This is a genomic window from Terasakiella brassicae (assembly GCF_014641495.1).
GTDB classification, from domain to species: Bacteria; Pseudomonadota; Alphaproteobacteria; order Rhodospirillales; family Terasakiellaceae; genus Terasakiella; species Terasakiella brassicae.
Window position 1 is genome coordinate 1 of sequence record NZ_BMHV01000014.1, and the last position, 57272, is coordinate 57272.

A 57272-nucleotide genomic window follows, 5' to 3' on the forward strand; every position below is an offset into this window, starting at 1 on the left:
CTATAACGAAAGCTTTAACGGTAAGCTTCGCAATGAACTTTCAAACGGAGAAATATTCTATACCTTGCAGGAGGCAAAGGTTCTGATTGAACGCTGGCGACAGTTTTACAATGAAGTTCGTCCGCACAGTTCACTGGGCTACAAGCCTCCGGCACCAAAAACAATCTTGCCTCGTCCTGATGTTTTGACTTACGCTACGCTTCAGTCGCCACATCAGGACGACATTGACCGCCAGAAACTAACATAGCGGTTGGACCACCAAAGTGGGGCACGTCAGTATTTCCTGCTTTTTGTGCGTTTCTCAAATCGAAAACAGCCTTACCAACAGGACTGTATTTTGTTGATAGCACGACTTTGAGCGTGTGCCGCACTCAACGCATCAACAGTCACAAAACATTTGTCGATCTGGCCCAACGGGGAAAGTCTTCCATGGGCTGGTTTTACGGCTTCAAACTTCATCTGGTTATCAACAATCGCGGTGAGTTGATGTCATTTCACCTGACGCCGGGCAATGTCGATGATCGCAAGCCTGTTCCCGGATTATTCAAGAGCCTGAAAGGCTTAGCCGCAGGTGACAAAGGTTACATCTCCAAAAAGTTGACGCAAGATTTGTCAGAACAAGGGGTTGAATTCATTACAAAACACCGAAAGAAAATGAAACCAGCCAATCATACTTCTTTCCAGAAATGGTTCCTGTCCAAGCGGGCGATTGTCGAAGCTATTATCGGACAACTGAAAGAAATTTGCCAGATTGAACATTCAAGACACAGAAAAACAGATCATTTCTTCATCAATCTGCTTGCAGGATTGGCTGCATATGTTTTGAAACCGAGGAAACCTGCATGTTCACTGAAAGGCTTGCAGACAACATTTCTTATCCCGAATTGACGTTACGTTAGCATCCAATTCAGTGTATCTTTAAAGTTCATCAAATTTACCTGTGGCATGTAAGAAATTAGTTTTTGATTGTCTCCTAACAATTCCTTTACTTCATTTGACCTTACGAAGAGAGGATTGACGCTGACCTCAATTTGATGCTCGGTGATTTTTTCACAATAATCAATAATCTCTTTAATTGAATAAGAAACCCCACTGCAAATATTAAGGACATCACCAACTGGCGGAGCTTCCAGTAAGTGACGATAGCAACTGGAGACAAAACGTACATCAGAGAAATCTCTTTTTACATCTATATTCCCAAGGTTAAGTTTTTTTTCCTTGCGTTTAAAATGATCTACCACTTTTGGGATTAAGAAATTTATAGTTTGCCCAACACCTGTATAGTTAAATGGGCGAGTAATAAAAAGAGGTAAACGGTCTGTCCATAAACGTGCCATCATTTCCATAGATACCTTGCTAACTGCGTAATCATTGCAAGGATCAAAAGGTGCAGATTCAGATATTTTACCGCCAGATTTATTGCCATATACATTTGCGCTACTAGCAAGTAAAAAGCTTTGTATATCTGGAACGGAGGTATATACCGCAGAAAGAAGGTTTTGAGTTCCAACTAAATTAACCTGGTAAATCTCGTTTAAATTATTGTGCTGAACAAATGAAATCGCAGCTAAGTGAGCAATTGCATCTGGTTGCACCTTTAATAATTCTTCCCTTAATGCATTTTCATCCAATAAGTTGGATTGAAGTCCATATACAGTATGACCTGCGTTAATTAAATCTGCCTTTAAGTATTGTCCTGTGAAGCCAGATAGGCCAGTTACTAAAACCTTCATATTTTAAATATTTGCCTTAGAATGAACGATTGTTTTCATTGCGTCGTAGGTCTGCTTCCACCATGATGGCACATAGTTGCTCTAGGTCCATTTCCGGTTCCCAGCCTAAAATATCTTTGGCTTTTTGCGGATTTCCGATCAGCAAATCGACTTCAGCCGGACGATAGAATTTTGGGTTCACACGCAGAATGGTTTTGCCTGTTGCTATATCAACGGCAATTTCATCCTCGTTCTTGCCCCGCCACTCAATATCAATCTTTGCTGCCTTACAAGACATAGAAACAAAATCACGTACCGTTTCTGTGCGATTGGTTGCCAGCACGAATGTGTCCGGTTCATCTGCCTGTAGCATTAAATGCATACCTTTAACATAGTCTTTCGCAAAGCCCCAGTCGCGCTTAGCATCCATATTGCCCAGTTCTAGACAGTCCAGTTTTCCTAGTTTGATTTTAGCAATACCATCAGTAATTTTACGAGTCACAAACTCCAATCCTCGTAACGGAGATTCATGGTTAAAGAGAATGCCGGATGAGCCGAAAATATCATAGGACTCACGGTAGTTTATAGTCATCCAATGAGCATAAAGCTTCGCTACTCCATACGGACTTCTTGGGTAAAATGGTGTACTTTCTTGTTGAGGGATTTTTTGCACTTTACCAAACATCTCGGAAGTAGAAGCCTGATAGAAACGAATTTTAGGATTTACGATACGGATCGCTTCCAAAAGATTAAGTGGTCCAATTCCTGTGATTTGCGCTGTTGTATGCGGTTGATCAAAAGAAACCCCTACGAAGCTCTGTGCAGCCAAGTTGTACACCTCTTCAGGCTGCGTTTCTTCTAAGAGACGAATACTCGAACCCAAGTCCGTTAGATCATATTCACACAAATGGAGGTTCGGATTATTCTGAATGCCGAGGTCGCAGATACGCCAGAAGTTTGTAGATGCGGTTCTCCGGTATGTTCCATATACCTTGTAGTCCTGTTCCAATAGTAGCTCGGCAAGATAAGCACCATCCTGCCCCGTAATACCTGTAATAAGTGCTGTTTTCATTATTCCCTCCTATGATGTTTGTCCAGCGGGAACTTTATTCTCCGCCAGTGTAAAAGTTGTAAAATCCTTGAATATCCATCCGTTTTTCAAGGTATCGTAAATAATTTTCAGGAGCTTGCGGGCTGTGGCTATGATGGCTTTTCCGCTGCCTCGGCGTCCTTTTATGCGATGGTAGTAACTGTTGAGGTAACCGGAATAGCGAATGGCAATCAGAGAACATTGCACCAGTGCCGTCCTGACCAGCTTGTTGCCCCGTTTCGTAATTCGACCACGATGGTCTGTTTCGTTGGACTGACTAACCCGTGGAACGATACAAAAATAGGCAGCCAGTTTGTTCTCGTCTTCAAAGTCATTCACATTCCCGATTGCAGACAAGAAAATGGCCGCCGTACGCGAACCGATCCCTTTGATAATCAGCAAACCTTCAAACCCGTCCAAAGAAGCCGCAAATCGTTCAATTTCGACATCCGCATCTTTAATCGCTTGTGTCAGGCTGAGGGCCTGATCGCGAACAAGGGTGATTTCAATGCGTTCGACTTTTGAGAACACATCCATATTTATACGTTCCAAAGAGCGTTTCGAGGTGAATTTCTCTTTCTTGATTTTGATACCGTGACGATTGAATAAGGCATGAATTTTGTTCAAAAGACGGGTGCGTTGCTTGACCAATAAATCCCGTGTTTGCGTCAGCCCGGGATTAACCACAACGATGCGACCAACGCACGAGATGACCTCGTCGCGGAAATAGGCGGAATTGCCGGTTGCCTCAATCGCGAGTTCGTCGTCTGCCGACAGCCTGAGACAGAACCGTTCCAAATCGTTTGCACAAAGCTGGAAGGTTTCAAACTGTTCTGAACCATCTGTTTCCAGACGGCAAATGGTAAAAAAATTGGTATGAAGATCGACACCGATGTAAGCCATTGCTATACTCCCTGTGTTGGGAAGCGGAAACCCCGAAAGGCTGTGAACGGCCAAACCAAACTCCTATACGAGGTCATCGGCACAAACCGAGCCTCACGATGGTCGTTCGGTGATAGGTGCGAGTTAATCTCCTCAACAGGGTCAATCGCCCTACGTGACATATCCACCCTGAAACCTATCCGCTTCTCCCGAAAACTATACAGCAACGAGATATTTGACCGCTCACAAGTCATTCATGCCATCTCTTTATTTAACTCTAATTAATCGTAATAAAATTTTTCGTTAGCTTCATCTCAAAGCATAATAGGCAACAGATTACCCCTAATCAAACAAATGTTTTCTTCAATGGATATCCATAGGAATTCTAATTGAAGTTGATGGATCAACCATATAGAACCAAGCACATCCCTCCTGTACTGGGCTTAGAACAAGAATGTATTCACCGGCGCTTTCTGGGAATTGTATTTTCATATCCAAGCTCAGGCTATGTCCCGGAGGTAAAGTCTTTGGTAAATCCGTACGCAAGCCATCTTGAAGCACCTTATTTGTTTTCTTTTCCAACCAGTGATAGCTTAATCGCACGGTTCCTGCACCCTGATATGGGGAGAACGGCTTATCTGACAAGTTCTCAAAGACTGTATTAACTTCCAAAATATGAGCTTGTTTCAGCCATTTGAAATCAAAAGATGGTGTTAATCGTGAGGAAAAATTCGTGAGACACGCTGGTTGTTTATCAACATACTCCACTTTTTGTGGAGGTGCATAATAGCTCGTCAAGCCTAACGGTGCAATGCGGTCCCCTAGCAAATTAAAATGAAAAATAACAGTGAGAACAAGAAAAGAAATAATAAATTTCTTTAAACGAGTATTAGATAAGGCTGCCATAAAAGGAAGCAGAAAGATGAAAATATTTGCCGCTTTTAAAAAGCCTGTATGGTGAAACATCACCGTATCACCAAAACATATATACAGACCCACAATCAAGATGAAAGCAATTCCAACTCCCAGCCTCAGATCGTTTAAGTTATTGCGTTCTTTTTTTATAATCTCATTAGATACCAGAGCAAAAGAACCCTTCGCTACCAAAAAGAGCAGGAGCAGGTAGGATAGAATAGCGGCTGCCTCCTTGTGGGCAGCTTGTCCAGGTCCAACTTTGGGATGATCGCCATTGATGCCAGCCATAAGATAATCAAACGTAGCTGCCAGAGGTGCTCCTAAGATACCATGTGCTTGGGAGGACGGAGATTGATTAAAATGGGCTCTCACATAAACATGCCACGCTCCAAATAAAAGAATAGGGATCCAGTGGACATAGTTTTGCATAACTATGCGGAAAAGTTCTCTAGCAACATACACCACCTTGATTCCATTTATCTGAATCTCCCGAACCAAAATGCCCAGCAAAATTGAACAAGGAATAATCACATAGGCTTCACGGCTCAATGCTGCCAACAAAATAGTTATTCCATATGTTTTGAGCTTCCCTCGAGCCAAGCTGGTCAGTGCTAGAATCAGCAAAGCATCTGCGGCGGCATCCGGTAAACCGTTGACCAGTGTGATCTGGGTTCCCAGTCCTAGGGTCCAGAATAACGCATAATAGGGGTTTACGTTTCGCTCCGAAAAAAACAATGCAGCGGCCCCTGAGGCCAGTATGACGAGTAGTAAAGAAGTCAAGTAATAGATTGTCGGCGTCACCCAAGACTGGAAAGTGACTTTGGATACAATGTTTGCTAAAAGCGGTAAACCAATACGTTGATATCGGTATGCAATGGAGTCTATATGTCGAGGAATATCTGTAACACCGAGGAGATCATTGGAGATATAATAATAGAATTGACCATCCCAGCCCAATTCTTTTTGACCTTTCATGAAAGGCTCAATACCTCGTTCTTGCATAGATTGTGGTATGCCGTATTTTTCAGAAGTTAGGATATGATTGTTAATATCCCCTTGCAAAGGGCCATTCAGATAGATCCACATTACGGCCGAAGATGCAATTAAAGCCAGTAGCATAACTGTTGTTATGTGAATGAAGGGCTTTCTGTCTTTGCTATTTAGCATATGGGTGTTTCCCTTAGGATTTTTAATGAGTCTGACAAAAGCCTTAAAAACAGGCTATCCCCTTAATGGCTATCGTAAATTTTCCACTTCCAAGATTCTTTTAATATGGGAAAAGGCAACGGTTTAGCAGAAACCATAATGCCAGGTCGATTGTTATGTGTACTTTCAAAACTTACGCCTTTAAGGGCCCATATTTTTCCTTCAACAGGTATAACTTGTATTTCGTACTCACCTGCAGGAACATCCACTTCTGTTTCCAATGTCACATCATAAAGAGAGTGTGCATTTATTCTAAATAATTGCTTTCCATTGATACGGACATCGAACTCAGCAATCTTACTGTCGCAACTTGTAGACGCTGGGACAGTGACTGATATTTTCTTAATGGCATGTCCTGTCTTTCCTCGCAAGCTCATGGGTGTATGGCCGGCGATTTGATAGTATCCGTCAGGAAATGCTGGGGTTTTATGATGACAAGGTAACAATACCACACCCTCGGTTGATCCGAATTTTATAAGCTCTTCGGCAGAAGGTCCTCGAACAGCTGTTCCTCGGTCATAAATAATCTGAGGAATATTAGGGAGTACGGCAGATGGAGAGAACGTAAATTTAGCCGTTCCCATAAAGGCCACAGGATCATAATAGGGATACTGGCTTGGGCCTAACCAAAATTGAGCGAAAAACATAGCAGAGGCATCAAAACTTTCTTTGTCAAATCCAAAGCTAATCTTATCTTCTTTCAATGTGGTTACATATCGCAAGATATTATTTTGGTGGAAATGTACGTCTCCTAGCTTTCGTCCATATCTATGAGCATCATAACTTTGATAGAGGACAAACATAATAGGTAATAAAAACAAAATACGCGACTTATACCGGTATCCGGCGATAAACAGACATAAAGTAAATACTGGCAATAATGCTATGGCAATAATCCATTCCATCGTTGCTGGTGCTCGGCCAATTCCATGCGTCCAAGGGATATTGTCATTATGTAAGAAATAATTCATGAATGACAGCTCTGGGTTATGGACCAGGCCAAGTGGAATCAAGCCATGGAGCGGTGTATGTGATATCAAAAAGAAAACTATAATCAGGAATGATGGTAAGATCAGTTTGATAAGTAGAAATTTAAAAGGCTCTCGTGTGGCATTAGTTTGAGCTGTGTTATTAATTTTCTCGGTGTTTTTTTTACGTGCAAACACTGTATAAAGCCAGCGGAGCCCAAGAATAATTACAAACGGAGTAACTGTCGCATAGTATCGCCCGTTTGCAAGATGTGGTAACTTATAGGAAATCATGTGAACGGATGAAAGCAACACCAATCCACCTAAACTAAAGAGAAGTACCCAAAATAACCAAAATTCATGAGATTTTATTTTTTTCCAATAAACAATGAAGAAAACAGCTACAATAGGTAGCAGTCCCCATGTTGAAAAAATAAGACCGGAAACCTGATATGATAGCGCATCAGCAAAGGTGCCTATAAATTCTAGGAATGGTTTTTCGGTGATTGTCTTACTATATTCATCGAAGTGTGACTGGTAGCCCACAACATTACCTTCGGGCTTTAGTGCATTCCGAATAACCAAAGGAGAGATAAATATAGCAATACCAAGGAGGTAAGCAAAGGCTCCCCAAACCCGATGCTTATGCGTTTTATAGGAAACTATCCCCCATAATAATGCACTTAACGTTGCAGCAATACCAAGCCCAAGGCCATATTGCTTCGCCACATATGACAGGCCGAAAAACATACCTGCGACCAATGCAAACACGAGATGCGCAGTTTTAAAATATTTGAGTGTAAAAAGTACCCCAGCTGCAATAAGTGGGAACATCAGCGGGTCGCCCCATATGATATGGGTAAAGACGCCACTGGGCAAAAGTACACTTAATATCGCAATAATACGACACCCATTTTTGGGGAAATCCAATTCTTTTGCAAAGAAATATACTGGTACAGCGGCCAAAGCAAAACTAATTGCAGATAGTAAACGGGCCCATAAATAGACCCCTTCCATCCCAAAAAGATGAAAGGCTGGAGCAATCAATAAAGGATAAAGTGGGTTATATTGGGTATCTGGGTCAAATCGCCCATAAAGCGCAAAATTCCTAGCAATTTGCATGTATGTGGACTCATCACCAAAAATAAAAGGCCCAATAGTTGTGGCTCCAGCTAAATAAATAATTGAGCTAAGGATAACAATGCAAATGGCACTTAGCAGATATTTTCTATAATAAATCTTTGGAAATCTAATTTTAGGCAATTTGGTACTTGAGAGAAACATAACGGACACCGGGAAAATAAACTATTTAGAAATGGATGATCGATATTTTTCGGCATCCCAATTGAGCAATTCTCCAATATTTTCTATTGATAGAGGGGAAATATGCTTTGATAAATCAAGCCGAACACAAACAGATATATAACAAATGAGCATATCAATTTTATTTTGAGGGAGCTTGTCTTTAATCAGCAGACCGTAATTTTCTACGATTGCATAATCACCCAAATTTCCCTCATGCTCAAACGCTTTTTTACAGTCGTCTTGATTGAGAAATAAGCGGGCCTTCTCTCCTAAAAAAACGACATGGTCAGGATAAAGCGCCCAATATTTTTTTGCAATTTCAATACGTTTTTCATCATGCACAAAGGCCATAGCAATTGGATTATCAAGGAGGTGATATCCTGAAAAATTATGTTTGTTCTCTTGTATAGAGCGAGCATTTAACAAATCTGCAGATATATCGCGGGACAATTCCTTGGTTAGAAATTCGTTCAAAGCTATTAGTTTATCAAGTTTGTTTGCTGAAATCACAACGCCATGATTTTCCAAAAAAACAACGGTGATGTTTTTTTGGGGTTGCTGATGAATAGCTTTGTAAATGGCTTTGCCTAAATCTGGGCCTGGCTTTCTATAAGGAACATAAGTCCATGCTACCTTATCCCCTAAGCGAGTGGCAATGTCTGCTTTGCCTTCTTTTGTTACTAAGTAAGCAAGGGCTTGCACAGGATGAGTATGCAATACATACTTTTGCGGCATTACGGCATGTAAAATAGTCTCTATAGAGGGGCGTAGTTCTGTTTTTTTCAAAATGACAGGCTTAATTTCAAAATTTCCTGTCTCAATATGTGAGGTCAGTTCCGCTAGGTCGATGGGCAGGAATATCTCTTCCTTGGTCGCATCCGCCAACCATTTTCCAGATGCTTTCACCCAAAGAGTGTCACCCTCTTTCCAAGACGCATTACCACCTGCTCCTTGAATGTGCAAAGGATCATGACCTACTGTTGCGCAGTATTCTTTATATTCCGCTTGCACCATATTTAGTTTCCACTCAGCACATTGATCAGTTTGCGTAAATCAGAAAAATTTGAGAAAGTACAGTCGGCTTCGCAGTCACCAGTACCTATTTCAACTCCCTTATGAATTTTCTGCAGTGTTGTTGCCTTGATAGCCTCACGCGCACCTTTTATATCATTGACAGGGTTATCTCCAATCATCCAAATATTACTTCCCTTTGGTTTCGTCTTTTCCAGTGCAATTTGAAAGGATGCAGAATCTGGTTTGTCTGAGCCTGATTCTTCGCTAGTCACGATATAATCAAAATAATGGTCCAGACCGAAATAGACAATCTTTCTGAATTGAATTTGAGCAGTTAAATCGGTGACAATAACGGAAGGAATACCAAGAAGACGGATGTCATCTAGTAATTCCTTCACATCATCAAAAAGCTCAGCCTTACTCAGGAAAGTACGCCAATAGGTTTGCTCAAAATCTAACGCGAGCAGAACCTGAGATCCCAAGCCAATGTATTCCAACATTTTTTGCATATAAAGCAATCGACTGTGGGAACTAGCAGTATTTCTGAGCTTGGACTTGACATCCTTTCGCGCTTTCGAAAAGGCTGAGTTAAATTCATCATTGCTGATTGAAAATGTCCGGGCTGCTTTTTCTCGAACGGCATCCATACCTGCTTTATGTGCGGGCTCATACGGATAAAGCGTATTATCTGTATCAAACAGGATCGCATCAGGACGTTGGGTAAACTTTGTTTCATTAATAAAATTAATCATGCTAATCGCTTATTTAGAGCCTGGTTCATGTGAGAAAGAACAATAAGTTGCATTAAACCAGGAATACCATTTTCCCAAGATGGAAAGCTATCCAAAAATTCGCCCATATCAGGGAAAGGTGTATTAGCCGATAAACGCATATCTTCGGCCTCAACCTCTCCCTCAATAAGCATTTCGATTTCGTCTGATGTTTCGTTGTGATGTAGATCTACATGTAAGCCGCAAATTCCAACCAAAACACGGATCAAAGAATCTTCGTTAAAGCCATTTCGGGATAAGACTTTCAGCTTCAGCCGCAGGTTTGGTTGAGGTTCAGCCAAATCCTTGGGTAAATGATGAACAGGAAGCAAAGCTAATACAAGGTCCGCATATTTACGCTGAGGGCGAACAAATTTTACGGCATCCATTTCTCGTTTTTCGAGCGAAGATAGGACGCGCTCAATAGGATGGCCGCGCTTGTTCACATCACGTTGAATCTTAAAGTATTTTCGAAGTGTTTCATCAATATCAAGATAAATACTAAGATCATATCGTTGCCTTAGCATGGGAAGATGCAACGCGTGTAAACCACTCGCCAGGATGAAATCGTTACTTTTTTTAGATTCCGGGCGTGTCATTTTACCAACAGAATGATCATAGCGGCGTGACTGAATAGCGCGTCCATTGGCTAACATGCCAAGATCTTTAGCGTATCGTTCTAGGTCATTGGCTCGTGGGTTCAGGTGTGTCATTACCTGCCACATAGGTTTGTGTCGATCCCATAAATGATAATCATCACCTGAAACATGAACAGTTGATTCTTTCCCCAATAATCCTTCAATAGAACTTGCCAGTGTATCTTTACCGGCTCCGGAATCTCCTGAAATTCCCATGATGAAAGGTTTTCGGCTTAATCTAAAATAGTCATTAGAACGGATGGCTTCACGCCATATTCGAACGATCAAAATTATCCCAATTACAAATAATGCGGTATGAAGAAGAGCCACATGATGCCCATTAACGAGGGAAGTAATGTTCCCATAAACTTGGATCAATTCGTCTCCACCAATATGGTAGAAAGGAGATGGTACAATCATCAGGCTGGATAAAACATAAAGTCCAGTAAAAATCAGAACGAGCATCGTTGCTACTCTATCGCTTAAGTTCTGATACCAGACAAGTAATGGTACTATCCACATGAACCAACCTGGTGAGGCTGGTGTTAATAGCACGATGGAGAAAAAGGCAATCCCCAGCAAGGCAAAAAACAAATCAAAGCTGATACGTCGAATACGCCAAGTCCCATAAACTACAAGTAAGTAAATTACAGGTAAAATATAAATTTGAACATCCTGATTGATACTGACGGATAAGTGGTAAACTTTATACATTTCTGCATTGCTCAAAAGCATGTTCAAGCCGTAATCAGACAGAAGAAATGGCAAGCCCAATACAAAAAATGCCCCTACTCCTCCTAAGAGGAATTGAAAAATTTTTTCTTTCAATGATTTACCGCAATATAAATATAAGATGAAAAATGGGAATGCTACAATCATGCTCAACTTTGCGGAGATCGCAAAACCACAGACAAAGCCTGCTTCAACTAATCTAAATTGTTGGCAAAGCAGCATAGCAAAAACAATAAAGAAAACGGGGATTAAATCGTTAAACCCAGACCAATAGGTGGAAAAAATTGTAATCGGTGATAACCAATAGAATAACAATACCGGCTTTACGGCACTTTTCATCAATTTCTTCAGGACAACAAGAAGGCATAGGTCAAAGATCAGCAATGTAAAACCATATGCATAACTGATGTCAACAGGGATAATCTTGGACAATAGCGTCATGGGTAGAAAAACTAACCACATAGCATATCCATAAGGAAATGCATTGACATCTCCTTTTGCAGCTATATGAGATCCCCAAGGGTCTAAATCAAAGTTTGCGATCGATGTGCTTAGGAACGGTTCATACCAAATATGGACAGATTGGGGCAAAAATAAAAAAAGAAGTGCAATTTTGATGATGCCCCCAACAATAAACAATGGGCTTGAAAATAGATTATTATTCAATGTGTTATCACCCTTTATCCAAAGCAGCCCATAAATCCGGTCTCTTTGTGCAGACGGCATCGACTAAAGTTTTGTGTTTTCCTAATGTGGTAAATAATTGCAGAATTCCATCTTCGGCATTGTACCCCTGAAGCTCAGGTGAGACCAAGCAGAGCTTAAAGCCAGCTTCTTTCAATGCTACAATTTCATCCGGGGTTAACGGGAATTTAGTAAAACAGTCCACCCAAACCCACTCGACTTTACCTGCTAACGCCATGGCTGTTTCAATGGTTTCAAATTCAGAAACCCTTACCGCGCATCTTTTTTCATCCATCTGCGCCCATTTTACCAAAAAAGGAAATGATTGATCTAAAAAGAAGAAGTTGGTGATGTTGTGCAAAGACATTATGTCCAAAAGTTTTTGTTCTAAACCTTCTTCTTTTACGTTTAAAATAAGTGTACCGTGTTTGTAGGCGCTAATCCAATCTTCAAAGAACTCACCTTCGCAAAAAGGGTCGTGGTGAATGATAAGCTTGCCTCTATCACTTCTGATGTCAACTTCAACGCCAAAACAGGTTGGAGATTTTTTTAGTTGGGCAACAGTATTCAAGCGATGAGCAATATATTCCATAAGCTTCCCCTCAAGCTCGCCGAAGTTGATGTGCAACAATAGAGCTTAGCGACAAGTAAAACAAGCACCTTATAGTGATTGGAATCTTCTGCATTTTATATTTTCTACTGTCCAGATGTGAATTATACCAAAATGTGGTTGTTCTGACTCTTGGGGGATTCCCAAAAGGGTCAAATTATGATTCAACATAGGAAACGAACAGGAGTTTTCTATGAGTGCCCCCAATTCCATTACGAGCAGACTTCACTGCGAATGATTTACGGGTCCAGCGGAGACACGCGGCAATCAAGTAGAGAATATCGCTAATGGCCATGCCAAGGCTGAGCATAAAGCACGCACGGCTCCCGTCCATCATGGCACGGGCGAGAATGGCAAAGACGCCGGGGCCCGGGGTGATGCCAAAAATAAAAATGGCAAGAAAGAAGGTAAGGGCGCTTTCCGGTGTCATCGTAATTTTCCACTGCCTGTGTAAAGGAAAAATATAGTTGAAAATAAACGCAAAGGGAAAGGATAAAAGAGGATGTGCCTTTTGAATCTGGCGCACCCTTTATGGGGTGGATTTTGAATAGTTAAGACGTTTAATCTTTATTTTTTTGTGCGATTTTGAGATGGGAATAGGTTTGTTCAACGCCGTGTTCCTTGAACCACTGGATTTGCTTGACCATTCCTTCTTTCAAAGCTGTGGTTGCTTTCCAGCCAAAGGCTTTTTCTGTTTCACTTGGGTCCAGTAGAATACGGGCAACATCGTCATCTTCAGGTGGGCGGACTTCAACCGGTTCATCCAGTTCGATGCCGAGGTTTTCGACAATTGAATCAAAAATTTCCTTGATTGTAACATCTGAACCGCTGGAGACATTGTAGGTGCCGGTCGGTGCATCGTCTTGCATGATCCGGTCAAACAAGTCGAGGAAGTCTTCCATTTCGATAAAATCGCGCTGGGTATCGACGACAAAACATTTTTTGCCTTCACACAGGCGCTGGTAAAATGTCGGAATAGGCCCGTTGAAATGTCGCGGTCCATAAACGCTGGACAGGCGCAAGGAAACGTAAGGTAGCTCGCTCATTTCAATATATTGTTCGCCGGCTGTTTTGCTGATGGCATAGCTGGTAAACGGGGCAACCGGATGATTGATCGGCACCGGGCGAACGTCGGTCCGACCATAACAGAGAACCGTTTGGAAATTGATGAAACGTTTGACGTTATGACGCTTGGCAGCTTTGGCAACATAAATCGTGCCCAACACATTTGTTGCCGCATCCTCGGCCCAATTATCAAGGTCTTTATAGGCGGCGGCAGAATGTACGACATGCGTCGGTTTAAACGTATCGAAACAATCGTCAACCAAGGCCTGATCGGCAATGGTGCCTTCGATTTCTTTCAGGTTATCATGCGGGGCAAGGGCACCGCGTTGACCTGTTGCGAAATTGTCGATGGATAAAACGCTATGACCTGCGGCCAAAAGACGTTCTGCGATATTGGCACCCAGACAACCGGAACCACCGGTAATTAAAACACGCATTGTGATAGGCCCTCTTAATCTTCTTTGTTGATTTTCAGGTGCGTATAGCCACCATGCACACCGTGCTTGTCATAATATGCAACAATGTCGTGGATGGCTTGTTCCATCGGGGTAAATTCAATTTCACCGAAATCGGCAAAGGTACGGCTGGGGTCCAGCAGGATGGAGGCTGCATCGTCTGCCCCTAATTCCTTGATTTCAGGTGCGGGGATCGGGTCCAGTTTCATCGCGCCAGCAACAAGGTCGTAGAAATCCTTGATCGCCCAGTCTGAACCGGAAGAGAAATGATAAATGCCATTGCCTTCACCATCGACTGCACGCACAACCAGTTTGGCAAGGTCGGGTGTATAGATGAAGTCGCGCCGTGCTTTGGTCGCAAAACATTGTTTGCCCTCTTTGAGGCGCTGATAAAAAATCGGCAGCGGCCCACTGACGGTACGTGGGCCAATGACGTTCGCGAGACGGAAGGTTACGTAATCAATACCGCTGAGGCGCAATACTTCTTCAACCGATGTTTTGGTAATGGCGTAAGAACTGTTGTCCGGGTTAATCGGATGGTTCAAGGTGATGGGATGTTCCGTTGGGTGAATGCCATAACACAGCGCGGTTTGGAAGTAGATCGTGCGTTTTACATTGTGTTTTTGGCAGGCTTGAATAACATTTACACCGCCGACAGAGTTGACCATTGTATCTGTGACCCAATCGTCCGGGTCTTTATAAGATGCTGCACAATGGACAACGGCTTCGGGTTGGAAATCTGTCATTAATTTATTGAGCAATTCCGCATCAACAATAGAGCCTTCCACAAAGGTCAGGTTTTCGTGATCTTGAATATGGTGTTTTTTACCCGTTGAAAAATCGTCCAAAACCAGAACCTGATCGCCGCGTGCGAGCAGTAAGTCTGCGATTGTCGAACCGATGTTACCAGCGCCGCCTGTAATGAAAACTTTCACGTCATTGCCTCTTGAAATTAGCCGATTGGGGAATTTTCCATTAAAATAGAAGAACGCCTCTAAATGTCCACCGTAACTTTAGTGTTTGGCAAAATTTTATGGTGTCCAAATGATAAGTTGTGATGAAAGATGAAAAAGCTTGTCATATCTATAGTATTTCGCTACTCCATTTTGTCTGGGTGAGTTCTTGGTTCAGCTCGCTTTTTAAGATTTATGCAAACTCGAAAACACGCTGGTTCACATGACATCTGTACAGAAAACACCTCGCTTTGCCCTGATCGGAGCCGCCGGATATATCGCACCGCGCCATATGCGCGCCATTAATGAGATTGGTGGTGATCTTGTAACGGCTTACGATGTTAACGATTCTGTCGGAATTATCGACAGTCATTTTCCGGACGCCCGTTTTTTTGTAGAGTTTGAGCGTTTCGATCGCCATATCGATAAATTGCATCGCCGTGGGGACCAGATTGATTATGTCGGTATCTGTTCTCCTAATTATCTTCACGATGCGCACAGCCGCTTTGCCATGCGTTGTGGGGCCGATGCGATTTGTGAAAAACCGTTGGTCCTGAACCCGTGGAACATCGATGGTTTGGCCGAAATGGAACGTGAAACAGGCAAACGTGTTTATTCCATTTTGCAATTGCGTTTACATCCTGCAATCATTGCGCTGAAGCAAAAAGTCGATGCGGAACCTGACAAGATACATGATGTGGATCTCAGCTACATTACATCCCGGGGGCAGTGGTATCACACGTCCTGGAAAGGGGATGTCAGCAAGTCAGGCGGTATCGCGACCAATATCGGGGTACACTTCTTTGATATGCTGGGTCATTTATTTGGCAAAAACATACAAAGTGTGGTGCACTTGCGCGATGACAACCGGGCGGCGGGCTATCTGGAATTTGAACGTGCGCGTGTGCGCTGGTTCCTGTCTGTTGATCGCAACGATTTACCGGAACAGGTGAAGGGAAAACAGCCAACGTATCGTTCCATTACCATTGATGGCGATGAAATTGAATTTTCAGGCGGTTTTACCGATTTACACACACAGAGCTATCAACAAATACTGGCTGGCAATGGGTTTGGTCTGGATGACGCCCGTCCATCCATTGAAATGGTTTCTGCCATCCGTAATGCCGATATCAAACCAAGCAGTGGTGAACAACATAGCTTTACGCAGGATTATTTAAAATAATGACTGAGCAAGCACGTTTTCCGGGCGTTTTTATCCATGAAAGTTCCTATGTCGATGATCCGTGTGAAATCGGCGAAGGGACGAAAATTTGGCATTTCAGCCATATTCTGGGCCGTGTGAAAATCGGTACAGGCTGTAATTTTGGTCAGAATGTCGTTGTTGGGCCGGATGTCACCATCGGCAATAAATGCAAGGTGCAAAACAACGTCAGTATCTATGCCGGTGTCACATTGGAAGACGGTGTGTTTTGTGGTCCGTCCTGTGTCTTTACCAATGTAAACAATCCCCGGGCCGAGATCGAACGCAAATCGGAATATCGCAAAACAGTTGTTAAACGAGGTGCAACGATCGGTGCGAATGCGACGATTGTCTGTGGACATGACTTAGGCGAATATTGCTTTATTGCAGCCGGTGCTGTTGTGTCCAAAGATGTGGCCCCTTATGCCTTGATGGCAGGTGTTCCTGCAAAACAGATCGGTTGGATGAGTAAGGCAGGTGCACGTTTGGGTGAAGATTTGATCTGTCCAATTGAAGGGACGCAATATCGCGAAACAGCCCTCGGTGTCCTTGAGGAAGTATAACGATGAGCCATCCCTCTACCCCCTTTATTGACCTAAAGGCGCAGCGTGATCGTATTCGCGATAAAATTGATGCGGCAATTGCCAAGGTTATTGATCATGGGGTCTTTATTATGGGGCCGGAGGTTGGCGAATTTGAAAGCAAATTGGCCAAATTCACCGGGGCTGAGCATGTCTTGTCCTGTGCCAATGGAACTGATGCGTTACAGCTTGTTTTAATGGCGGAAGGGATTGGCCCGGGGGATGCGGTCTTTGTGCCTGCAATGACATTTGTGGCAACGGCAGAAGTTGTCCCCTTGTTGGGCGCAACACCATTTTTTGTGGATGTTCTGCCGGATACGTTCAATATGGATCCAAACAGCCTGAAACAGGCGGTCTTGGATGCCCGTGCGCAAGGTTTAACGCCGAAAATTGTGATCCCTGTTGATTTGTTTGGACAACCGGCGGATTACGATCAAATCAATCCCATTGCAGCCGAAAATGATATGGTTGTTGTGGCTGATTCGGCTCAAGGGTTGGGCGGTTCTCTAAACGGTGTGCGCGCCGGCAAACTTGCGACATGGACCACGACCAGCTTTTTCCCTGCCAAGCCGTTGGGATGCTACGGTGATGGTGGTGCGGTTATGACGGATGATCCTGAACGAGCCGCATTGATTAAAAGTCTGCGCGTTCATGGCAAAGGCGGGGATAAATACGACAACGTACGTGTGGGCGTAAATAGTCGACTGGATACCTTACAAGCCGCCATATTGATTGAAAAACTCGCTATTTTTGAAGATGAACTTGAAGCGCGCGATCGTATCGCCCAGCGATATAGTGAAAAGCTGAATGCCTATATTCAAACGCCGCGCGTGATGCAAAAAGCAACCTCTTCGTGGGCGCAGTACACGTTGGTGTCTGAGGGGCGTGATCAATTGCAAACGTCGTTAAAGGAAGAAGGCATCCCTTCAGTTTTCTATTATCCAATTGCGTTGAACCAACAGACAGGATACGCCGCTTATCCTTGTTGTCAGAAAGGGGTTGCAGTCTCCGAAAAACTGGCAAAATCGGTGATCAGTCTTCCCATGCATCCTTATCTGGAAGAAGATGCACAAGACATGATTATCGAGGCTGTGATCAAATCACTGTAACGCACAAACCAACATCCTTTAAGATATCGCTTTATAAATATAATCCATACGTTTGGTATAGGTGTGCTCTGCCATTGTGAAGTCGTATGTGCGCTCAGCCAGTTGTGTACGAAACGTCATGTCTGCAAGCTTATCAACGGCTTCTTGTGCGTTAGACAAATCTTCCTTTAAAGGGATGTAATGTTCATCAGCGATGAAGATATCGTTATAACGACCTTCCATCATAATTTGGCAAGTCTGCGTGCCCACTGCATCGAAATGACGTGAAGAAACACATTTCCCGCTGATTTTCGGGGGGAAGGGTCTGTTCTTGAAAAAACGTTCATAGACTTCGACAAAATCTTCATCCTGCCCGATCAAGGCTTCGTGGCGAATGATGCCTTTACTCAGGATTTTAATCAGCCATTGGCGGACACCCCACGGCAATTTATGGACGAGGCGACGCAAAGGGGATTCCGATGCAATTGTCATGCTTGCCCCGCCGCTTTTGGCTTTGATCCAGTCTTTTATGGCGTTCATTGTGGCATCGTCTTTATCGATCCAATGACCGCCAGCCTCATTGCTGACTGTGGCTTTACAGCCATTTAAAAAGGCGGCCCACCCTTCACGGTCCAATCGGCTGGAGGTGCTGATGTCGGTGACTAAAGGCGGGGAAAAGGCATTGGCTTCGAACAAGTCAATCAGGCGGTTACGGTCTTCATCCCCGATAAATGTTGCCGGATATCGAAAAGACCGCATACCAATGTCGATTGTTCGATCTTTTTGCGCAATAACAGGTTTAAAGGCATCGGGGTTTAAGGCATGGGGCACTGCCAATATCTTGGCCCCGGTATCGCTGTACAGATATTGTCCGGTTTCCAGTAACAATTGAGTGGCGATAAAATCGGCACCGGCATCTTTTAAATATTGAATTTTGGGAACCATTGGGGCCCCGGGTAGACTGATTTCATTGCCGACAAAAGACAAAAGCTTGCCTTTGCGTTTTTGCAATGCAGGCAATATTTCACGTGCGTAAATCAAATTATCGGCATTTACAGAATGCAAAAGAACAATCAGGTCATATTCACCAATTGTTTGAATAAGGTCTTTTTTCGATTCATTTACGGCGATATTGAAGGATCGTGCGTGAAAATATGGTGCGTTGCTGAAGGCATCAAGCCAATCGTCATAGTAGGAAGCACGGCTACCATAGGCAGAATAGACAATTGCAGTGTTTAGATCCGATGAACGCATATTCTTTTATCCCAAGTAGTCCTGTATCGCCTGTAAGATGACATGGGAGGCACGACCATCACCATATTCGTCTATATCTTTGCGTTCTTTATAATCACAAACTTTCCATAAGCGGTTCCAACCACATTCGATTGTTTCCACCCATTCGGTTTCATCGCGCAAGGTGACACACGGTTTTTTGTGGAAATAGGCTTCTTTTTGTAAACCACCTGAATCCGTATAAACCGCTTTGGAGGCACTGAGTAATTTTGCCATATCCAAATAACCGACCGGATCACATAAGGTCAATCCATCAAAGTTCAGGCCAAAACGTTCTGCCGCGCCCCGTGTTCTGGGGTGTAAGGGCAGGACGACAGGGCATTCCTTTGCCTTATCTTTCAACCAATTGAGAACACGTGTCAGGTTTTCGCATGTGTCTGTGTTTTCTGCACGGTGTAGCGTGGAAACCGCATATCCACCTTCGCGCAGGCCCAGCTTTTCCAATATGGAAGAAGATTCTTGTGCTTTTTGGGTGGCAAAGTTGGTGGCATCGAACATGACATCACCCACCTTGAAGACGCCTTGGGTAATCCCTTCGGCGTTCAGATTGTCTACAGCAGATTGGGTTGGGCAGAACAGCAAGGTGCTGACATGGTCCGCCATAACGCGGTTGATTTCTTCGGGCATCGCACGATTGAAGGAACGTAAGCCTGCTTCGATATGAGCCACCGGGATGAGCAATTTGACCGCAGCCAAGGCGCCTGCCAGCGTGGAGTTGGTATCTCCGTAGATCAAAACCATATCGGGTTTTTCATCCAGCATGACGCGTTCGAGTTTTTCCAGCATACGGCCTGTCATTTCACCATGTCCACCGCCATTGACGTTCAGGCTGTGCACCGGTTTTGGGATGTCAAGTTCGTCAAAAAAGATATCGGACATATCCGCATCGAAATGTTGCCCGGTATGAACCATGATTTCCGTCATATCCGGGAAATCCAGAAAAGCGCGACTGACGGCGGCAGCCTTAATGAATTGAGGACGCGCCCCAACGATGGTGAGGATTTTTTTGCTCATAGTTTTCGTTGTCCTTAGCGCGGGCCATCGTTGTTTAAACGTTCCATGAAGTAATCGTGTTGTGACATGCAACGTTCAATATTGGCACGGTTTTCTTTTGTCCAGTCAATGGTTTTTTCCAAACCTTCGCGCAGAGAAACCTGGGCGACAAAGCCGATGGTATTTTTGGATTTTTCAGTAGACCCAAAACGGCAGCCGGAACGATCCCACGGGCGCGGCGGTTGAATGATCATTTCTGTTGTGTTGCCGGTAATGTCGTTAATGGTTTCTGCCAGTTCTTTGATCGTGGTTTCTACACCGGATGCCAGATTGTAAATCTCGCCCGCATCCCCGTTTTTCGCACAACACATTAAGCCGTGTGCCATATCTTCTACGAAAATAAAATCGCGGCTGACCTGACCGCCATTATCTAAGCCCAAGGCTTCGTTATTTAGAGATTTCCAGACAAACGTCGGGGTCACATTGCGCCAAACAGTATGGCGTGTGCCACGCCAACGTCCTGCACCCAGCATTTCGCGCGGGCCGAAAACATTTTGGAAACGGGCTTTTACAAAAGGCAGACCGTGTTGCAGGTGGTAATAGTTGCCATACAATTCTCCAACCAGTTTGGAGATAGAATAGGGGCTGTCATGGACCAGAGAAACAGGGGCATCTTCGGCTGTTGCGCGCGCTTCGTCGTATGTTTTTTCAGCAACGGCGCATCCGGCAGCAGCGTAAACGACTTTCTTAATAGATTTGATGTCCTTCAAACGGTCAAAAAGCTTCAAGGTTGTCAGCGTGTTATTTTCGTGATCCGCCAGTGGATCGTGAATGGAGGATTGGTTGCCATGATAACAGGACAGATGCCAGACATAATCCAGATCATGCGGCAAGCCTTCCAAAATAGCATCGTCGGTAATGGAACCGTAAACGAAGGTTACGCGCGCATCCGTTGGAACATTTGAAATATCGGATGACAGCAGATTGTCAACGATAATGACTTCTTTTGGATCTTGTTCCAATAATTTCAAAACAAGGTTGGAACCAACAAATCCGGCCCCGCCGACAACTAATAATTTTTTACCGGAAAATTCAGAAAAATCGTTTTCGATAGTCATATTATGATCCAATGATTTCACGCAATAAACAGGACACGCATGTGTTTTGTAAAGACAAGGACTTTTACAGCTTTTCTGTATCTGTGCCAATGATTGTTGTGAGGCCTTGAGAATATTTAATGTTCAAATCGAATGGGAGCTGGGGACTTGGATGCCGAGTAACTAAAAGCCGATTACGATACTTATAAACCTGACAAGACAGTTTATTTTGTTTCGGAGGCTGCAGGTTGTTTTCTGCGTATGTATTGTTTAATGAGCAGTTTATTTTCAGTGTTGAGGATTACAAACCAAGATAGAACAGCCAAGAAAACAAAGCAAAATATACCAAAGCCAAAGCTGGCCCATATTCCGTTATCCTGTTCGAATAAACGATAGGACTGGATGGCTATTCCGGTAAAAACAAAAGATACAGCAAGCCTTCTCCAGTCATAGGCACATACATTTTCTTGCTGGCTTGCGTTATATGAGATTTGTATCAGGATTAAAAATATCCCCCCCGCAATTGATCCATATGCGGCTCCTTCCGGGCCGAATATGGGAACAAAAAACCAACTGCTTAAACTTATGCAGACAGCGCCTGAACCTTGAAAAAGAGAAATGAGGGAGACGCGTTTATTGAAATAGAGCACGGGTTGAAGGACAATCCAAAAGGCAAACAAGGCTTGTGCTAAAGCGATCAAACCGACGACACGATAAGCGTCAAAAAATTGAGGTTCCATCAACAAATAAACGGTCGGACGTGCAAAAACGAAGGCTAAAAGAACCAGCCCTCCCAATGCGCACAGGTAAAAAACAGCAATTTGAGAAAACTTGTCTGTAGCCTCTTTTTGTTGTTTTTGAAAAGATTGAAAATATGGAACCCATGCAGTGCCAAATGCACTGACAAATAAATTCATAACCATTCCAAGGCTGAACCCTAGGCTATAAAGGCCTAACGCTTCCAGGTTTGATAACTCCTTAAGAAAGTAATGACCGCTATATTGCATAAAGTATGTCAGGCTTACACTGGGCCACAACGGTAAGCTAAACCGGATAATCTGAAGAATATAAGGGAAAGTCCCCAAGGATATTGTTCGTGTTTTCCCCAAAATAAAGGCCGCAAGAATAAGCTGACCTGCACCATTTATCAATTGTCCGACACACCATCCTAAAATGCCGAAATCAAAATATGCAATTAAAATCAGCATAATCGGGACACCGATTATAGGAAGGGCAACGGCAACGAAAAAATAGGAAATCGCCTGTTTGTCAAACTGGAGCCTCAAGAGCATCGGTTCTGAGATGAGTTGAAGCGCAACAGCAACGGATTGCAGGATAATTAAATGATGAAAATCCGCATTATCCAGAAAACGTTCTGCAAGTGAAGTGGCAAATTGTGTAGACAGAAGAACCAATAAAACACCGCCACATGCGGCAAAGGTTACCGCCGAACCGATGACTTTTGCACGTTGTTGGGGGGTGTCTTTATCGAAATAAACAATGCCGAGAGATGAAAAAATCCCTAGTCCGAAGATTGTTCTTAGGACAACACCGATCACTGTCAAGGAGGCAATGCGACCAAAATCTTCTGCAATAAGAAAAGAAGAAAGAACAGGCAGGGCCAACAACCATAATAAGCGATTAACACCAATTCCTAATCCAAAGATAAAGACTTGGGACATAAAGGAATATGATTTGGACATTGAAAGTCTTTCTCAGGCGCAACTTATAAAGATAATTGTTTATCGATGATGGGGGATTAAAATTTATTGTCAATCGTTCTCATAAGGGAGTGATGCTTACTCAGGTTTGCGTGCGTCAATATAAAGGTTCCACCCCATCAGGCGAGCAAAAATGCTATTGTTGCAGCTTGGCAATATGGGTGTCAGGATTTTCGCCAGTGGCGGGATCAACAGTAATTGTTTCCACGAGAGTTGGTTGAGCCGAAATTTATGATTTTCAAAGGCAGACAAAAGTTCTTTCGCTTCCTTTTTGGAATAAACCAGTGCCAGCGGGCAATCATCCCCGTCATTCATGTTCAGGGCTTCTTGTTGGCTTTTTCCACGATAATTGGGATGGAAGAGACGTTTCAGCCTCATAATCACAACCGTTTTCCAGCTATAGCGATAATAAAGCATCAAGATGATTTGACCGCCGGGTTTTAAGACGCGGTAGATTTCCTTGATCATCGGGCGTGGGTCTTCAATGTGGTGTAAAACCCCCATGGAACACACAATATCAAAGTGATTGTCGGGAAAAGGTAATGTGTCGCCGTCCGTTGTTTGAAAATGCCCTTGAAGCCCGGATAATTCAAAGCGTTTGCGAGACAAATTGACAGCGGTATCGGTGATATCCACGCCTTCAACCGTTGCACCGTGCATAGCATAACGCGATAAAACATAACCATTACCGCAACCGATATCTAAAACGGTTTTACCGGATGAACTTGTGTATCCGTGAATTAAATCCGAATAGGCATAGGGTTCACAGTCATCCGCTTCACGAATACTGTCAAAACGGGCATAAAATTCCGGTGAACCCGGCTCAAATTCAATACCTTCGGCGGCAACGGGGTTCTCGTTCCAGAATTCACTGACTTTTTTATTGGAAACTTTTGACATATCGTTATTCACTTAACAGTTTTCGGTAGCTATCCGCTTTGTCGTGGAATTGTTGATACCACAGTTCCAAGCTAAACAGGCCCCACGTTTTACGGGAAAATTGCCCCACATTATCAAAATTTTTCAGGACCGCATCATAGTTAACGAAGTCTCGGTTTGTTGCTTTGTGGCTTCTGAAAATATCTTGAACCATATCATGCAAATCACCAGCAAACCATTCCCGTAAAGGCACGGGGAAACCCATCTTATCGCGACGTTCCAGCAGGCTGGTTGGCAGGACATCTTTATAAGTTTGTTTCAGCATATGTTTCATATTGCCCTTTTCAAACTTAACATCAGCCGGAACCGTGGCTGCAAATTCGATCAGGGGGTGATCCAGAAAGGGAACCCGGCTTTCCAACCCATGCGCCATGCTCATTCGGTCTTCAACGTGCAAAAGGGCCGGCAGGAGGCACTTAAAATCAAAATGCGTCATGCTGTCAAAATAGGCTTCTTTGCGTACGTTGCGTGTGTTGTTGAAAATCGATTGGAAACTTTCGAATACTTTTGCGATATTCAAGTTTTCCCATTCCACTTCATTTTCCATATCGTTGGATCTATTGACCAAACGGAAATAGCGTTCATCAATATTATCGAATAAACCTTCGCGGAAGAATTCTTTGATCAGGGGTTTGTATTCGCGCAAGACACCCAGGTTGGGAATGATGGATTCCGGTGTCACAACAAAATTGCCGTTTTTGTACGTGCCATCAATGGCAGCCTTAATGCATTGTTCGAAATAAGCAACAACATAACGGGCATAACCGCCAAAAATCTCATCACCGCCTTGTCCGCCAAGAACGACCTTCACATGCTCGCTCGCGAGTTTTGAGACCATATACTGTGGAAAGGCACCGGGTCCTGCAATGGGGACATCAAGGTGATAAATAACCTTTTCAATATTATCGCGAAAGTCATCAGCGGTGATGTCAATTTGATGCAATGTGTTGTCACATTTATCGGCCACATCCTGTGCAAAATGACTTTCATCATATCCGGGAAATTGCGTGAACTTACCATGAAAGGCGAGGCTGTTTGCCGGGTCGAAGTCTTTTGCAAGCAGTGAAATCAAACTTGAGTCAATGCCGCCGGAGAGATAGCTGCCAATAGGAACATCCGCGCGTAAATGTACATTGATTGAATCGGAGACAAGTTCGCGTAATTTGTTGTTGAAGTAGGTCGGGCTATGTTCATAGTCGATTTCATAATAAACATCCCAATAGCGCCATGTGCGAACACCACCATTTTCAACAATCAATGCATGACCGGGCATGAGCTGTTTGACACCTTCGAACAGGGTTTGTTCGCTGATGGTATATTGGAAAGTTAGATATTCTGAAAACGCATCTGCATTTGTTTTGACTTCGGGCAAGAAGGGAATGAGTGCCTTAATTTCAGAAGCAAAATATAAAGTCCCGTCAACCTCAGCGTAATAAAAGGGTTTAATGCCGAAACGGTCACGTGCGCAAAAGAGACGGTTTTCTTTTTGATCCCAAAGGGCAAACGAAAACATACCGCGTAATTCATTGACACTATCCATGCCGTATTTGTCATAGGCGGCAAGAATACTTTCTGTATCGGAATGACTGGTAAACGTCCAGCTATCACTTAATTTCTTTTGCAATTCGCGATAGTTATAAATTTCGCCATTAAAGGTCAGTGCGGTTCCATTTTGCGCCAACATCGGTTGCGCACCGTGAGTGGTCAGGTCGATAATGGAGAGACGGCGATGGGCTAAACCAACCGATTGGTCCTCGTTTCCCCAACGGCCTTTTCCATCCGGACCACGGTGATGGATCAGTTGGCTCATAACGTCCAGTCGACGATTTAAGTTTTGGACCGGTTCGTTATTTAGGTTGATCGCTCCAGCAATGCCGCACACAATATCATTCCTTGCTGCTAGGTTTGTCATTGTTTGATGGTATTCGCCAGCCTGCAGGGATCGGCATTGCGAAAACAATACATAATTGACTGTGTTATAGTTACATTTAAGTGAACATGCAATTCATTCTATAAGAGGGTAGAAGAAATCAAAAGCTGAACGGATCGTAACGGTTTCGGTCTTTGATCAGCACTAAAATCACTTTTTATTTTTTATCGGTTTGTTTATGGTCGCACCGTTTTAGCGATATAGAGAATTACCTCAAGATAACGAAAGGTGCATCATTATGGATGTTCGCGGCAAAAAAATTGTTTCTATTGGCGGGGCCGGGCTCATCGGTTCTCATGCGATGGAAGAGTTATTGAAAGAGGATATCAAGGAACTCGTTATCTATGATAATTTTTCTCGTGGTTCGCATGAAAACTTAGAAAATGTTTTGAAGGATGATCGGGTCACAATCTTTGAGGCAGGAGGAGATATCACCCATCCTGATTTATTATCTGCGGCCTTGCAAGGTGCTGAGGGTGTCTTTCAATTCGCAGCTTTGTGGCTTTTGCAATGCCATGAATTTCCGCGCTCTGCCTTTCGTGTGAATGTTGAAGGTATGTTCAATATATTGGAGGCATGCTGCCAGAATAAGATCGAGCGTTTGGTTTGGTCGTCGTCAGCATCTGTGTATGGTGATGCTGTTGAAGACCCGATGACAGAGGACCATCCCTTTAACAATAAGAATTTTTATGGTGCGACCAAGATTTGCGGGGAAGCAATGGCGACGGCATTTTCAAACCGTTATGGTTTGAAACAAGTTGGCTTGCGTTACATGAATGTTTATGGACCGCGCCAGGATTATCATGGTGCCTATATTGCCGTTATTATGAAAATGCTGGATGCTATTGACCGAGGGGAAAGCCCGACAATTTTTGGCGATGGATCAGAGGCATTTGATTTTGTCTTCGTCGGTGATTGTGGCCGTGCGAATGTTTGTGCCATGAAGGCTGATACGTCAGACCGTTACTATAATGTGGGGACCGGTGTGCGGACATCCTTGAAAGAATTGGCGGAAAAACTGGTTGAGCTGACAGGGTGCAAGCAACCTATTCAATATCAGGAACGGTCGCAGGCAACATTGGTAACAAACCGTGTCGGATGCCCGAAAAGAGCAGCTGAAGAAATTGGCTTTGAAGCGCAGACGGGTTTGGATGAGGGGCTTGCTCAGTTGATTGAATGGCGCACGAAGCATAAAGCAGCGGTCGCTGCACGGCGCAAGGCTGTTGGGTATATGTTGTGAATGGCAAATGATCTTGAAGTCAGATCATTACTGTTGTTTCTATTGGTCTATAATGGCCTGATAACGCTGGCGAGGGGTGTTGATTGTCTTAACTATCGGCCAAATGTCGCGCAGGAATACGCTTAAATCACTCGCCGCGCTATTAATGTGGTAAGGATACATCAGGGTGCTGATAAATCCACGGTGATAGGTGGAATGATTTGCCAAGTGTAAGAGGATGTCTTCCCGGCTCATGGTACCTGTTCCACCATTGACAAATTCAAAGGGGATGATTTCTTCTAGATCATCTTGGCTCCAATGGGCTGCAAGTTCAATATAATGTTGGTCCAGCTCTCTTAATCGGTGTGCGACATCGTTAAACGGCAACGGTGTTGTGCGGCTTCTGCCTGTGAAATTGTGTTTTGTGCCTTGTAAATGGGCGAGGAAAATTTCCTGAATAACGAGGATATGATCAAATGTCCCGGCGATTGTTTTAAAAAGAGTGTCACGCGAGGCATGTAACTCTTCTTCTGAAAGCTGAGCTGCATTTTGCAATGTCACATGATTGGCCCAAGCCATATAATGAACCATGCGATAAGCTGCTGAATATGTGACCATAAAAACCTCTTTTTAGAACAAATAAACAGTAATATAACAAATTGAAATGAGGAAGTTTTTTATTGTCTATCTTGTTTATTTTGTAACAAGTCCGGCGGGTGTTGACATTTATTCTGATGTCGCACACAATCATCTTATGAAAACATATATGACACAGCAATTTTTCGAAATTATTCGCATCATTCCATAGGAATGGTGGGTTTAGTTGTGTCAGAATTACAAGATCCGCCCTAGAGGCGGTTTTTTATTGTCTGCTTCTGGGGAAAGAATTTATGCCTTAGGAGAGAAAATGAAAAAAGTCGCCATATTCGGTAATGCAGGGGGTGGAAAGTCCACATTGGCAAAGCATTTGGCCGCAGCCACCGGATTGCCGTTACACTCGCTTGATAAAATAAAATATCGCCCCGGAGGTGCAGAAGTCCCGCATGAAGATTATCTGGATATCCATCGTAAGATATTGAAACAGGATGAATGGATCATTGATGGTTTTGGCTGCGTCCCGTCTGCATGGGAACGTTTTGCGGCGGCAGATACATTGATCTATCTTGACCTGCCTCTTTTCATACACGGTATGTGGGTGACAAAACGCTTGTTAAAAGGGGTGTTTATCAACCCTGAGGGTTGGCCCGAAAATAGCCCGATCTGGAAAATTTCATTGAACAGCTATCGCGTGTTATGGCTGTGTCATCAAAAACTGACGCCTCGTTACAGGCAGTTGATTGATGAGACTCAAAATACAAAACAGGTGTTCCATTTGCGAAGCGCCAAAATGATTAGGGCGTTCCTTCAGGCGCTATAGGGGATTGTTGTCGGAGTGTTTCGAAAGGGACGCTTCTTCCTCAGCTTCACTTGCCTTGAGGTCTTGCCATTCTTTCAAGCGTTTTTCGCGCTCCGCGCGTTGTTGTTGAATGAAACGAATGGGGGATAAGGCGTTCCACGTGATCAACAGGAACATTCCAATAACGAAAACAGGGACGATTGCAAGCCAATCCATATAGAAAATTCCTTAAGAAGGTGAAGAGCCACATTCGTGAAAGTCACTTAAGTTATACACAAAAAAAGATTCTTCCAAATAGAAGTGGGATTTTATCTCAAAGGGCATCGGTGATGTAAATATCTTACCATAAATTTGCTATGCTTAATTTAATTTATCCACACTTTATAGTGTATTTTTCTGATATAATATATTATAAGTTGAATATTGGGAAGGGGATGGTATGCTTCTTCCTATATATATTAAGAAGGGGTATGGAGATGAATAGATATAAAAACTTGGGTGGAGACTCTGGTGTGATTGGATATTCGATTGAAGTTGATTCAATTGAGGTGCAATTTCATGATGGTTCGATTTATGGATATACAGTTGCAAGTACTGGGCTTGCCAATATCAATAAGATGAAAATATTAGCTGAAAGAGGTGAAGGGCTAAACAGCTTTATTAGTCGTGTTGTGAAGAAAAATTTTGCGTATAAGCGGTAATTTGGTGGGGCGAAAAAAATAAAAAACCCACCACCAAAAGGTAGCGGGTTTTCTGTATCCGTATGCTCTCGTGAAGCGTCGGTAATCTGTAAAGATTAACGCTTGTAGATTTTATTAGTTTTTGAAATAATATTTCAAAATAGTAACTCATTGAAAATAAAATATAAAATGATTTTTGTTTGATTTTGATGCAAAAAATTGTAGTAAAGATATGTGGTAATAGGCTGGGAAGGCGTGCCGTAAAAGCATGAAAAACGGGTATGGTTGGCTTGAAAAATCGCCTCTATCTGCGGGGCAAAACTTACTGGTATCAGCGACACATTCCGAAGGAATACCGCCCCCATCTTCAAGCCAAATATGGCAAGGGCCAATTCGTTAGAAAAAGCACGAAGACACGCGACTACAGTGAAGCCCTTCTGAAAGCCAAAGCCTTTGATCTGGAAGTCGAGATACAGTTTCAGATTGCCCAACGAGCCATTCGGCCAACGGTGGTCTCCGGGTTGGAAATGCCTCAGCAACTGGTCAATCTGGGTCTTGGAGACGTCGAGGAACGGATTTATAGTTCCATCATGGCGGAATTGGCCCCATTGCTTCCGACGGATGCGGATCGCGAAAAATGGGCATCTGCCGACATGAGTGCCGAAGAACTTATCGTCAACGCCTTCGAACATACAAAGTTTGCCGGTCATTATAACGTTCCTACTGAACACCTGATTCAGCAGATGAAGCCCCGGCTGATTAAGCAGTTGTTATTCGAAGCCGGAAATTCGTTAGGGCAGTTCACGCCGACATATGATCATAAGACATTGGAAAAGACGGCGACGAATTTGATCCAGCGAGAAATGGAGCATCCTATGTCTGGCTCCATCACGGTGTCAGAGTTTATCCGTGAGTTTTATGACGACGGTCCAACAGGTGGAAAAAAGATCAAGCGGCTGTATGGCGGTTCAACTGAAATTTTGCGGCGTGAATATGGTAACCGGGCCTTGAATAGTCTGAATCGGAACGATCTGAAACGGGTCAAGTTCATCATGGCAAACTTGCCTCTCTATTGGTCTCGAAATCCTGAGTTTAAAGGGATGAAACCGTCGAGAATTGTTGAAGAAGTTGATGGAGAAGACTACCCAACCATCTCACATAACACCTTGCAGGTGAACTTGCGTCGCATGTCCAGTTTCTTTAACTACGCTTACAATGAAGACTACATCGAAAAGAACCATGCCAAGGGCCTCTGGGAAGGGCTGGAAGATACCAAGCGAACATCTTTTGATAAACAGGCACTAATCGCATTCTTCAAAAACTATCCTTATTTGCATCACCCCTTGGGGTTCATTCCTTTGCTTGCTCTTTATCACGGTGCTCGCGGTGTTGAGGTGTGTAGCCTGAAACCCGAAAATATTTTCGAGGAAAACGGTGTTTGGGTAATGCACTTCACCAAAACCAAGACAGACAAAAAAACGGGAAAGAAAGGCCGTAAGGTGCCAATCCATCCCTTTGTGCTGAAACTCGGCTTCATAAGCTTTGTAAACGGTCGTAAGGGCAATGATATGCTATTCGAAGGTGCCCGTGAGACCGATCATAGCAACGCCTATGCCACCGAAATTATGTTCATCATGAATGAATGGTTAAATATCGCTGGGATCAAAGACGAGGCTCATACATTCCACTCGTTTCGACATACATTCAAACAATTCGCAAATTCCAACCGGGACATCAGGATGGAAGATTGGAAGACGATTGGTGGCTGGGTAGTCGCCAAAGATGCTGGCGAAGGGTATGGGGAAAAGCTGACGCCGGATGTGACGATTGAGTCGCTCAAGCATCTAAAGTTTGGAATTGAAGATTTGATCTTGGAAATCAATTAGGAGCAAGAGGGCGTTGAATAAAAAAACGAACTACGAAAAGTTGATGCTATGGTTATCGCCGGTGGGTGAAGGGAAAGATAAGATCGACACGATCATTGGGCTACAAACTATCGTCAAGCTCTTTTTGGAAACATTGGTTCTTGCATCAACATTTGGGCCGGGACTTGGATTCCTGATGCTATTTGCATATTGCACGAAAAATAATTTACCCTATTTCGATGCTTCAATGGGATTTGGTTTTCAAATAGCAATTATATTTGCGGCCTTCGCGTTCTACATCTTTGTGACAGCGATGATTTACTATTATGGTGCGATTATAAGGCTTGGAGATAAGACCGGTAGAATATTTTTAAGTAGTTACTTCCAAACCGTTGATATCGCCTACCATAAAATAAATTCGCAAAGGTTTATTTTGCTAAACGGTTTAGGCGTGTCAATTTACTGTTGGATGTGGTTAGCATTTGACGGTGCAGACAAACTTTTTATCTCTCTTTTTGGGTTGTTGTTTGCTGTTGCTTTTGGTGTTGGCTTTTACACATTTTATATTCGACAAAAGAGAATTAGATGGTGGCTGCTTAAGAAAGACATGGGTCCAATAATTTTTTCAAACACTTGGGCAATGGTTGTTATTGCAATGACTTGTGTGATCGCTTTCAATTTCATTGAGAAGAAATTCGGTGACATTCAGGTGCCAGAATTTATGACTGATTATATTACGGCGTCCGCTGTTATTATCTGCATTATTTTTTCATTCTTATTGGTCTTCTTCTTCACTTATCATGTGATGAAGAGAAAGATATTGTGGGCATCTGTTAGCATTCTAATGGTATCGTTTGTTATTTTGATGCTGTATCCCGGTTGGTATCAAATAACCAAAAATGTTATTGCAGAAACGGGGCATGGCGGGGATGTCGCTGTCAATATTTTACTCAAGGATGCAACGGCCTGTAAGTTCAGAGAGCGAATAAATTTTGTAGAGGAAGCCAAAATAACAGAGGCTTTCTGTCAGGAAATCAACACTCGAAAAGTAAAGCACTTTTGGACAAAGCCAATTTTCTTAACTTGGATGTCATCAAATGCTGCGTATGTGAAATCTGATCCAAAACAAGTTCGCCCCATGATGCTTCTTAGAAGCGAAATTCTTTCATGGGAGCGTGCAGTGTTGAGTGATAAAGGTGAACCTAAGTCAGAGCCGCAATGATCGACTGATAGCGGTCCAGATCGACTTCACCAGTTGGATCATCTTTCAACCGGTCAGCTTCCATCTTAAAGAAAGATACAATCAACTCGGCCTTACGGTCTGACGTGAGGTCGAGTTGGTTTTTGGTGATAAAACCATCAACGCCGAGAATCACGTCTTTTAGGATGGTCAGGTGGAAAGTTTCAACCACACCATCTTTCGGATCACGGATCAGTTCGGCAGCAGTGCATCCATATAATTGTGCAAACTCTTGCGTTCTACGCAAGCTGGTGTCCGAGGTCCCGCTTTCAATGCGAGAGACCTGACTAGGGCTAAGCCCCATACGGTCCGCTGCCGTTTCTAACGTGTATCCAGCACGATTCCTCATTTCTCGGAAGTTCAATTTCATTTTCATTTCCCTCTGTTGTAACGGGTGTTCAGGATACAGACGAGAAATTTGCGTTATACGCAAAAATATGACTATAGCATATAATGCTTGACTCATGCTTCATATGCTGTAATCAATTTGCATATGACGCTTAATGATTATTTGAAATCTCAAGGACTAACGATGCAGGCATTTGCAAACCAAGTTGGTGTGCATGTCAGCACTATTCATCGCCTTAAATATTTCAAGATCATGCCTTCACGGCGTGTCGCGAAAGCAATCCATCGTGAAACCAACGGACAGGTCACCATTTCTGATTTGGTCCAAATCAAAGGGGAATAATTTAATGAAAATGATTTTAGGTGTAGGCTTATTGGCAGCGGTGATCTTTATGACTGGTCAAGCAAATGCCCGTATGCCACAGGGCTGGCAAAATGGCGATAAGATTGACAAATTCACCGACAAAGCCGAAGTGCTGCAAATCCAGAATTTCACTGAAAGTGTTTATCCAAACCTTGGAATTGGATGCATTCCCGGTGAAGGGCAAGTCCATGTTGTTTACCAGATTTCCAGAGACCATCTCGCTGGGTTTACGGGCGATCTGGAAGTCATGTATCGCATTGATGGCGGTAAGCCAATCAAGGAAGACTGGAAGATCGTCAATGGCAAGTTTTTGCTGAACTACAATGGTAAAGCGTTTGCCCAAAAATTGGTTGGCGGCAAAAAGCTTCTTATGAAATTTGGTCACAACATGGGTATTGATGTTGTCGCTGAGCACGATATTCGTGGAACTGAAAACCTTCTCAAACCTCGTTTCAAACAATGCGGTATCAACTTCTGATTTTGAGATTTATCGTAGCAATTGGAGTGGCGGTGGCAACTTTGTCACCTCATTCCGTGCAAGCCTTTGAAGCCCCACAAATCGATGACATCATACCGTCACCAACATACTGGGATAGCCGTCGTAAAATGATGGAAGGTGGCAAGGTCAAACGCATTGCAGATGAGTGCCAACGGTTGGTCCAACACCACAGTGATATGGCAGAGCGAGCCAATGGCTGGTTGTATCGATTTGCCGTTCCCTACGGCGGTGATAACGGTTTTATCGACCGGCCAACTCACGGATCATCTGAAAAACGTATTTTACGTATTCATGGTTGGTTATTGGAAGAAAATCGCTGGGAAAAGCATGGGGCGGCCATTCCCGGTGCTTTGGGACGATGCCAAGAAAACTATCGAAAGGCAATCGGCGACGTAATGAGTATTATGTCCAAATTCGGGGCCGTCTATGATCATGATCGAAACGATTGGACAGAAAGCTGGTTAAGCCGCTAGTGACTGACAACGACTGCCTACTTCACAGCAGATTTCATTCCAAATCCTTTTGCAGATACCGTTCAGTTCTTCGCAAGTTGCGAAGTCATGCTCTTTGGCAGCAGCATCTCTGGCAATCAGCAAATTGCAGTAACAGGCCAAGGTTGCTTCCAGTGACATCTCTCGTTCTGAGCTAATTGCCGAACTCGCCCAACTAAATTTGCGACCACAGATTTGGCTGAACTCACCCTGAGTTCGGATTACTTCTGCCTCAGTTAAAACCTTATACAACTCTTCTGTCTGCATCATTGTAACAACTCCTGTTTCATAAGTGATTACAGTTATTTATCCGTGGAAACCAATCGCAGGGACACGAAAATGACCTCGCAGCATAAATACCCTTACGGACGAGGAACAACAACCCTCTCCATAAACGAGGAGTAAGAAGAATGAAATGTAGAAAGCCAATGCCTGATCTGCCGGAAGATTGCGTGATGGTCGGGTTCGAGCCGAATTGGGAGATGATAAATCTCCGCACACAACCGAGGAAATTAACCACCCGATTCAGAAAAGAACATGAGGAACGTCTGCGTGTTCAAGCTCAGAAAGATGAAGAACATCACGATAAATAACTGATTGCCCCCCCCAAGGCCCGTATGTTCCCTCCAAATGCCTCCTGCATACGGGCCGCCCCTTTTGAAAGGATAGGATGATGAAAATGATAGAAGTTTCTGACATCGACTACACCCAACCAGCTAAGCTATTTAGCTTTGCCATCCACATCAGCGGGACATCCAAAAGCCGGATAGCGACATTCAGGGACAATCAACTGAATGTGAGCTTTCTAGCCCTAGATGCCATTACCGACAACGCACGAAATATAATTATCACATACGCCGATGAGACCGGAATGTGCATATGTCTGGATTGTGACGTAAGTATCTATGCAAGACGATATGATGAAGCTGTCGATTTCCTCACTAAACCCTATTTCGTTGAGATCGAAGGCGATGGTGGAACCATCTCGCTGGCAGACGTGATTGTCGAAATCATCCCTGATGACGACCCTGAAAATTGCGAAGTGACTTTGTTTAGAAAACTCAAAAACTTGGAACAGATTGCTGTTTGAATAGCACACCAAGGTCCAACGAATAGACAAAAGTAAATCTAACCCTCCCCGGTAATCCATTAACCTTGCCGGGATTTTATTTGACATAGAAAAGAACATATAAGGAACAAAAAATGCCGTATTCTTACGATAAAGTGAATGCTCTGGCCGGAAGCGGTAAAACCTATGCTGCTGCCCGGTTTGCCGTCAACAACGCTGCAAAAGCCGGGCAAAAGATCGCACTGGTGCAACCGAGCAAGATTTTGATCGATCAAACTTACCGTGACATCATCAATTACATGAAGGAACAGGGCATTCGATGCCGGGTAAATTTCTATTACGGTGACCATGATCAAAAACTTCACCGTGGTTCAATTAAGCAAGAAATCATGGGGCATTTATCCGACGCAGATGAAGTTGGTGAAATTATTCTGATCACCCAAGCCGCTTTCCTGACACTTCCCTATTGGCACCGCAGTGGTGATTGGACCATCATCATTGATGAAATTCCCACTGTGGATAAGGCATGGGATTTTAAACTTCCCCGCAGTCACAAACTACTCACCAGCAATATTGAGGTGCAGGATTTTGATGCCATCCACTACCGGGTATTTCCATCGACTTCTTCAAAGCTATCTGAATACCGACGCAATGAAGACAACGATGATGTCTTTGCGATGTTCTCGGAAGTGTCATCTTGCATTTTGAACGATCATTGGTCTGTTTATTGCCGCAAAGAGCAGTTCCACCGCCATCATAACGGTGATACCGAGCATGGCAAGCATACACTGTCATTCTTTGGCATGCTGGAACCAAGCGTTTTTCACGGTTTCAAGAATGTGGTGATCATGGGGGCCATGTATGATGAAAGCTTGTTGAACCTCTATTGGACCCTAAAAGGTGTCCATTTCACGGAGCATGAAGCCATTTCAGGGGCTGCCCGGTATTTCAGCCATGATAATGGTGAACTGATTACCTTTAAATATCTGTTTGAGGATGATTGGTCGAAACGAAGCCGAGATGTGGAACTTGACGGTAAGCCAATTTTGGATTGGTCCGTGGAACAAATCAAAAAGGAACTCGGTGATCAGGAATTCTGCTGGGTCGGCAATAACGATATTCAGGATGATTTGTTTGGACGTCATGGCAACATACGCTTACCCGGCGTTTCAAATGGCATGAATGAGTATCAGCATATTGACCATGTGGTCTTTTTGTCGGCATTAAACCGGACTCCGGCCCACTATGCTTTTTTGAAATCACAAGGTCTTGATCCTGACTATGTGAAATTCGCAACCGGATGTCAGGCTGCCTATCAAGCGATTATGCGAGGATCAATCCGTGACCCAAGAAATTCAAATCATAAAACAGCCATCGTGCCGGATTTAAGAACTGCGGAATATTTAGCGAGATATTTTGGCGGCTGCCAGATTGGAATGCTCGGCGGCCTTCCAAAGAAGACCAAAAAGAAAGCAGGCAGAAAGACGAAGACCGGCACATCATTTACTGGAGCAGAGCGACAGGTCCGTTTACGGGCGGAGAAAACACGCCGTTTGCTCAAGGAGCAACTGGAATTAGTCCAGCACGAAAAGTGTAACGAAAATACTATAGATAAGGCAATTGCGTTACAAAAATCAGACCCGGCAAACGGGCCTGAATTGCTCAAGCAGATCAAACGGAATTACAAAAAATTTACCGTTCAGATGTTTGACAGTATCTATTCCTCGACACCGGATTACCGCCTACGGCTGACCAACGCGGAACTGATTGCACAACTTCGCGATGCCCATGCCATTCAAGGGCGGCAAATGAAGAATTCGAATTTCTTGATTTCTTCTGCCGTATTTGATCCAAATTTATCGGAAGACACCAGTCGTGGCCTTGCTAACATCAAGTATTGCAACGGGGTCTGGTTTGATAATGATGGTGGTGATCTCTCCCCGGAAGAATTTCGAAAATATTTTCCTGACCTACATATGGTGACCATGAATACTTTCAGCGGTCATGACCGCTGGCGAGCCTTCTTTCCCACCACGTCAATCATGAGTGTGGAAGTTCATCAGGTTATCGTCAAATCGATTGTTCGGGTGTTGAATGATAAAGGTTATTACGACGATAAAACGGCAGATAAATTGGCAAAGCTCAATAAGATCGTCAAACGGCACGGTTTTGATGTGAGCAAATTCACCGCATCTAGCCTGTTTTATGCCCCGATGCCGACAGCAGATGGCGAAGGTTTCTTCAATGAATATCCGGGCAACGAAATTGATCCGATAAAATGGATTGAACGGACAATTATTCATGATCAATCAGAGCAGACCATTGCACCACTGGAATATGAGAGTGTCGAAAATGCTGCCAACGACAACGAAGCATCAGAATATCGTGAATGGGATGGGACGTTATCAGATTGTTATTTTGCACCCCATAAGAAAATCGAAGAATATCAATCTCATGCTGAACACTCTGATGCTCGATACACAGGTATTTTCGGTTTAGCCATGTCCTTTATCAAAACCGCAACCATTGCTGGACATAAGGATGAAATGACCGAATGGCGTGTATGCCAATTCATACAAGAAATTGATGGTGGATATCATGATCGTCAAGATGCCAAACGAATTCCAACTGCCGTGAAAAATGCATTTAATAAGGCTGGCTAGCACACGAATATTTTTCAGTTGAAAGTTTCAACCGAATCATTCCAAAAACCGATAAATTTTGGACGACGCCAGTCGTTTGGTGATGAACACCATGAACGCAGGGATTGTCGGATTTCTGTGGAAATTATTTAATAGACAGAAACTTTTTCATCCATTTTAACTCGACGGCTGATGGGGCATACATATAGTTATTTTGAATAACCTGTTTCCAATACCGAGGCTGTGGTATTTCGTCATAGAAAACCAATTCAGCAACCACATACATCAGCCATGCCATAATTTTGATGTTTGGGACAATGAAACCCAGCGATTCATCATCTATAGTATACTCGATAAGTGGATCAAAGTCAGCGGCACCAACTCCAACATGGACAAAATGATTGCTGAGAAGTCCATACATTTCACCGAACGGTGGTAAAAACTTTTTTGCTGTAGAAATGGCCTTTGGTGACTTCAATTTTCCCGAATAAAATTGTTCAAGTGCTGATGGTTGGGAAACCAAATGGAGCACGACGCTTAATAGCTCAACAAAATCACGGGCTAGCGAGCAATGTTGTCGTCTGAAACCACGTCGTGCGTTATCTACCGATGCAAGGAAAGTTTGTGAGGCCGTAAAAATGAGGCGTGCACAAGTGTGATGCAGGGATTGATCATCTAAAGACTTAAAAACTTGCTTTGCGATAATAGTAGCGGATAACCCGAATAACTCGCTTGCCGCAGTGATATCTTTCTTGGTGAAGGAATCAAAAGATTTTTCAATTTTCCGGCAATCACGATCAAGTTGATTAAACACCATGTCTTTCGTGAAAGCATATACACGTTTATTCTGGTAATCAGGAAAAGCCCCCGCAAATTTATGGACGGGCGGTTTCTGTTCACTTTTACCATGGCAATGCTTGTGCTTTTTCCCACTGCCACATGGACATGGATCATTGCGGCCAATCTTTGACATAAGTGCCTTCCATTATTTATTTGAGGATAAAATCCGATAAACGGACGCACGCCCGATACCAAGCTCATTGGCAATGGCGGTTGGTCCCATACCCGCGTTATTCATTTCAAGAACCTGATCACGATCAATGCTGGGCTTGCGTCCTTTATAAACGCCGTTCTTTTTAGCCTTCGCGATCCCCTCGGCCTGTCTTTCACGACGAAGATTTGTTTCGAATTCGGCGAAGACACCCAAAAAATCCAAAAATGCTTTACCGGCAGCGGTGCTGGTGTCAATCGGCTGTTCTGTTGCTCGCAATTTGACACCCTTTGCATTCAGGTCATGGACGATGTTTTGCAAGTCCCGAATGGAACGTGCGAGGCGGTCGATCCGCGTTACGACCAAAACATCATCCTGTCGCAAGAACTGCATCAAAGTTTCAAGCTCGTGCCGGTTCGCAAGTTTCGACCCACTGACTTTTTCAGACCTGATAATCTCACATCCAGCACAGGCCAAAGCCTCTTGCTGGATCGTCAAGTCTTGTTGGCTCGTGCTGACGCGAGCGTATCCGTAAACCGCCATATCAAGTTCCTACTGTCTTATTAGGGTGTGATTATAACAAATCGTCTCATAAATGTCTAATTATACTCTAATGAGACATGTAAAGCACATACATACTGCGACGTAATGTCTCAGTGAAAAACGGATACAATGGCTATAGTCTAAAGAGACTCGTCCAATTATACTTTTTCAAGACCTGTAGGAAGGTGTTGTAACGGATATAGAATGCCCATTTTACTATCCATGATAGGGTATGTTGTTTTTTCATACTCCATAAAAGGGCGACCAAATAGATGGACTTTCATTCCTTTGGAGGTATTCCATTTGAATGCAAATGGAAGAAAATTACGATGCTCATATACTTTTACCATCTGGGGTGAACCACCAATGGCATTATATTCCTCTGATTGAAGCATATCAATTAACACTTCTAAAGGTTCTTTATCGAAATATTCAATGCTATCGTCCCCCCAAGATTTTAAAGCCAAGTTTTTATGGAATTCATCATAGTGATCGCCACAAAACACAAACAGTTTTCTACTGTCATATGCTTTATGCCACTTGGTTGGGTTTTCGGCCGCAAATTCGCCAATGCTTCTATTGTGTGATAGTCGCCAAAAAACAAGTCTTTTTTTCTGAAATGAGAAACCGCCTAACAGGATTTTTGTCTTTTTATCCATCTCCTCTAGAACACCGGGAGCCGCATGAGCAAAATTCTTCCTCATATCATTAATTATTCTGAGTATGTGTCCTTTGACTTCATGAATATCAACTGAACCATCCCTGAATTGCCCATAGTTTTCACATGAAGATTTAATCTGATGAACAAGAGGAATTGCAAGGTCGCAGTCTCCTGCAAAACTTATGACAGCGTTAATTCCAGCCAACGGAAAAATTTTTTGTGCTGTATCCCATTGATAACCGCCTGAAAGCCTACTGTCAGATGCAAAAATTAACTCTTCACCATCTGGTAGTTTTCTAATCCATGCTATGGAAATTGTCATTGTTCTTATCTTTCTTAATTGTGGTTATGCGTATAAAAGAAAATATGTTATATATGCTATTACTGGTTGTCTATTCCTTTTGCGGGGGCTTATGGATTATCGAAATCATTTAGGGGAATGCCCTCTTTCAGAAGTTCACAAAAGATTAGATCGTGTGCATTCACATTGGCACACCGCCATTGAGAATTATTTTGAACCTGAGAAATTTTTGGCCGCAGCCCAAGACTGCATACAGACTTTATGAACCGTAACGTTCATATTGCAAAGTAAGAAAAAGCAATTGCCGGGATTTGAAGGGTGGTATGCTTTGTGGCAAGAGAAAATGAAGCTAGACCCGATAATGAAGTGGTCAGTTACTGCCCGAAATCAAATTGAAAAGCAGGGTGACCTTCAAACAAAAAGCTCTGTAACAGCAGAGATCATCGCTTCTTATATAAAAGATGAAAACCCCACACAAAAGGTTGAAGCAAGAGTGTGTGATACACTTGATGAAATCATTGCACGGATTCCACCACGTGTGTTGCAGGAGCAAGTTCTAAAGCATGGAACGATAAAAATTGAACGTTGTTGGGTCGAAGCAAATCTGCCCGACGTTGAGGTCCTTGAGGCGATTGCTCATGTGCACGGTTTTTTATCAACTATTCTTGAAGACGCACATAGTGCTTTCGGATTGTCTGAATTCGATCAGATTGAACTAACCCATGATGGGATCAGTGAAGTGATACATAATGAGCGAAATCACATCGACGGTAAATTCCCGTGCATGGTTGCGACAAGTGAATATAGATCGATGCAAATATCATTATCAAATGGGCAAGCAAGAAATTTTGGAACTGTAAAAAAGCATGTTTCAAGAGAAGATATGGAAATTGCAAAAAAGAGATATTATGGTGATCGACCAATAGAAGATAACGAAAAGCCATCTTGGAACGTCGAGGACATGGCTGAAAATCTATTTAACATGGCTCGAACTGTTTTCATTAAAGACGGCTACCATTCTAATGTCGCATTATTAATCCATCCGACGAAGGGAATTCTCCCAATGCAGCTTGAGACAGAAGTGCGTGCGGACAAATACTTAATAATGAAAAAAGTCGCTGATGAAGTTGAACGCCATGGCAGTGATATCGTTGTTTTAATTAATGAGGCTTGGACTGCCCCTTTTGATCCCGAAAACCCTTATCAGTATCCAGCAGAAAGAGCCGACAAGAAAGAGATGTTGTTATTGGTCGCCGCTGGTAAAGATGGAACCAACGTGAATATGTCTGCTGAAATTATTCGGAATGGTAATGTTGCGACGTTAGCCACGACACAAAAACACTGCAATGAAGGTGTTACCAATATCCTTCAACCCATTATAGATTTATGGAAGAGACAGGGGAAAATAAGTAGTGGCGAATAAAATCTGCTGTCTATGTGGTGATAAGATCACCAAGAAGAACGATACGAATGAACACATCATTCCTAATGCAGTAGGGGGGCGTTTAAAGGTTCGTGGGTTCATTTGTGATCCATGCAATAACTCCACAGGGCATACTTGGGACACTGCTTTGGCTAAACAGATGGAGCAGATGTGTTTGCTCTTCAATATTAAACGAGAACGTGGCTCTGTGCAGTCGCTGAACATTCCTACCGATAATGGTGAACATATACGTTTTAACCCAGATGGCACTATGGGGCTTACCAAGCCTCAGTTTTCTGAATTTGTTGAAGGCAGAGATGTATCGGTGTCGATATCGGCAAATTCTGTAAAAGAAGCAAAGAAAATGCTGAAAGGGGTAAAACGTAAATATCCTAAAATTGATACCGACAAATTTCTGGAAGAGGGAAAAATTACATCTTCATACCCGGAAGGTAACCTACGCTTTAGTCATCATTTCGGCGAAGAGCTTGCAGGGAAATCAAGCGTGAAAACTGCTATGGCATTTGCTGCTTTGAACGGTATTGAAGCAGGAAGATGTGATGTGGCCCTAGCGTATTTGATGACAGCAGATTCATCAAAATGTTTTGGGCATTATTATGATGGTGACTTTGTTTTAAATCGACCCGATGATGCCGTATTTCATTGTGTCAATGTTACTGGTATCCCTTCTGAAAACCTTCTTGTTTCTTATGTTGAATATTTTGGTTTTCAAAGGATGATCATCTGCTTGTCAGAAAATTACAACGGCCCAGAACTTTCTTATACCTACGCAATTGATCCAGTAGCAGGAGAAGAAATCGACATTCAAGTCAATGTTCAAATTTCCGTAGGTCAGTTGCACAAGTGTTATAGCTTTGAGGCGGCACCGGATGGAGCAATACAAGCTATGAACAAGGTGATACCCATCGCAAGGAAGCGTCATTGGGAAGACGAGCGAAATAGAGTTATCGAACGTGCCGTCGAATATGCATTCGCAAATTGCGGCGTTAATGAAGGTGAAATACTTGGAGAAGAAGGGGCTAAAAAGTTAGCCGATTTGACAATGGATCAATTGCAGCCCTTTTTGCTGAGAGCAATGGGTGTGCCGGTTGAGCATATCCACATTACTGAACGTCCTATCAATCCCCAGAAGCCTTATTCTGATAATACTGCACACAAAAAGAAATAACGAATATTCATGTTTTATCCTTTTAGGCATGGATTGATACAAACGCCATGTGTGGCATTGCGGCTGGTAGCCCCGAAGCCGTTTCACCGGAAAAGAAATGCCAAAAAGATTTCAGCCAGATAACAGACTGGCGACCCCTTTGGGTCATTTCTGACAAGTCATCGGATGGATTGGAGTTGCTCAAAAAATGAGGACGGGTTACGTCCTATGATCATTCAACATTCCAAGTTTCTTTAGCTTGATCTGAACAACTTGCTTGGATACTTCAAAGACCGATGATGTGCTGCTCAAAAGTTTATCGTAGTCACCCTTATTACAGGGCTGGTTATCGACATAAATGTAGCCATGTCCCCTTTGTGTGCTGTAGCCGTAATGTTCCCTTAATTGTTCTATTGTAGATACAAATGGCCCTAAAGGCAGTAGCAGGTTAGACGCAAACATATTTGCTTGGAGTTCCAATCTGCCAAGCATGTGCCCATTTGATGCCGAAGCGTCAAGCGATAGATCAGCTTCGACAATTGCTTCACTTCTAAGAAAACTGTCATGGTTCAAATAGAAATGTCCAATTTCGTGTGCAAGGGTAAACCTTTCACGGTGTGGGTTCTGGTGTGAATAAATCTGGATTTTTCTATTTCCAAAATCCGCCTTACCAAGAATTTCATAACCATCATCATCTTGGCATTCTTCTTCTCGCCAATCTACGTGGATAGAGAGGGCGGAACAAATCGCTTCAAGATCGACCGGGCCAGATTTGTAATCGATTTCAGAAAGTAGCGAGTGAGCTTGGCGTGCAAGTATTTCATCGCTCACAAATGGAATTGAGGCGTTGCTATCGCTCAAAGGGGATACGCCATCACCATTCAGGGCTGTCAGCAGGGTTTGTAGCGAGTCAAAATAACTGCCATCGTAAAAGGCTGAAAACTTGAGAGGCTTGCTTCGTGTGTGATTTTGGAAGATCAAATTGCGGATAAATTGATTGTCGTTCATCAAGGCACCACGACGTTCAGCAATCATTTCGAGGCCATTTTCATTGAATTTTGCGATACCCATCCCACGGCTTCTTGCCAAGTCTTGAGCACCGGATTGCAGCTTGGAACTTAGAACTACAACACCCTTTGTTCTGTGCCTTCCAATACGGGTAAGCTTGTCTGAAAAATCTGTAATTTCAGGTTCTGGAACATTTCCTGCGTAATTTTTGCATTCGAAGATGATGATCAAATGCGGCTCAGTTGCTCCATCACGACGGAACTCAATAGCTACATCGAACTCAATATCGCGGGGCGTTTCACGGCTAGGATACTTTGGTTTATGGCGGATTTCACATAATGCTGCCGGATATAGGCCGAATACAAGGTCGCCGTTACCTTTTTGATCAAGCAGGTATTGATAAAATGATCTTTCGAGGGCGTTTCCCTTTGCTGTCGTATCCATCAATTAGCCCTCCGTCCTTTGCCTGACTTATTCAGGTTGCTCCTCGGTTTTGTCGAAATCTAGAAACTCGACGAAATCTCGACCCGTTCTGGTTATTTCAAACATTGGGTTATCCAGCCCCTCTTCAACGGCTTGCAGCAATCCAAACGATGACAGCAGCATGCATCGTGAACGTTCCAAAATCGTTATTTGCTTAGAACGCTCAGCGTCATCATCCAGTATTGGATTATACACCAAGCTACCGAGCATACTCCTCTTGCCTTCTGCATATTCAATTAAGATCGCTATATCGGCATCACCAAGCTGGTTCAATACACGCAGAAAATGCCGTGCCAGTTGTTTAGCCAAATCCTCGCCCGTGAGGGCTGTTGATACAAGGGCGGCAATCTTTTTGCGTCGATCGTCCGACAAGGCCCGTGCAGCCTGCCACATGCCCTCCTCGAAGGTATCGAGTCCTTCTTCAGTAGCAGTTGAAAGTTTCAACTGCTCATCATCCAACCTATCACGTAATTCGAGGACAAATTTTTCCAACCGTTCTACGCGAGTATTTGGGATTAACTCAGCCACGATAGCTTGGACAACAGGGCCAACATAGGGTATGGCACCAACCAAGCTACTAGCGATACGGGTTATTTGGATGGAACGTTTGTCACCAAGATTAGTCTTTGTTGTGGTCATTTTTACGTAAATTTTTTAGCTGGGTGGCCGTTTGTCTCCCAGACTTGACGAACTTTTCCTGCCCATTGATTGATTAACTGCTGCCATTCTTTCGATTTGAAATACTCTTTCATATCTTTGCTCAGGTCTACTTCTGGCATGTAAATACCCAGAACTCCTTTTTCTAGCACGCCGTCAGCCAAGACGTCTTTTTCACGAATAATTAGAACAGGAAGACCAAGCTGAAAGGCCATGGCAGGTTCAATTTGAGAATAGGGACTTGAGAGCCATATGTCTTTGATGGGCTGGGCATCATTATTGTTGATGTCAGCATCACATTTGAAGGTGCCTGAGTGGATTTTTGACCTTTTAAATGACACATTTATCAAGCCGCAGGATTGATTCATTAAACGGCGTATCCCAACTAAAGGGGCTTCCATATCGTAGTCGCTATCACCTAAAGTCATGGGTTCTAATCCCAAGTTCTTTAGTTTTTTCTTTAGCTTCTGAATGAACTGGTTCTGTGCTTTTTGATGAGGTTTGGGATAGCTTAAAAACACTGGAACTTTCATCTTATTCTCACACATCTCTTTCGATTGCCAATCGGCATAATACGCAAATTATAGTTGTTAATCAATTCATACAATCCAAATAGCAAAGAGAGGGCACAAATATTAGCACCCTCTCTAAATGTATGCATTTTAATATGTGTCATACAGCTTGCTGTTCTTCCTCAGTAGTCACCTCCATATGGTGATTCATGATGGACTGGAAGTCCATTTCGTCAGTTACGACTAACTCAAGCGGCGTGACGGTTTTACCGTCTTTTTCGATGCGGACGAGAGCTAGGTGGTATTCCTCTTTCTCGACAACCATGCTGCGGGCCAGCTTGAACGGCTTGGCGATGGGGTGAGAAGCTGCACTGTCCACCAAGTGCTTGAACCGTTGAGCAAAAGCAGTGCCGTCATCGATAACTTTCTCCGGCTCAAGGGTGATCAAAGCACCGGTCGGTGTGTTTTCCGGTTGCGGTTGAGTGTCAGGGTCGTTGTCACTATCAGGTGAGACGTCCTCTTCTTCTCCCTCTCCAAGTTCGGCAAGTTCACGACGTTTACTTTCTGCAATACAGCCGTGGACACCGCCGTATGTATTAAAGACGTCAATCGGATGTTCAACTTCATCGTTGATCCAGCACTTGTAGGCAAAACCCCAAGCCTTTGACCAACGCGAACATGCTTTAATCTGATCTTGACGGTAAGCACGTTCTTCTTCTGCCGCGATTTCATCGACAAAACCATCTTGATCAATACAAAACTCAAGAATGAAGGCTTCTGTAGCTTCGCCATACAGACCCAAAACCAAGCGTGTGAATGGTTGGAAAGGGCCAGAGTTGGTGGAGATACTGTATTTGCGATAGAGTTCGCTAAGAGCGAGCAGTGCCTTCGGGTCACCCTGCAAAATGCGGTAAATTACAGCAACTTCGGCAAGGTAGTTTTTGAGTTTCTTGGTGCCGCCCCGGTAGTCCTGCATAATTGCAGCACCTTGGGTCGTCAATTTCTTGATGGTTTTTTCGAGGTCAAAGGTTGGTTTCTTATTGGCCTCGGAATTCGCATCCAGAGCTTTTTGGGAAGTTGCAGTGGTAGAAGAAACGCGGGGTTCTGGGATAATTTTACGAGCCATGATGGCCTCCTGTAAGTAGGCAAGGGGGTAGCGTTCACAGGAATCACTCCTTGTGTTGGCCGCGACCTTGCGGATTAAGATTTTGATATTTGAAACGCCCTGTGCGTTTCTGATGTTTAGAGTATTACAAATTTGTAACTTATTGAAAAGGCGACAGAATCAAGATTGGCCGAGTGTTTTCGTCCGAAAGTATGCGTTGAATCTTGATTTTTGACATTTGGTTGAAAGTCGCTACTGTTCAATCAGGAATTGGAGGGCTAAATGATAAAAGATGCTGAAATCATCCAGATGTTTGAGACAATGTTGGAAACGTTACAAGACGCTCCCAATCGAAAATACCAATATGGACATTTAGAACTATGTCCTCTGACAGAATTTCAATATGGCGATTTTAAAAACCCGCAGAATGTAGAATTGATTGCTGGACTAGATGAATATGCCCGGACCGAATTTGAGAAAATCTGTAGCAGCTTGAACATGGGGGACAAGCTGTATTTCATGCAGAATTTTGATCAAGCAAAGATGACATCTGTTGCACAGTTGGAAAAACTCATTGATGAAATAGTCTCATCAAAGATTTCCCGTTTGGAAAATGAAATACGAAAAGAACAGCAGTTGGAGATTATTTGGAGGGAAGTTACGAGTTACGTTTGCAAGCACAATCGAAAATCCAATATTCCTCAACGACAGAAAGAAATACGTGAGTTTCTCGAAAAAATGAGAGCGTTCCCACGTTTTGAATTTGCAGATATGGACCCGGATAATAGAACCCTAAAGTATGTGCAAAAGACGGACATCATCGTAGTTTACGAGGATGCTGATATTTTTAATAAAGAAATAGCTGAATATTTTGTGGAGGAAATGCCGGGTGTAATTATCCTCTCTAATATGAATGATGATCCATTAATAGAAACAGAAGAAGGTCTGTTCAGAACAGATCGTATTACTGAGAATATTGAAAATACCAGAGGCATCTACCAAAGCTATTTAAAGAAGGTGCATGCTCAGGTCTTTCCTAAGCCTGTGCAAACTATAGAAGCGGCAGAGTTTGTTCATGACCTTTTCAGGGTTGCCGAGTATTATGGAACACGGAGCCGTCGGGAATTGGCAATCTTCATGAATAAACTTGATCGATACAAGGACATGTCCATTGAGAGCATTCAAACGCAAATGAAGGTGCATTTGAAAGCTGCTAAGATGGATAGTCGTCTTACTGAGTTATTGAAAGAAATAAAGAATGAAGAGCAAGAGGTTAAAGATAGATTCTGGCATTTACGAGAGACAATCATGCCAAGGCAGAATGAATACCCGCCATATTTAAAGCGACTAATCAAAATGAAAAAATGCTCAAGCTGAGTTGGAAATTTCAACTGGGATGAACCTCTAACGCCGGACTATGTCTGTGGCAGAATACCTTCAATTAGCTGTGGTAAAAAAGTGTGGTAATGTTCTGTGGTAATTGCCAGTCCAAAACCCAGACGCAAAAAACCCCCAAAGCCGCAGTATGCAAGGCTTTGAGGGTGATTTGTATCCGTATGTCTCGGAGGCGTAAGTGATTAACGCTTGGAGAACTGGAAGGAACGACGGGCTTTTGCCTTACCGTATTTCTTACGTTCAACAACGCGAGAGTCACGAGTAAGGAAGCCTGCTTTCTTCAGAGCCGGGCGCAGGGCCGGTTCGAAGTTTTGCAGGGCACGGGAAAGACCGTGACGAACCGCACCGGCTTGGCCAGACAGACCACCACCAGTTACAGTTGCGATTACGTCGAATTGACCTTCGCGTTCGGTTACTTCGAAAACCTGGTTCAGGATCATGCGCAGAACCGGGCGGGCGAAGTATTGTTCAATATCGCGACCGTTGATGGTGACTTTACCGGAACCCGGTTTCACCCAAACACGTGCGATGGCGTTTTTACGACGACCTGTACCGTAAGAACGACCTTGTGCGTCGATTTTCGGTTCAGCCGGAGCAGCGGCTTCAGCAGCCGGAGCTTCAGAAGTTGTTGCAACGCTGGCAAGGTCTTCCAAAGTCTTTTTTTCTTCAGCCATGATTATGCGCTCCGTTTGTTTTTGTCGTTCATGGAAGCAACGTCGAGTACTTCCGGCTGTTGTGCTTCATGCGGGTGAGCAGCACCAGCATAGATGTGCAGCTTTTTCATTTGCTGACGACCCAGCGGGCTGCGTGTGATCATGCGCTGAACAGCTTTTTCGATAACGCGTTCCGGGTGATCGCCACCCAAAATTTGTTCTGCTGTACGCTGCTTGATACCGCCCGGGTGACCGGTGTGCCAGTAGTAAATCTTGTCAGAGCGTTTTTTGCCTGTCAGTTTTACTTTATCAGCATTGATGATGATGATGTTGTCACCGGTGTCGATGTTCGGTGTATAAGTCGGCTTGTGTTTGCCGCGCAGGTATTGCGAGACGATTGCCGCCAAACGACCCAGAACGACGTCTTCAGCGTCGATCATGAACCATTTGCGTTCAATTTCGCTCGGCTTTGCAGTGTAAGTTTTCATGTCAGTCCACTTGCATACGGATTAAAACTGGTCTTCGCCAGCATGGCAAAATGCCGCGCCGGAAAAGGAGCGCGCATTATGTTTAATTTTGAACAGAAGTCAACAGGAAAAAAACGTTTAAAAACAGCACATTAAAAACGCGGTATTATAATACCGTTTCTGTATGCCGCAGAAAATGGAGGATAGAGAAAGGCTTCATGTATCCTTTGTAAACAACGAGTTAGGCGATATTTATACCGCATGTTCTGCCTTCTATGGATGGGGGAAGAAGACGATAAACGCACTGATGGTGATAAGGGCAAGCGCCGTGGTTAAGAGAATCGTATTCCCGGCGATTCTGTCGCCAACCCCGTATCGGGTGGCAAAGACAAAGGGGTTGGCCCCTGTCGGCATGGCTGCAGCCAATGTTGCAATCATCACCCATAACGGGGAAGCTTCGATCACATATTTGGTGACGAGCCACACGGCCAAGGGCATGAGGATGAGTTTGGCAAAGGCAGCCACAAGGACGGGCAGGGTGGTTTCTTCCAATCGCAGGGAATAACGCGCCATACCGCCACCCACAGCAAATAAGGCACAAGGGGCGGCGGCCTTACCCAGCATATCGGTGGTGCGATCAATGATAATGGGCATGTCGAAACCGGAATGGGCAAAGGCCCAACCGCTGACCAGTCCGATGACCAACGGGTTGGTGATGACGCTTTTAATCGCACCCAGAAGAATACCGATAATATTGGCGTTCGGGTTGCGTGCGGTTTCAATCAAAACACAGGATAAGGTAAACAGGATCATTGCGTTGAAGGTGATGATCGTCATCAACGGAACGAGGGCCTCGTTTCCATAAGCCGTTTGGACGATGGGCAAACCGGTGAGCGCGAGATTTGAAAAAGAGGCGGAAATTGCCGTTACCACAGCGCGCTCATATCCGATACGTTTTAAGAAGAAGGTAACCGCGAGCAAAATGACGATTCCTACACCGTAATAGCCAAGCAGGACGGAAAGTTCGAGATCACGTTCCATCACACCGCTGGCAGAGGTGCGAAACAACAGGGCCGGGACAGCAAGGTAAAAGATGAAACGAGTAAGATCATCAACGCCGGCTTGGCTGAAAAGCCCCCGTTTTGCCAGCAGGTATCCTAATCCGATAATGGCAAAAACAGGGATGACGGTTGTCAGGACTTGGGTCATTTGGGGCGCGTACTTTCAAAAGCGAAGGAAGCAAGGGGGATCAGCGTTTGCAATGGCGTTGCGGGGGTGTTATGAGTCCGCCCGTATCAGATTTGACCATATAGACAGGTTTCGCCATGTTCAAGCATCCGGATTTTAAAAATCTTCATGTTGTCGATCACCCGTTGATCCAACACAAACTCACCCATATGCGCAACAAGAAAACATCCACGAAAACGTTTCGTGCTTTGTTGAAAGAGATTTCTTTGCTGATGGGGTATGAAATCACACAAGACCTGCCGTTGACAACGGAAGTTATCGACACCCCTATGGTCACGATGGATGATGCACCGATTTTGGAAGGGCGTAAAATTGCCGTGGTGCCGATTTTGCGTGCCGGGCAGGGCATGAGTGACGGTTTGTTGGAATTGATGCCGTCAGCACGCGTTGGTCATGTTGGCCTATACCGCGACCCGGAAACCAAGTTGCCAGTGGAATATCTGGTGAAATTGCCACAGGTGGAGGGTCGTACCTTTATTATGTGCGATCCCATGTTGGCAACGGGGCATTCTGCGGCCTATGCGGCAGACGTTTTGAACCGGGCAGGTATTAAGGATGAAGATATCCGTCTGTTGGTTCTGGTTGCGGCCCCCGAAGGGATGAAAGTGTTTGAAGAACAACATCCTGATATCAAGGTTTATACGGCTTCGTTGGATTCTCATTTGAACGAGAAAGCTTATATTATTCCGGGCCTTGGCGATGCCGGGGATCGTTTGTTCGGCACGTTTTAGGGGATCTTTTTTTGATCCCGCCCCTTTATTATTAGATATTCATTTTTCCAAATTCGTTTTATTCTGAAATGGATATTATTTCCGATTTTAGAGGGGAAGAAAAAATGAAAAAAATGGGGGTTACCGCCTTTGTGCTACTTGGCGGCTTGATCTTGAATATGCCGGCATTTGCCAGTGGGCAGGAGACGTTCGACAATGTCTGTGTCGCCTGTCATGGCGAAGATGGCAAAGGGGCAGAGGGAATGGAAGGTGTTCCAGACTTTACCAATGCCCCGGCCGTTTGGTCCAAAAGCGATGCAGAGCTTGCACAGTCGGTCATCAACGGGATTGAAAAACCGGGCGCGGAAGTCACAATGCCCCCGCGTGCCGGCGATGATGAACTAAGCGATGGCGATATTAACGCGGCGGTTGCCTATATGCGCAAAACGTTTGGGAGTTGATGTTTAAGGGGGCCTCTTTTCAATAAAGAGGTGCCCTTTTTTCTGAAAAGGCGTATCCTTTACCTATGATAATCAGACGATCTTTGTACATGTTCGGGTGCTTGATCTGCTTGATTTCTTCGTTTGTGAGCGAAGGCAAGGCAGAAGAAGATGTCTGCGCATCTATTAAGGCATCTGCACATCCCGAGGCCCCACCGGCAATGTGGTATGACGGGAAAACAATGGCAGGGGTGGGGGCTGATGCCATTGTCGAAATTGGTAAACGGATCGGCGTTCCGATTGTTTTATCGTACGAAGGCCCGTGGAAGCGGACGTTGCGTGCGTTGGAAATCGGGGAAATCGACCTGATATATGCGCTGTATAAAACAGAACAACGGCGCGAGATTTATGATTTTACCATCCCTTATTTTACCGACCCGGTTGTGATCGTCCGTAACCCGCAATATCAATCCCGGATAAAATCACGCAAGGACTTACCTTACTTTAAGGGGGCTGCGACGATGGGGGACAGTTTCGGTAATGATATCGACAACTTGATTGACACAAAGCTGGACGTTCAACGGGTGCGCAATTATGCCATTTTATTGAAGCTCATTGCCAGTGATCGGGTAAATTATGGCATTGCCCCGCTCTGGACGATCAAAGGCCATATCAGGCGTAATGCCTATCATGATGAAGTCGTTATTGTTGAGAATGCGCTTGTGGCAGAAGATATGTATATGGCCTTTTCCAAAATATCTCCGTGTAAGAAATATCTGTCCAGGATAAATGAGGAACTGTCAAAAATGATGGCCGCTGGGGATATCGATCGATTGCTGGATGAAAATATTGCGCGCTGGAGCAAATAGCAGGAATGAGATAAAAAAAGAGCTGCCGTTACCGGGCAGATCAGACTGCTGACAAAGTGTTTTCAGTAAATAATTAACCCAAAGCCGTCATCCCGCGCTTGATGCGGGATCCATTTAAAATTAATGGATTAGATGTTACTCATTGGGCAAAGATGGATCCCCGATCAGGGTCGGGGATGACAGTTAGGGGCTTTGTCAATAATCTGAGCTGCCGTTTGACCGGGCAGCTCTTTTTGCAATTGAAGTGATTATCTTTTTTAGGAAATCTTATTGAGGATGCCGAGCCAATGGTTTTCCCGACAGAATTGTTTGGCTTCGTCCGGGCCTAATGTGTTGAGCAAGCGTAGGACAAATTCTTGAGGTCCAACCGGTTTTGTTTGCGTTTCACCACTATAAGCCATTGGCTTGTTCATCATTGTCTCCTGAGGAATTGGTTATGGTATTTGCCTGTGTGGTAATACCACTTATAACCAATCTCTCACGGGCGTTTGGACTTATTTTCTTGTCACAGTAGGTATTTTGACTTTTCGTAATGTTGTTTTTAGTCAATCCCCGCAGCGGTGTGTGTGAATTACACCGCTGCCGTTGTGAATTGGCTTTATTCTGCTGCTTCAGTTTCGATGTCGTCAGGTTGACTGAAAATCGAACCGCCAGCTTCGGCTTTTTCGCGACCGGGCAGAATGGCGTTCAGGATCAAGCCGACCAATGTTGCCAAGGCCATACCTGCAATCTTGAAGTCGCCGGAGAACTGGATAAAGGCACCGCCGATACCGATCACCAGAATAACGGACGCAATAATCAGGTTGCGTTTCATACCAAAATCAACACGACGATCAATCATCATGCGCATACCGGAAGAGGCGATAATACCAAACAGCAAAATGGCAACACCGCCCATCACCGGAACGGGAATTGTTTGAATTAACGCACTGACGGTCCCCATAAAACCAAACAAAATTGCGATACAAGCCGCACCACCGACCACAAAAACACTCATAACACGGGTAATGGCAATAACGCCGATGTTTTCCCCGTAGGTGGTGTTGGGCGGGCCACCGATGAAGGCAGCAAGGGCGGTGGCAAGACCATCGCCGAGAAGGGAGCGATGCAGGCCCGGTTCTTCCAGGAAGTTACGCCCCGTGACTTTGGACAGGACCATTTGGTCGCCGATATGTTCGGCGATGGTGACAAAAGCCACAGGTGCAATCAGGGCAACAGCGGTCAATGTCAGGACAGACCCTTCGGAAATAAAGGCAAAGGTAAAGTCGGGTATTGCAAAAACGGGGGCTTCAGCAACTTTGGAAAAATCAATTAAGCCGAGGGATAAGCTGATCACATAACCGCCGACCACGCCAAACAGGATCGGGATGAGTGCGAAAACACCACGCATAAAGACCGAACAGACAATTGTAATGAGCAAGCTGGTAAGGGCGACACCAAAATGCAGGGTGCTGTATTGTCCGGTTGCCGGGTCGTTCATCGCCATATTGATAGCAACAGAGGCCAGCCCCAGACCGATGACCATAATAACAGGCCCAACCACGACCGGTGGCAACAGGCGCATTAGCCAACGCACACCGAAGAAATGGATCATAATCGCAACAACGACATAGACCAACCCGGCAGAAATACAGCCGACCAAGGCACCGGCGGCACCGATCCCTTCAATTTGGGAGGCCGCGATAATCGGGCCGATAAAGGCAAAGCTGGATCCCAGATAGGCCGGGATTTTGCCACGGGTACAAACGATATAGAGCAAAGTGCCCAATCCGCTGCTGATTAAGGCGACTGACGGGTTTAACCCCGTCAGGTAGGGAACAAGGATGGTTGCGCCAAACATGGCAAACAGATGTTGGGTACTCAGGATAAGCCATAAACCGGGGGACGGGCGCTCATGGACATCCAGAACAATATGATGATCGTTGCTCATCTTCTCTCTCTATATATAATTTAAGTGTCCGGACTGTGAATAAATTGACCGAAAGGTTAAATTTATCATGTGCGGATGTAAATAAAGAATCTGAATTGAGCAAGCTTTTCGCGTCTTTTTACGCTTATTCTCTGTTCGGCGGGATAGAATAGGTGCCCGTGGCATGGGCAACGGGTTCGTCGTGCCCATCGGAATGCAAGGTAACTTCCATAACGGCAAGGCGCTTGCCCAGTTTGAGAATACGTCCTTCCGCCATCAAATCACCCGGGGCGGGACGGTGCATAAAATTGATATTGAAATTGGTGGTGACTGCCAGCTTTACCTTGCCGATTGCAGACAGAATAACCGCGTACATGCAGGCATCTGCCAAAGCCATCATGGTCGGACCCGATACGGTGCCACCGGGGCGCAACATCGAGGCGTTGAACGGCAACCTCAGAACGGCGTCACCATTACCAATCTGGTCCGTTTTCATGCCGATTTCCTGTGCCCAGGGAAGTTCTGTTTCGATGATATGGTCGAAATCTTCGACGCTGATTTTTGCCATGTTGTGGCCTCCCGTTATGTTATAGTTTAGAAAAGATGTTATATTACGTTTACGTAAACGTCAATTTGCGATATCTTGATTTCGAATATTAGATTTAAGACATGGGAGACATTGAAAAATGAGTGCGCAAGCCGAAACGATAAATGAAGAATTGGTCACACGCCGTGATGAGGACGGGGTTGCTATTGTCACCTTGAACCGTCCCAAAAAATTTAATGCGTTATCTGTTGCTGTTTTGGAAGCTTTGCTTGAAACCTTTGATCAAATTGGCAAGGACAGTTCTGTACGTTGTGTGGTTTTGGCAGGTGACGGCAAGGCTTTTTGTGCAGGCCATGATCTGAAAGAAATGCGCGAAGATACAACGCGCGAGGCGATGCAGGCGCTCTTTGCAAAATGTTCGGAAGTGATGTTGAAAATTACATCCATCCCTCAGCCCGTGATCGCACGTATTCATGGGATTGCGACGGCAGCCGGATGTCAACTTGTTGCGACATGCGATTTGGCCGTTGCGGTTGAAGAAGCCCGCTTTGCGACATCCGGGATCAATGTCGGTCTGTTTTGTTCCACACCGATGGTCGCTGTGACACGAAATATGCCAACGAAACAAGCTTTTGAAATGTTGGTAACCGGTGATTTTATTGATGCCGCGACAGCGTTACAATATGGCTTGATCAATAAGGTTGTGCCCGCAGACCAACTGGATGAGGCGGTTATGGAAATGGCAACTAAAATTGCCTCTAAACCAGCGGTTTCTATCGCCCTTGGAAAGCAGTTGTTCTACAAGCAACTGGAAGCCGCCAAAGCCGTGGCTTATGATATGGCTGCAGAGACAATGACATGCAATATTCTGACAGAAGATGCCCAAGCCGGGATTGATGCCTTTATTGCCAAGCAACCCATGCCGAAATGGAAAGGCTGTTAAGCCCATATAAAAACAATTGAAAGCGCCGTTTCAACTTGCCTGGAACGGCGCTTTTTAATGGGGGATTAGCTTGTTTGACTTTTGGTTTCAAAAAAATCATCACCGGCAATATCCAATAAGGCAATCCGATTGATGACGCGTAACCAATATTCTGTTTCTTCTTCACCTGTTGCCTTTTGCATATTGTCGAACGCAATGAAGCTCGCCTTTTTCAGGCCGAACTTTTTGTAGAGTTCTTTTGCGATGGCAATTTCATCAGACATTTAACTGCCTCTGTATTTTATCTATTTATAGTTTAGTCGCGCCTGTACATACTGTACATCACCTATATGGGTAGTGTAGAACAGATTTAAATACATTTTTAGGGAAGTGATAATGAGTAATCTTGTTTATGACGATGATTGGTTGAAAGGTATTCTTCGTGATGTGCGTGTGATCGCAATGGTCGGGGCATCTGCAAAATGGAACCGTCCCAGTCATTTTGCCATGAAGTATTTGCAAGGCAAAGGTTACCGTGTCATTCCCGTGAACCCGGGGCTTGCAGGCGGTGTGATTTTAGGCGAAACGGTTTATGCGTCTTTAAATGATGTACCCGGTCCTTATCAAATGGTCGATATTTTCCGTAATTCCGAGGCAGCAGGGGCAATCTGTGATGAAGCCATTTCTTTAAAAGATGAAAAGCAGATTTCGGTAGTCTGGATGCAATTGGGCGTGCGCAATGATGAAGCGGCAACACGCGCAGAAACTGCTGGAATGAAAGTGGTGATGGATCGTTGCCCGAAAATTGAATATGGCCGTCTGTTTGGTGAATTAAGCTGGGCAGGGATCAATTCCGGTATTATTTCTTCCAAGAGGTTAAAATGACAAATCAACCTAAAGAGTACGGTTTGGAAACACGCGCAATTCATGCCGGAAGCCGACCAGATGCAACAACAGGGGCACGCAATACGCCCATTTATCAAACCACGTCTTATGTGTTTGATGATGTCGATCACGCGGCTGATTTGTTTAATCTGCAAACATTTGGTTTCATCTATTCCCGCCTGACAAATCCGACGGTATCGGCATTGGAAGAGCGTATCGCCAATCTCGAAGGCGGGCGCGCGGGTGTTTGTTGTGCATCCGGGCATTCCGCACAATTTTTGGCCTTTTTCTCTTTGCTGGAACCGGGCGATCGTTTCTTGGCGTCAAAAAATCTTTACGGCGGGTCCATGACCCAGTTCGGGGTCAGTTTTAAACGTCTGGGATGGGACGTTGATTTTGTGGACTGTACGGATTTGGAGGCTGTGAAGGCAGCCATCAAGCCGGAACACAAGGCCCTGTTTATTGAACCGTTGGCCAATCCGGGTGGTGTTATCCTGGATACGCAGGCCCTGGCGGATCTTGCCCATGAAAATCAGATGGTGTTGATTGCCGATAATACAATGGCGACACCTTATTTGTTCCGCCCTTTTGAGCATGGCGCTGATATCATTACTCATTCCGCCACCAAGTTTTTAGGCGGACATGGAACGTCGATGGGCGGTGCGGTGATTGAATCTGGCAAATTTGACTGGGTGAAGTCGGGGAAATATCCGGCTTTGG

59 protein-coding genes and 2 pseudogenes (1 of these 61 running past the window's edge) are annotated in these 57272 nt (G+C 44.2%); 25 read left to right on the forward strand and 36 right to left on the reverse strand.

Annotated elements, in window-relative coordinates:
* On the forward strand, window positions 1-247 hold a 247-nt coding region (locus IEW74_RS10580; RefSeq protein WP_229734317.1), incomplete at its 5' end, for an integrase core domain-containing protein.
* Between the two features lie 29 nt (window positions 248-276).
* Window positions 277-888: pseudogene (locus tag IEW74_RS10585) on the forward strand (IS982 family transposase); the annotation flags it as partial.
* A 2-nt stretch (window positions 889-890) separates the two neighbouring features.
* Here the strand turns inward: IEW74_RS10585 and IEW74_RS10590 are convergent.
* The 12 genes from IEW74_RS10590 to IEW74_RS10645 form a co-directional block, all read right to left on the reverse strand.
* Complete coding sequence (locus tag IEW74_RS10590) at window positions 891-1733, reverse strand: GDP-mannose 4,6-dehydratase (RefSeq protein WP_188664652.1); 843 nt, start codon at window positions 1731-1733, stop codon at window positions 891-893.
* A gap of 16 nt (window positions 1734-1749) precedes the next feature.
* Window positions 1750-2784, reverse strand: a complete 1035-nt coding sequence (gmd, locus tag IEW74_RS10595; RefSeq protein ID WP_188664654.1) for a GDP-mannose 4,6-dehydratase — start codon at window positions 2782-2784, stop codon at window positions 1750-1752.
* Window positions 2785-2793: 9 nt separating this feature from the next.
* A complete protein-coding gene (locus IEW74_RS10600) occupies window positions 2794-3705 on the reverse strand; it encodes an IS110 family RNA-guided transposase (protein WP_188664656.1) in 912 nt (303 codons plus the stop codon).
* Between the two features lie 342 nt (window positions 3706-4047).
* Window positions 4048-5766, reverse strand: coding sequence for a hypothetical protein (locus IEW74_RS10605; RefSeq protein ID WP_188664658.1), 1719 nt, complete (start codon window positions 5764-5766; stop codon window positions 4048-4050).
* Window positions 5767-5828: 62 nt separating this feature from the next.
* Entirely contained in the window at window positions 5829-8057 is a 2229-nt protein-coding gene (locus IEW74_RS10610) for an ArnT family glycosyltransferase (protein WP_188664660.1), read from the reverse strand.
* A gap of 21 nt (window positions 8058-8078) precedes the next feature.
* Window positions 8079-9092 carry a class II aldolase/adducin family protein gene (locus tag IEW74_RS10615; RefSeq protein ID WP_188664662.1) on the reverse strand — a complete coding sequence of 338 codons (1014 nt, stop codon included), beginning with the start codon at window positions 9090-9092 and terminating at the stop codon, window positions 8079-8081.
* Window positions 9093-9094: 2 nt separating this feature from the next.
* Complete coding sequence (locus tag IEW74_RS10620; RefSeq protein WP_188664664.1) at window positions 9095-9844, reverse strand: HAD family hydrolase; 750 nt, start codon at window positions 9842-9844, stop codon at window positions 9095-9097.
* A complete protein-coding gene (locus tag IEW74_RS10625) occupies window positions 9841-11898 on the reverse strand; it encodes a hypothetical protein (protein WP_229734319.1) in 2058 nt (685 codons plus the stop codon). Before IEW74_RS10625 ends, IEW74_RS10620 begins: the two co-directional genes overlap by 4 nt.
* A 7-nt stretch (window positions 11899-11905) precedes the next feature.
* Window positions 11906-12508: a phosphatidylinositol-specific phospholipase C/glycerophosphodiester phosphodiesterase family protein gene (locus tag IEW74_RS10630; protein WP_188664667.1), complete on the reverse strand. Its 603-nt coding sequence runs from the start codon at window positions 12506-12508 to the stop codon at window positions 11906-11908.
* A gap of 175 nt (window positions 12509-12683) precedes the next feature.
* On the reverse strand, window positions 12684-12956 hold the full coding sequence (locus IEW74_RS17350; RefSeq protein ID WP_229734320.1) for a hypothetical protein: 273 nt from the start codon (window positions 12954-12956) through the stop codon (window positions 12684-12686).
* A 130-nt stretch (window positions 12957-13086) separates the two neighbouring features.
* Entirely contained in the window at window positions 13087-14028 is a 942-nt protein-coding gene (locus tag IEW74_RS10640) for an NAD-dependent epimerase/dehydratase family protein (protein ID WP_188664669.1), read from the reverse strand.
* Between the two features lie 14 nt (window positions 14029-14042).
* Window positions 14043-14981, reverse strand: a complete 939-nt coding sequence (locus IEW74_RS10645) for an NAD-dependent epimerase/dehydratase family protein (RefSeq protein WP_188664671.1) — start codon at window positions 14979-14981, stop codon at window positions 14043-14045.
* Window positions 14982-15222: 241 nt separating this feature from the next.
* On the opposite strand from IEW74_RS10645, the gene IEW74_RS10650 reads away from it, so the two are divergent.
* The 3 genes from IEW74_RS10650 to IEW74_RS10660 are packed head-to-tail and all read left to right on the forward strand — an operon-like array spanning window position 15223 to window position 17890.
* Window positions 15223-16182 (forward strand): Gfo/Idh/MocA family oxidoreductase, encoded by a 960-nt coding sequence (locus IEW74_RS10650; RefSeq protein WP_188664674.1) that lies wholly within the window; start codon window positions 15223-15225, stop codon window positions 16180-16182.
* A complete protein-coding gene (locus IEW74_RS10655) occupies window positions 16182-16763 on the forward strand; it encodes an acyltransferase (protein ID WP_188664677.1) in 582 nt (193 codons plus the stop codon). The genes IEW74_RS10650 and IEW74_RS10655 overlap by 1 nt, the downstream gene beginning before the upstream one ends.
* A 2-nt stretch (window positions 16764-16765) precedes the next feature.
* Window positions 16766-17890, forward strand: coding sequence for a DegT/DnrJ/EryC1/StrS family aminotransferase (locus IEW74_RS10660; protein WP_188664679.1), 1125 nt, complete (start codon window positions 16766-16768; stop codon window positions 17888-17890).
* Window positions 17891-17908: 18 nt separating this feature from the next.
* On the opposite strand, the gene IEW74_RS10665 is transcribed toward IEW74_RS10660, so the two are convergent.
* The 6 genes from IEW74_RS10665 to asnB all read right to left on the reverse strand — a co-directional run bounded on the left by IEW74_RS10665 (window position 17909) and on the right by asnB (window position 25794).
* Window positions 17909-19123 (reverse strand): glycosyltransferase, encoded by a 1215-nt coding sequence (locus IEW74_RS10665; protein WP_188664681.1) that lies wholly within the window; start codon window positions 19121-19123, stop codon window positions 17909-17911.
* A gap of 6 nt (window positions 19124-19129) precedes the next feature.
* Window positions 19130-20176, reverse strand: coding sequence for a non-hydrolyzing UDP-N-acetylglucosamine 2-epimerase (wecB, locus tag IEW74_RS10670; protein WP_188664683.1), 1047 nt, complete (start codon window positions 20174-20176; stop codon window positions 19130-19132).
* Between the two features lie 14 nt (window positions 20177-20190).
* On the reverse strand, window positions 20191-21273 hold the full coding sequence (locus IEW74_RS10675; RefSeq protein WP_188664685.1) for an NAD-dependent epimerase/dehydratase family protein: 1083 nt from the start codon (window positions 21271-21273) through the stop codon (window positions 20191-20193).
* A gap of 203 nt (window positions 21274-21476) precedes the next feature.
* Window positions 21477-22955, reverse strand: a complete 1479-nt coding sequence (locus IEW74_RS10680; protein ID WP_188664687.1) for a lipopolysaccharide biosynthesis protein — start codon at window positions 22953-22955, stop codon at window positions 21477-21479.
* A gap of 96 nt (window positions 22956-23051) precedes the next feature.
* Window positions 23052-23873: a class I SAM-dependent methyltransferase gene (locus tag IEW74_RS10685; protein ID WP_188664689.1), complete on the reverse strand. Its 822-nt coding sequence runs from the start codon at window positions 23871-23873 to the stop codon at window positions 23052-23054.
* 4 nt (window positions 23874-23877) lie between these two features.
* Window positions 23878-25794, reverse strand: coding sequence for an asparagine synthase (glutamine-hydrolyzing) (gene asnB / locus IEW74_RS10690; protein WP_229734321.1), 1917 nt, complete (start codon window positions 25792-25794; stop codon window positions 23878-23880).
* Between the two features lie 286 nt (window positions 25795-26080).
* Here asnB and IEW74_RS10695 point away from each other — a divergent pair, with 286 nt between their 5' ends.
* Window positions 26081-27082: an NAD-dependent epimerase/dehydratase family protein gene (locus IEW74_RS10695; protein ID WP_188664694.1), complete on the forward strand. Its 1002-nt coding sequence runs from the start codon at window positions 26081-26083 to the stop codon at window positions 27080-27082.
* Between the two features lie 39 nt (window positions 27083-27121).
* On the opposite strand, the gene IEW74_RS10700 is transcribed toward IEW74_RS10695, so the two are convergent.
* A complete protein-coding gene (locus tag IEW74_RS10700; protein WP_188664696.1) occupies window positions 27122-27679 on the reverse strand; it encodes a DinB family protein in 558 nt (185 codons plus the stop codon).
* A 289-nt stretch (window positions 27680-27968) separates the two neighbouring features.
* Between IEW74_RS10700 and IEW74_RS10705 the strand changes: the two genes are divergently transcribed.
* Entirely contained in the window at window positions 27969-28478 is a 510-nt protein-coding gene (locus tag IEW74_RS10705) for a P-loop NTPase family protein (RefSeq protein ID WP_188664698.1), read from the forward strand.
* Here IEW74_RS10705 and IEW74_RS10710 read toward each other — a convergent pair.
* On the reverse strand, window positions 28473-28673 hold the full coding sequence (locus tag IEW74_RS10710) for a hypothetical protein (protein WP_188664700.1): 201 nt from the start codon (window positions 28671-28673) through the stop codon (window positions 28473-28475). The two genes, IEW74_RS10705 and IEW74_RS10710, sit on opposite strands and share 6 nt — an antisense overlap.
* Window positions 28674-28933: 260 nt before the next feature.
* Here IEW74_RS10710 and IEW74_RS10715 point away from each other — a divergent pair, with 260 nt between their 5' ends.
* From IEW74_RS10715 to IEW74_RS10725, 3 genes are all read left to right on the forward strand, one after another.
* Window positions 28934-29158 (forward strand): hypothetical protein, encoded by a 225-nt coding sequence (locus IEW74_RS10715; RefSeq protein WP_188664702.1) that lies wholly within the window; start codon window positions 28934-28936, stop codon window positions 29156-29158.
* A gap of 260 nt (window positions 29159-29418) precedes the next feature.
* Entirely contained in the window at window positions 29419-31023 is a 1605-nt protein-coding gene (locus IEW74_RS10720) for a DUF6538 domain-containing protein (protein WP_188664705.1), read from the forward strand.
* Between the two features lie 13 nt (window positions 31024-31036).
* The gene (locus IEW74_RS10725; protein ID WP_188664707.1) at window positions 31037-32224 is read left to right on the forward strand and encodes a M48 family metalloprotease; all 1188 of its coding nucleotides are present in this window, start codon (window positions 31037-31039) and stop codon (window positions 32222-32224) included.
* Here the strand turns inward: IEW74_RS10725 and IEW74_RS10730 are convergent.
* On the reverse strand, window positions 32205-32612 hold the full coding sequence (locus IEW74_RS10730; protein WP_188664709.1) for a helix-turn-helix domain-containing protein: 408 nt from the start codon (window positions 32610-32612) through the stop codon (window positions 32205-32207). The two genes, IEW74_RS10725 and IEW74_RS10730, sit on opposite strands and share 20 nt — an antisense overlap.
* A gap of 162 nt (window positions 32613-32774) precedes the next feature.
* Here IEW74_RS10730 and IEW74_RS10735 point away from each other — a divergent pair, with 162 nt between their 5' ends.
* From IEW74_RS10735 to IEW74_RS10745, 3 genes are read left to right on the forward strand one after another with little or no spacing between them, the layout of a single operon-like run.
* Complete coding sequence (locus IEW74_RS10735) at window positions 32775-32933, forward strand: helix-turn-helix domain-containing protein (protein WP_188664712.1); 159 nt, start codon at window positions 32775-32777, stop codon at window positions 32931-32933.
* 4 nt (window positions 32934-32937) lie between these two features.
* Window positions 32938-33432: a hypothetical protein gene (locus tag IEW74_RS10740; RefSeq protein WP_188664715.1), complete on the forward strand. Its 495-nt coding sequence runs from the start codon at window positions 32938-32940 to the stop codon at window positions 33430-33432.
* Between the two features lie 32 nt (window positions 33433-33464).
* Entirely contained in the window at window positions 33465-33926 is a 462-nt protein-coding gene (locus IEW74_RS10745; protein WP_188664718.1) for a hypothetical protein, read from the forward strand.
* Here IEW74_RS10745 and IEW74_RS10750 read toward each other — a convergent pair.
* Complete coding sequence (locus IEW74_RS10750) at window positions 33915-34214, reverse strand: DUF6626 family protein (RefSeq protein ID WP_188664721.1); 300 nt, start codon at window positions 34212-34214, stop codon at window positions 33915-33917. The genes IEW74_RS10745 and IEW74_RS10750 overlap by 12 nt on opposite strands.
* A 140-nt stretch (window positions 34215-34354) precedes the next feature.
* Between IEW74_RS10750 and IEW74_RS10755 the strand changes: the two genes are divergently transcribed.
* The 3 genes from IEW74_RS10755 (at window position 34355) to IEW74_RS10765 (ending at window position 37676) form a co-directional block, all read left to right on the forward strand.
* On the forward strand, window positions 34355-34537 hold the full coding sequence (locus tag IEW74_RS10755) for a hypothetical protein (RefSeq protein ID WP_188664724.1): 183 nt from the start codon (window positions 34355-34357) through the stop codon (window positions 34535-34537).
* Between the two features lie 86 nt (window positions 34538-34623).
* Window positions 34624-35034 carry a hypothetical protein gene (locus IEW74_RS10760; protein ID WP_188664727.1) on the forward strand — a complete coding sequence of 137 codons (411 nt, stop codon included), beginning with the start codon at window positions 34624-34626 and terminating at the stop codon, window positions 35032-35034.
* A 113-nt stretch (window positions 35035-35147) separates the two neighbouring features.
* Complete coding sequence (locus IEW74_RS10765; protein ID WP_188664729.1) at window positions 35148-37676, forward strand: DEAD/DEAH box helicase; 2529 nt, start codon at window positions 35148-35150, stop codon at window positions 37674-37676.
* Between the two features lie 124 nt (window positions 37677-37800).
* On the opposite strand, the gene IEW74_RS10770 is transcribed toward IEW74_RS10765, so the two are convergent.
* The 3 genes from IEW74_RS10770 to IEW74_RS10780 form a co-directional block, all read right to left on the reverse strand.
* Entirely contained in the window at window positions 37801-38628 is an 828-nt protein-coding gene (locus IEW74_RS10770; RefSeq protein ID WP_188664732.1) for a YecA family protein, read from the reverse strand.
* A gap of 12 nt (window positions 38629-38640) precedes the next feature.
* The gene (locus tag IEW74_RS10775; RefSeq protein ID WP_188664734.1) at window positions 38641-39189 is read right to left on the reverse strand and encodes a recombinase family protein; all 549 of its coding nucleotides are present in this window, start codon (window positions 39187-39189) and stop codon (window positions 38641-38643) included.
* A 158-nt stretch (window positions 39190-39347) separates the two neighbouring features.
* A complete protein-coding gene (locus IEW74_RS10780; protein ID WP_188664737.1) occupies window positions 39348-40172 on the reverse strand; it encodes a hypothetical protein in 825 nt (274 codons plus the stop codon).
* Between the two features lie 91 nt (window positions 40173-40263).
* Here IEW74_RS10780 and IEW74_RS10785 point away from each other — a divergent pair.
* Both IEW74_RS10785 and IEW74_RS10790 read left to right on the forward strand, forming a co-directional pair.
* Window positions 40264-41574, forward strand: a pseudogene (locus IEW74_RS10785) (Ea47 family protein).
* Complete coding sequence (locus tag IEW74_RS10790; RefSeq protein ID WP_188664743.1) at window positions 41564-42763, forward strand: HNH endonuclease; 1200 nt, start codon at window positions 41564-41566, stop codon at window positions 42761-42763. The pseudogene IEW74_RS10785 and the gene IEW74_RS10790 overlap by 11 nt, the downstream one beginning before the upstream one ends.
* A gap of 198 nt (window positions 42764-42961) precedes the next feature.
* On the opposite strand, the gene IEW74_RS10795 is transcribed toward IEW74_RS10790, so the two are convergent.
* The 4 genes from IEW74_RS10795 to IEW74_RS10810 all read right to left on the reverse strand — a co-directional run bounded on the left by IEW74_RS10795 (window position 42962) and on the right by IEW74_RS10810 (window position 46528).
* Window positions 42962-44194: an ImmA/IrrE family metallo-endopeptidase gene (locus IEW74_RS10795; protein ID WP_188664746.1), complete on the reverse strand. Its 1233-nt coding sequence runs from the start codon at window positions 44192-44194 to the stop codon at window positions 42962-42964.
* 27 nt (window positions 44195-44221) lie between these two features.
* On the reverse strand, window positions 44222-44872 hold the full coding sequence (locus IEW74_RS10800; protein WP_188664748.1) for a hypothetical protein: 651 nt from the start codon (window positions 44870-44872) through the stop codon (window positions 44222-44224).
* Window positions 44873-44874: 2 nt separating this feature from the next.
* Window positions 44875-45423, reverse strand: a complete 549-nt coding sequence (locus IEW74_RS10805) for a hypothetical protein (protein ID WP_188664750.1) — start codon at window positions 45421-45423, stop codon at window positions 44875-44877.
* A 139-nt stretch (window positions 45424-45562) separates the two neighbouring features.
* Window positions 45563-46528 (reverse strand): hypothetical protein, encoded by a 966-nt coding sequence (locus tag IEW74_RS10810; protein ID WP_188664752.1) that lies wholly within the window; start codon window positions 46526-46528, stop codon window positions 45563-45565.
* 261 nt (window positions 46529-46789) lie between these two features.
* On the opposite strand from IEW74_RS10810, the gene IEW74_RS10815 reads away from it, so the two are divergent.
* On the forward strand, window positions 46790-47884 hold the full coding sequence (locus tag IEW74_RS10815) for a hypothetical protein (RefSeq protein ID WP_188664755.1): 1095 nt from the start codon (window positions 46790-46792) through the stop codon (window positions 47882-47884).
* Between the two features lie 200 nt (window positions 47885-48084).
* Here the strand turns inward: IEW74_RS10815 and rpsI are convergent, their stop codons facing one another.
* From rpsI to IEW74_RS10830, 3 genes are all read right to left on the reverse strand, one after another.
* Window positions 48085-48576 carry a 30S ribosomal protein S9 gene (rpsI, locus tag IEW74_RS10820; protein WP_188664758.1) on the reverse strand — a complete coding sequence of 164 codons (492 nt, stop codon included), beginning with the start codon at window positions 48574-48576 and terminating at the stop codon, window positions 48085-48087.
* Between the two features lie 2 nt (window positions 48577-48578).
* The gene (gene rplM, locus IEW74_RS10825; protein ID WP_188664760.1) at window positions 48579-49043 is read right to left on the reverse strand and encodes a 50S ribosomal protein L13; all 465 of its coding nucleotides are present in this window, start codon (window positions 49041-49043) and stop codon (window positions 48579-48581) included.
* 252 nt (window positions 49044-49295) lie between these two features.
* On the reverse strand, window positions 49296-50231 hold the full coding sequence (locus tag IEW74_RS10830; protein WP_188664762.1) for an AEC family transporter: 936 nt from the start codon (window positions 50229-50231) through the stop codon (window positions 49296-49298).
* Between the two features lie 116 nt (window positions 50232-50347).
* On the opposite strand from IEW74_RS10830, the gene upp reads away from it, so the two are divergent.
* The 3 genes from upp to IEW74_RS10845 all read left to right on the forward strand — a co-directional run bounded on the left by upp (window position 50348) and on the right by IEW74_RS10845 (window position 52289).
* Complete coding sequence (gene upp / locus IEW74_RS10835) at window positions 50348-51001, forward strand: uracil phosphoribosyltransferase (RefSeq protein WP_188664764.1); 654 nt, start codon at window positions 50348-50350, stop codon at window positions 50999-51001.
* Between the two features lie 104 nt (window positions 51002-51105).
* Complete coding sequence (locus IEW74_RS10840; protein WP_188664767.1) at window positions 51106-51441, forward strand: c-type cytochrome; 336 nt, start codon at window positions 51106-51108, stop codon at window positions 51439-51441.
* Between the two features lie 110 nt (window positions 51442-51551).
* Window positions 51552-52289, forward strand: a complete 738-nt coding sequence (locus IEW74_RS10845; protein ID WP_188664769.1) for a substrate-binding periplasmic protein — start codon at window positions 51552-51554, stop codon at window positions 52287-52289.
* Window positions 52290-52546: 257 nt separating this feature from the next.
* Here IEW74_RS10845 and IEW74_RS10850 read toward each other — a convergent pair whose 3' ends face one another.
* The 3 genes from IEW74_RS10850 to IEW74_RS10860 form a co-directional block, all read right to left on the reverse strand.
* Window positions 52547-52705: a hypothetical protein gene (locus tag IEW74_RS10850; protein ID WP_188664772.1), complete on the reverse strand. Its 159-nt coding sequence runs from the start codon at window positions 52703-52705 to the stop codon at window positions 52547-52549.
* A 182-nt stretch (window positions 52706-52887) separates the two neighbouring features.
* Entirely contained in the window at window positions 52888-54219 is a 1332-nt protein-coding gene (locus IEW74_RS10855; protein ID WP_188664775.1) for a uracil-xanthine permease family protein, read from the reverse strand.
* Between the two features lie 124 nt (window positions 54220-54343).
* Window positions 54344-54766, reverse strand: coding sequence for a PaaI family thioesterase (locus tag IEW74_RS10860; protein ID WP_188664778.1), 423 nt, complete (start codon window positions 54764-54766; stop codon window positions 54344-54346).
* Window positions 54767-54884: 118 nt separating this feature from the next.
* Here IEW74_RS10860 and IEW74_RS10865 point away from each other — a divergent pair, with 118 nt between their 5' ends.
* Window positions 54885-55688: an enoyl-CoA hydratase gene (locus IEW74_RS10865; protein WP_188664780.1), complete on the forward strand. Its 804-nt coding sequence runs from the start codon at window positions 54885-54887 to the stop codon at window positions 55686-55688.
* A 65-nt stretch (window positions 55689-55753) separates the two neighbouring features.
* Here IEW74_RS10865 and IEW74_RS10870 read toward each other — a convergent pair whose 3' ends face one another.
* Window positions 55754-55951: a hypothetical protein gene (locus tag IEW74_RS10870; protein WP_188664782.1), complete on the reverse strand. Its 198-nt coding sequence runs from the start codon at window positions 55949-55951 to the stop codon at window positions 55754-55756.
* A 112-nt stretch (window positions 55952-56063) separates the two neighbouring features.
* Here IEW74_RS10870 and IEW74_RS17355 point away from each other — a divergent pair, with 112 nt between their 5' ends.
* Together IEW74_RS17355 and IEW74_RS10875 are read left to right on the forward strand one after the other, a co-directional pair.
* Window positions 56064-56552, forward strand: coding sequence for a CoA-binding protein (locus IEW74_RS17355; protein ID WP_229734322.1), 489 nt, complete (start codon window positions 56064-56066; stop codon window positions 56550-56552).
* On the forward strand, window positions 56549-57272 hold the 5' portion of the coding sequence (locus IEW74_RS10875) for an O-acetylhomoserine aminocarboxypropyltransferase (protein ID WP_229734323.1). 566 nt of this gene lie beyond the right edge of the window; 724 of the gene's 1290 nt are visible here — the first part of the coding sequence; the start codon lies at window positions 56549-56551; its stop codon lies beyond the right edge, outside the window. Before IEW74_RS17355 ends, IEW74_RS10875 begins: the two co-directional genes overlap by 4 nt.

Coding starts and splice junctions, on each gene's coding strand:
- IEW74_RS10730 (WP_188664709.1), bottom strand. CDS start 32,612: ATGAAATTGAACTTCCGAGAAATGAGGAATCGTGCTGGATACACGTTA.
- IEW74_RS10815 (WP_188664755.1), top strand. CDS start 46,790: ATGATAAAAGATGCTGAAATCATCCAGATGTTTGAGACAATGTTGGAA.
- IEW74_RS10760 (WP_188664727.1), top strand. CDS start 34,624: ATGATAGAAGTTTCTGACATCGACTACACCCAACCAGCTAAGCTATTT.
- wecB (WP_188664683.1), bottom strand. CDS start 20,176: ATGAGCAAAAAAATCCTCACCATCGTTGGGGCGCGTCCTCAATTCATT.
- IEW74_RS10775 (WP_188664734.1), bottom strand. CDS start 39,189: ATGGCGGTTTACGGATACGCTCGCGTCAGCACGAGCCAACAAGACTTG.
- IEW74_RS10870 (WP_188664782.1), bottom strand. CDS start 55,951: ATGTCTGATGAAATTGCCATCGCAAAAGAACTCTACAAAAAGTTCGGC.
- IEW74_RS10710 (WP_188664700.1), bottom strand. CDS start 28,673: ATGGATTGGCTTGCAATCGTCCCTGTTTTCGTTATTGGAATGTTCCTG.
- IEW74_RS10620 (WP_188664664.1), bottom strand. CDS start 9,844: ATGATTAATTTTATTAATGAAACAAAGTTTACCCAACGTCCTGATGCG.
- IEW74_RS10810 (WP_188664752.1), bottom strand. CDS start 46,528: ATGGCTCGTAAAATTATCCCAGAACCCCGCGTTTCTTCTACCACTGCA.
- IEW74_RS10800 (WP_188664748.1), bottom strand. CDS start 44,872: ATGACCACAACAAAGACTAATCTTGGTGACAAACGTTCCATCCAAATA.
- IEW74_RS10850 (WP_188664772.1), bottom strand. CDS start 52,705: ATGATGAACAAGCCAATGGCTTATAGTGGTGAAACGCAAACAAAACCG.
- IEW74_RS10840 (WP_188664767.1), top strand. CDS start 51,106: ATGAAAAAAATGGGGGTTACCGCCTTTGTGCTACTTGGCGGCTTGATC.
- IEW74_RS10715 (WP_188664702.1), top strand. CDS start 28,934: ATGAATAGATATAAAAACTTGGGTGGAGACTCTGGTGTGATTGGATAT.
- IEW74_RS10705 (WP_188664698.1), top strand. CDS start 27,969: ATGAAAAAAGTCGCCATATTCGGTAATGCAGGGGGTGGAAAGTCCACA.
- IEW74_RS10610 (WP_188664660.1), bottom strand. CDS start 8,057: ATGTTTCTCTCAAGTACCAAATTGCCTAAAATTAGATTTCCAAAGATT.
- IEW74_RS10735 (WP_188664712.1), top strand. CDS start 32,775: ATGCAGGCATTTGCAAACCAAGTTGGTGTGCATGTCAGCACTATTCAT.
- IEW74_RS10640 (WP_188664669.1), bottom strand. CDS start 14,028: ATGCGTGTTTTAATTACCGGTGGTTCCGGTTGTCTGGGTGCCAATATC.
- IEW74_RS10795 (WP_188664746.1), bottom strand. CDS start 44,194: ATGGATACGACAGCAAAGGGAAACGCCCTCGAAAGATCATTTTATCAA.
- IEW74_RS10600 (WP_188664656.1), bottom strand. CDS start 3,705: ATGGCTTACATCGGTGTCGATCTTCATACCAATTTTTTTACCATTTGC.
- IEW74_RS10855 (WP_188664775.1), bottom strand. CDS start 54,219: ATGAGCAACGATCATCATATTGTTCTGGATGTCCATGAGCGCCCGTCC.
- IEW74_RS10675 (WP_188664685.1), bottom strand. CDS start 21,273: ATGACTATCGAAAACGATTTTTCTGAATTTTCCGGTAAAAAATTATTA.
- IEW74_RS10765 (WP_188664729.1), top strand. CDS start 35,148: ATGCCGTATTCTTACGATAAAGTGAATGCTCTGGCCGGAAGCGGTAAA.
- rplM (WP_188664760.1), bottom strand. CDS start 49,043: ATGAAAACTTACACTGCAAAGCCGAGCGAAATTGAACGCAAATGGTTC.
- rpsI (WP_188664758.1), bottom strand. CDS start 48,576: ATGGCTGAAGAAAAAAAGACTTTGGAAGACCTTGCCAGCGTTGCAACA.
- IEW74_RS10680 (WP_188664687.1), bottom strand. CDS start 22,955: ATGTCCAAATCATATTCCTTTATGTCCCAAGTCTTTATCTTTGGATTA.
- IEW74_RS10685 (WP_188664689.1), bottom strand. CDS start 23,873: ATGTCAAAAGTTTCCAATAAAAAAGTCAGTGAATTCTGGAACGAGAAC.
- IEW74_RS10660 (WP_188664679.1), top strand. CDS start 16,766: ATGAGCCATCCCTCTACCCCCTTTATTGACCTAAAGGCGCAGCGTGAT.
- IEW74_RS17355 (WP_229734322.1), top strand. CDS start 56,064: ATGAGTAATCTTGTTTATGACGATGATTGGTTGAAAGGTATTCTTCGT.
- IEW74_RS10630 (WP_188664667.1), bottom strand. CDS start 12,508: ATGGAATATATTGCTCATCGCTTGAATACTGTTGCCCAACTAAAAAAA.
- IEW74_RS10700 (WP_188664696.1), bottom strand. CDS start 27,679: ATGGTCACATATTCAGCAGCTTATCGCATGGTTCATTATATGGCTTGG.
- IEW74_RS10865 (WP_188664780.1), top strand. CDS start 54,885: ATGAGTGCGCAAGCCGAAACGATAAATGAAGAATTGGTCACACGCCGT.
- IEW74_RS10750 (WP_188664721.1), bottom strand. CDS start 34,214: ATGATGCAGACAGAAGAGTTGTATAAGGTTTTAACTGAGGCAGAAGTA.
- IEW74_RS10590 (WP_188664652.1), bottom strand. CDS start 1,733: ATGAAGGTTTTAGTAACTGGCCTATCTGGCTTCACAGGACAATACTTA.
- IEW74_RS10695 (WP_188664694.1), top strand. CDS start 26,081: ATGGATGTTCGCGGCAAAAAAATTGTTTCTATTGGCGGGGCCGGGCTC.
- IEW74_RS10650 (WP_188664674.1), top strand. CDS start 15,223: ATGACATCTGTACAGAAAACACCTCGCTTTGCCCTGATCGGAGCCGCC.
- IEW74_RS10655 (WP_188664677.1), top strand. CDS start 16,182: ATGACTGAGCAAGCACGTTTTCCGGGCGTTTTTATCCATGAAAGTTCC.
- IEW74_RS10780 (WP_188664737.1), bottom strand. CDS start 40,172: ATGACAATTTCCATAGCATGGATTAGAAAACTACCAGATGGTGAAGAG.
- IEW74_RS10720 (WP_188664705.1), top strand. CDS start 29,419: ATGGTTGGCTTGAAAAATCGCCTCTATCTGCGGGGCAAAACTTACTGG.
- IEW74_RS10605 (WP_188664658.1), bottom strand. CDS start 5,766: ATGCTAAATAGCAAAGACAGAAAGCCCTTCATTCACATAACAACAGTT.
- IEW74_RS10805 (WP_188664750.1), bottom strand. CDS start 45,423: ATGAAAGTTCCAGTGTTTTTAAGCTATCCCAAACCTCATCAAAAAGCA.
- gmd (WP_188664654.1), bottom strand. CDS start 2,784: ATGAAAACAGCACTTATTACAGGTATTACGGGGCAGGATGGTGCTTAT.
- IEW74_RS10755 (WP_188664724.1), top strand. CDS start 34,355: ATGAAATGTAGAAAGCCAATGCCTGATCTGCCGGAAGATTGCGTGATG.
- IEW74_RS10860 (WP_188664778.1), bottom strand. CDS start 54,766: ATGGCAAAAATCAGCGTCGAAGATTTCGACCATATCATCGAAACAGAA.
- IEW74_RS10740 (WP_188664715.1), top strand. CDS start 32,938: ATGAAAATGATTTTAGGTGTAGGCTTATTGGCAGCGGTGATCTTTATG.
- IEW74_RS10665 (WP_188664681.1), bottom strand. CDS start 19,123: ATGCGTTCATCGGATCTAAACACTGCAATTGTCTATTCTGCCTATGGT.
- IEW74_RS10770 (WP_188664732.1), bottom strand. CDS start 38,628: ATGTCAAAGATTGGCCGCAATGATCCATGTCCATGTGGCAGTGGGAAA.
- IEW74_RS17350 (WP_229734320.1), bottom strand. CDS start 12,956: ATGACACCGGAAAGCGCCCTTACCTTCTTTCTTGCCATTTTTATTTTT.
- IEW74_RS10830 (WP_188664762.1), bottom strand. CDS start 50,231: ATGACCCAAGTCCTGACAACCGTCATCCCTGTTTTTGCCATTATCGGA.
- upp (WP_188664764.1), top strand. CDS start 50,348: ATGTTCAAGCATCCGGATTTTAAAAATCTTCATGTTGTCGATCACCCG.
- IEW74_RS10615 (WP_188664662.1), bottom strand. CDS start 9,092: ATGGTGCAAGCGGAATATAAAGAATACTGCGCAACAGTAGGTCATGAT.